The sequence below is a fragment of the Streptomyces sp. GSL17-111 genome, assembly GCF_037911585.1.
Taxonomy (GTDB): domain Bacteria; phylum Actinomycetota; class Actinomycetes; order Streptomycetales; family Streptomycetaceae; genus Streptomyces.
In genome coordinates this window covers 5305001-5362671 of record NZ_JBAJNS010000001.1, presented here as the reverse complement: position 1 = coordinate 5362671, position 57671 = coordinate 5305001, and the positions used below count along the sequence as shown (strand labels likewise).

The window sequence follows — 57671 nt, the reverse complement described above, 5'->3', positions numbered from 1 at the left end:
CACGTCGGTGAAGCCCAGCGCCTCGGCGAGGTCGCGCTGCTGCGCCATGCTGATCCTGACCCCGCCGACGTTGATGCCGCGCAGCAGGGCGATGTGCCGGGTCGTCATGCCGGCAGCCTCGCACACGGCTCCTACGTTAACCGGCTTTCAGCGGTCCCTTAAGCGCACCATAAGGAACGCCCCGGGCGCCGCGAACAGGCCCGATGGCGCCGGTCGGCGTGGTTAACGTGCTTCTCGTCAGGCGGAGTTCGACGGCCCGGGCCATCCCCCGGTGGCCGCCCCCACCGGCCGTCCTCCGACCCCCCACCCCTGCCTGAACCCTCGTGAAGGAGCCCGACGATGACCGCTCGCCGCAGCCGCAAGGCCGCCGCCCTCACCGCGCTCGGGGTGGCCCCGCTCGCGCTCACCGGCCTCACCGCGACGCCCGCCCTCGCCCACGGCTCGATGTCGGACCCGGTCAGCCGCGTGGCGGCCTGCTACGCGGAGGGCCCGGAGAGCCCGGACTCGGCGGCGTGCCGGGCCGCCGTCGCGGCCAGCGGGACCCAGGCGTTCTACGACTGGAACGAGGTGAACATCGGTGACGCGGCCGGCCGTCACCGCGAGATCGTCCCGGACGGCGAGCTGTGCTCGGCGGGCCGCGAGAAGTACCGGGGGCTCGACCTGCCGCGTGCCGACTGGCCCGCCACGGAGCTGAACAGTGGTGAGCACACCTTCCGGTACACGGCGACGGCACCGCACCGGGGTTCCATCGAGCTGTACGTGACGCGCGACGGCTACGACCCGACGCAGACGCTGACCTGGGCGGACCTGGAGCCGGAGCCGTTCGCGAAGGTCACCGACCCGACGCTGAGCGACGGTGCCTACGTCTTCGCCGGGGACGTCCCCGAGAAGTCGGGACGGCACCTGATCTACAGCATCTGGCAGCGCTCGGACAGCCCGGAGGCCTTCTACACCTGCTCGGACGTGACGTTCGGGGGCGAGAGCGCCCCGGCCGGGGAGCCGGGTGGCGGGGAACCGGACGCCGAGGAACCGGGCGCCGGGGCGGAGAAGGCCACGGTGGAGACCCAGGAGCCCGCGGCCCCGACGCGGGAGCAGATCGAGGAGGGCCGCGACCGGTCGAGCGTCAGCCACGACGGACACGGCGGTGACGGTGGGGACGAACCGGATCACAGCGGCCACAGCGGTCACAGCGGCGGCGACGGCCCCGAGCCGCTGGGCGACGGCACGGAGCTGGCGGGGCAGCGGGACGAGGTGAACCTCGCCGAGACCGGCGGCGACGACACCACCCGCACCCTGGCCGTCGGCGGCGCGGCGGCGCTCGCGCTCGGCACCGGAGTCGTCGTGCTGACGCTGCACCGGCGCGCGCTGGGGCGCCACCGCGCCTGACGCGGGCGGGCCGGGTCCCCGGCCCGCCCGTCCCGACCGGCCGCCCGGCGAGCCGCACCCTCGCCGGGCGGCCCGCGTACGTCCGCGTACCGGAGGGGTGGGCCACAGTTCGCGCAACGGTCGTCCGCCGTTGGGGCGCGGTCCCGGCGGGTCTTCCTAGGGTGAGGACGCCTCCCCCCGGACGACCCGCTACTTCGAGGAGACGATCTCCATGACGGACCACTCCACCCCGGCCGGTGACGGTGTCGAGCGGCGCGGCTTCCTGCGGGGTGCGGCGGGGGCCGCGGCCGCCGGCGTCGCCTTCTCGGCGCTCTCGGCACGCACCGCGTCGGCGGCGCCCGCCAAGTTCGACTTCGACCCCGGCTACGGCCCGCTCCGCCCCGTCAGGGACGAGGCGACGGGGCTGGAACTCCTGCTGCTGCCGCGCGGCTTCGAGTACGTCTCCTACGGCTGGACGAACGACGTCATGGACGACGGGGTCCGCACGCCCGGCGCACACGACGGCATGGCGGCGTTCCGGCACGGGGACCGCGTGCACCTCGTGCGCAACCACGAGCGCGGCGGCGGCGCGGCGTTCACCTCCCCCGCCTACAACGCGCAGGCGGGCGGCGGCACCACGACCCTCGTCTTCGACCCGGACGCGGGCCGGTGGCTGGAGTCCTACGGCAGCCTGGGCGGCACGATCCGCAACTGCGCGGGCGGTCCGACGCCCTGGGGTACCTGGCTGACCTGCGAGGAGACCTTCGAGACCCGGGCCGGCAAGCGGCACGGCTACATCTTCGAGGTCCCCAGCGAGGGCAAGGGCAACCCGGAACCGTTCACCGCCATGGGCCGGTTCAACCACGAGGCCGTCGCCGTCGACCCGGCCACCGGGTACGTCTACGAGACCGAGGACCGGGGCGACGCCTGCCTGTACCGCTTCGTGCCCGCCGTGCCGGGCGACCTGGCCCGGGGCGGGCGGTTGGAGGCCCTGCGCATCGGCGGCGGCGCCTACGACACCCGCCGGGACGGGGAGCGGGGGTACGGCACGGTGTCGTGGGTGCCCGTCGACGAGGCCGACCCGGCGGAGGACACCGTGCGGCGGCAGGCGCAGAGCCGGGGCGCGGCCGTGTTCGGCAGGCTGGAGGGCGCCTGGTACGGCAACGACCGGATCTACGTGATCTCCACCAACGGCGGCCCGGCCGGGCAGGGGCAGGTCTTCGAACTCGACCCGGCCACCGACCGCTTCCGCGTGCTGTTCGCCTCGCCCGGCGCGGAGGTGCTGAACGCGCCGGACAACATGTGCGTCAGCCCGCGCGGCGGCCTGGTGCTGTGCGAGGACGGCGGCGGCACCGAGTACGTCCACGGCCTCACCACCGAGGGCGAGATCTTCCGCTTCGCCGCCAACGCGGTGGACCTGCGCGGCGGCACGGCGGGCAAGGACGTCCGGCCGGACCTCTACACCGGTTCGGAGTGGGCCGGTTCGGTGTTCGAGCCGAAGAACGGCAACTGGCTGTTCGTGAACATCCAGACTCCCGGCATCACGCTGGCGATCACCGGCCCGTGGCGCAGGGGCGCGCTCTGACCGGTCCGTCGACGCCGTCCGCCGGGTCCGTCCGCACCGGCCGCCGGGCCGGTCACGCCGCGTCGCCCAGCCGGCCCGCCGGGTGGGCGGCGGCGGCCCCGAAGCGGCGCCGGGCCCGGTCGGCGGCGGCCTCCGCGCGGCGGGCCTTCTCCGCCCGGGGGTCGAGGGAGAGCTGACGGGAGGCGAGGTCGGCCGCCGTCAGGTCCTCGGCGCGCAGCGCCAGCGCCCGCACGCGGGCCCGCTGGAGGCCGAGCGCGTCGTGCAGCGCGTAGGCCAGCGCGGTCAGCGCCGGGGTGTGGGCGGTCGGCTCGGGCAGGGCGCGGGTGCGGGTCGTCGTGGAGCGGTCGGCGTACCGGACGGTGAGGGTCAGCGCGCGGGCCACCTGGGCGTCGTCGCGCATCCGGAACCCGAGGTCGTCGGCGAGGGTGAGCAGCACCCGACGGCGGACGTCCGCGTCCACCTCGTCGCGGCCGAAGCGGTGTTCGGCCGAGGCCGAGCGGGCCGGCGCGCTGGGCACGACGCGGGTGGGGTCCTCGCCCCGGGCCCGGTCCCGCAGGCGCCGGGCGGGGGCGGCGCCCAGGATGCGCTGGAGCGTCGCGGGCGGCGCGGCGGCGACGCGTCCCACGGTGTCCAGCCCGTAGGCGCCGAGGCTCCGGGCGGTCGCGGGGCCGACACCGTGCAGGGCGGCGACCGGCTTGGGCGCCAGGAAGGCGGCGACGGCGCCCGGGTCGTCGGGTACGGTCCGCACCCGGCCGGGCGGCCCGTCGTGCGCGGCCATCCGGGCCAGCAGCGGGTTCCCGCCGACGCCCACGGTGCAGTGGACGCCGTGGTGGGCCAGGGCGCGGACCCGCACCAGCTCGGCCAGCTCCGGCGCCGTCCGCCCGAAGTACCGCAGGGCACCGCGCACGTCGGCGAGGGCGGCGTCCGGCGGGAGCGCCTGCACGACGGGGGTGATGTCGGCGAGCAGGTCGAGGAGGTGCGGGTAGGACTCCTCGGTGCGGCCCGCGCCGAAGTGGACGTAGAGCACGTCTCCCATGGCGGATCACCCCGCGCTTCCGGGGCTGGAGTGCCACAGCTTGCGGCCACCCCGCCCGGCGCTCGCGGGGCTCTCCGCGCCCCCGGGGCCGACGCTCCCGGGGCCGACGCTCTTGGGCCCGGCCTTCTTGGGCGGCTCACCGGCCGGGCGCAGGTCGGCCCAGGGGTGCATCGCGTAGCCGGTCGCCATGCGGATGCGACGGTCCGACGCGCCGTCCCCCGGTTCCTCCCCGGCCCCGGGGGGCGGTTCGGCCAGCCGGGCGGCGACGGCGTCCAGGCCCCCGGCGCGACGCAGTTCGACCAGCTCGGCCAGGTCCCAGGCGGCGGCGCCGACGACACTGAAGCTGCGCGGTCCGCGCCGCTGCACCACCCCGCGGACCAGCAGCAGCCAGGAGTGGAAGACGGTGTGGGCGCAGGCGGCGTGGCTGTCCTCGAAGAACGCCAGGTCGGTCAGGCCGGTGCCGTCGTCGAGGGTGACGAAGACGACGCGCTTGCCGGAGCGGATCGGCGGCGTCTGGGTGGCGACCTTGGCCCCGGCCACCAGCACCGTCTCACCGTGCCGGGCGGTGGCGAGCCGGCGGGCGGGGCGGACGCCGAGTTCGCCGAGGAAGGCGTGGTGGTCGGTCATGAGATGGCGGGAGGCGTCCATGCCGAGCACACCGAGCTCGGCGCCGAGCCGTTCGTCGCGGTCGAGGTCGGGCAGCCCGGCGGGCGGTGGGGCGGTGGCGTGGACCTCCCCGGCCAGGGGCAGTTGCTGGGCGCCGCTCCCCCGCCGCCCGCCGCGGTGGAGTTCGGCGAGGTGGAGGAGCAGGTCGCGGCGGTTGTCCCCGAAGGCGTCGAGGGCGCCGACCCTGGCCAGGTTCTCGGCGACGGGCCGGGGCGGCCGGGCGCGTTCGAGCAGGTCGTGCAGGGAGTGGTAGGGCTGCCCGGCGGCGATGCGCGCGGCGTCCGCCTCGCTGATGCCGCGCACCTCGCCGAGCGCCAGCCGCACACCCCAACGCCGCTCCCCCGACGGCGATTCGGACTCCAGTTCGATTCGATAGGCGACGTCCGACCGGTTCACGTCCAGCGGGAGCACGGGCACCCCGTGCCGCCGGGCGTCCGCGAGCAGCAGCCGCTTGGGGTACATGCCCGGATCGTGGGTGAGCACGCCCGCGTAGAACGCCGCCGGGTGATGGGCCTTCAGCCAGGCCGACTGGTAGGTGGGGACGGCGAACGCGACGGCGTGAGCCTTGCAGAACCCGTACGCGCCGAACGCCTCGACGACGGCCCAGGTCCGCGCGACGACCTCCGGGGCGTAGCCGCGCCGCGCCGACTCCCGTTCGAACCAGGCGCGGATGCGCGGCTGGAGCTCCGGATCGGCCAGCGCCCGCCGGGTCTCGTCGGCGAAGGACTTGCCGCAGCCCGTCATCGTGTCCACGATCCGGATGACCTGCTCGTGGAAGACGACCACGCCGCAGGTCTCGGCCAGGGCGTCCTTCAGGTCCTCGTGCGGGTACGTCGGCGCCGTCCGGCCGTGCCGTGCCTCGATGAAGGGCCGCACCATGTCGGCTGCGACGGGCCCCGGCCGGAAGAGGCTGATGTCGACCACCAGGTCGTGGAAGGTGGACGGCTGGAGACGGCCGAGCAGGTCGCGCTGGCCCGGCGACTCGATCTGGAAGCAGCCCAGCGTCTCGGCGGACCGGATCAGCCGGTACGTCCGTTCGTCGCCGGACCCGGCGACGTCGAGGGCGTCCAGGTCGACGCGGCGGCCCGTGGCGCGCTCGACCTCGGCGGCGGCGTACGCCAGCGTCGACTGCATCCGCACCCCGAGCACGTCCAGTTTGAGCAGGCCGAGCTTCTCGACGTCGTCCTTGTCGAACTGGGCCATCGCGAAGCCCTCGCCGCCGGTGGGGACCACGGGGGTGCGGGCGCGCAGGTGGGCGTCGGAGAGCAGTACTCCGCACGGGTGCATGGCCGTGCCGCGCACCAGACCGTCCAGCGCCTCGACCAGCTCCCACAGCTTCGGCCCGTACCGGTCGGCGTCCACCCCGCGCAGCTCCGGCAGCTCCGCCAGGGCGCTGCGGGCGTCCCGGGCCCGGATGTGCGGGAACGCCTTGGCGAGCCGGTCGATCTCGGCCGGGTCCAGGCCGAGGGCCGCGCCCACGTCGCGCACGGCGTGCCGGACGCGGTAGGTCTCGGGCATGGCGACGGTCGCCACCCGCCGCTCGCCGAACCGTTCGAAGATCGCCCGGTAGACCTCCAGGCGGCGCGCCGACTCCACGTCGATGTCGATGTCCGGCAGCGCCTTGCGGTGCTCGGAGAGGAACCGCTCCATCAGCAGGCCGTGCTCCACCGGGTCGGCGGCGCTGATCCCGAGCAGGTGGTTGACGAGCGACCCCGCGCCCGACCCCCGGGCCGCCACCCGGATGCCCAGGGCCCGCACGTCGTCCACGACCTGCGCGACGGTGAGGAAGTAAGTGGCGAAGCCGTGGTTCTCGATGATCCGCAGCTCCTGCTCCAGCCGGTCCCAGCGGCGGCGGTCCCGGTCGTAGCGGCGGACCGCCATCCGCGCGGTGCAGCGCGAGCGCAGCACCCGGTCGGCGGTCCGGGCCCCGGCGCCCACCAGATACGGCTCGGGGAAGTGGGCGCTGCCGATCCCCAGGTCGTCGCCGGAGTCGACGCGGCACTGCGCGGCGCTCTCCTCCGTACGGGCCAGCAGCCGGTGTGCCAGGTCCCGGCGGAACCCGGCGGCCTCGGCGATCTCCTCCGCCACCCGGGCCATCTCGCGCGGCCCCTTGAGCCAGCGCTCGCCGCCGTCCAGGCCGCGCGCGGGGTCGACGGGGACGAGGGTGCGGGCGGCGTCCAGCACGTCGGCGACGGGGCCGAGGCCGGGGTCGGCGTACCGGACGGCGTTCGTCAGCACGGGGGCGACGCCCTGCTCGGCGGCGAGCCCCAGCATGCGGGCGGCCTCCCGGCGCGGCGCGGAGCCGACCACTTCCAGGCGCAGGGCGTCCCCGAAGACCTCCCGCCACGGCACGAGCAGCCGGGCCGCACGGTCGGGCCGTCCGGCGGCCAGCGCGCGTCCGACGTCCGAACCGGGGCCCAGCAGGGCCGTCACCCCGGAGGCCGGGACGTCGGCCCAGTCCAGCACCGGACGCCGGCCCGCACCGGCGTGGGCGCCGGCGGTGGTGCCCCGGTGGGCGGCGCTCACCAGCCGGCACAGCTCGGCCCAGCCGGCCGCGCCGTCCCGGGCCAGGAACACCACGCGCTGGGCCGGCTCGTCCACGAAGGCCCCGCCGCGCACGGGGGTCCGCCGTCGCGGCGCTCCGGGTGCCGCCCCCGGCTCCTCGGCCCCGGGGTGTTCGGCGACGGCGAGCTCGACCCCGTACACCGCGCGGACGCCGGCCTTCTCGCAGGCTCCGGCGAACCGCACGGCACCGGCCAGGGTGTCCCGGTCGGTCAGCGCGAGGGCGTCCATGCCCCGCTCGGCGGCCCGCTCGGCCAGCCGCTCGGGGTGGGAGGCGCCGTACCGGACGGAGAAGCCGGACACGGTGTGCAGATGCGTAAAACCAGACATCCGCGTCTCCTCGCCACACCAGCCACCCCCTGCCTACGACTCTCGCCGGCCTCCTTCTCCCACCTTAAACCCTGTTCGAATACTCGTTCGAATCGGCGGCCGAGGGAGAGCGTCCTCCGGCGCGTCGGCGCTGAGCAGCGGCGGCACGGCGCACGGAGCACGGGCGGCGACGGCCGGGCGTCAGTCCCCGGCGGCCGCGGCGCGGCGCTCGGCGAGCACCTGCTCGACGTCGAAGGGCACGAGGTTCAACGGGGGTCCGGCGAGCGGGCGGCGCAGCGCGGCGTCGATCGTCGCGTTGATCTCCGTCAGCACGCGGCGCGCCTCCGCGTCGGTACGGGCCGCCCGGGCGGCGGCCAGGGCGTCCTCGGCCTCCTTGCGCAGCGCCAGCGTCGGCGGCAGGACGGACACACCCTCCTCGTGCAGCTTGCGCTTGATCCACCAGTTCTCGTCGTACGGCTGGTCGACGCCGCTGAGGGGCCTGCCCGCACCGGGGAGGTCGCTGAAGGCCCCCCGCTCGGAGGCCTCGCGGATCTGGCGGTCGACCCAGGACTCGAAGGAGACACCCGGGGGCTTGCGCTCGGTCATCGTTCCGTCCTCCTCGGCGGGGCGGGCGGGTCACGTCGGGGGCGGTGTGCGACTGCGGACGGCCGCAACACGACTGCGCACGGCCGCACATGACCGCCCGATGTCGAGCTTAGGCGGGACCGGGCGGGAGGACACCGGGGCGCGGAGGGACACGCGGCACGGCCGGACCGCGCGACGCGCTGTTTACGATGGGGAGGCGGTGTGCGCCCGCAACGCGGCGCGCGGGCCGTTCACCCGATGTGACGGACGTCAAACGACTGGCAGGCCGTAAGGCGCCCCGGGCAGGGTAGGGGCCACCGTCGGGACACGAGATTCGGAACGAAGGAGCCCCATGAGGATCGGCATCGTCGGAGCCACAGGCCAGGTCGGCAGTGTGATGCGCGACATTCTGGCGGAGCGGGACTTCCCGGTGGCGGAGCTGCGGCTGTTCGCCTCCGCCCGCTCGGCGGGCCGGACCCTGCCCTGGAAGGACGGCGAGGTCACGGTCGAGGACGCGGCGAGCGCCGACTACTCCGGCCTGGACATCGTCCTGTTCTCGGCGGGCGGTGCCACCTCCCGGGAGCTGGCCCCCAAGGTCGCGGCGGCCGGGCCCGTCGTCATCGACAACTCCTCCGCCTGGCGGCTGGACCCGCAGGTCCCGCTGGTGGTCTCCGAGGTGAACCCGCAGGCGGCCGTCGACCGCCCGAAGGGCATCATCGCCAACCCGAACTGCACGACCATGGCGGCCATGCCGGTGCTGCGCCCGCTGCACGACGAGGCCGGGCTCACCGCGCTCGTCGTCGCCACCTACCAGGCCGTGTCCGGCAGCGGACTGGCCGGCGTGGCGGAGCTGGACGGCCAGGTCCGCAAGGCCGTCGAGGCCGACGCGACACAGCTGACCTTCGACGGGTCGGCCGTGGACTTCCCGGCACCGGACAAGTTCAAGCGTCCGATCGCGTTCAACGTGCTGCCGCTGGCGGGCTCCCTCGTGGACGACGGCCTGGAGGAGACCGACGAGGAGCAGAAGCTCCGCAACGAGAGCCGCAAGATCCTCGGCGTCCCGGAGCTGAAGGTCTCGGGCACCTGCGTCCGCGTCCCCGTCTTCACCGGCCACTCGCTCCAGGTCAACGCCCGCTTCGAGCGGCCGATCACCCCCGAGCGCGCCCGCGAGGTGCTGGCGGGGGCGCCGGGCGTGGCGCTCTCGGACATCCCCACCCCGCTCCAGGCCGCCGGTCAGGACCCGAGCTTCGTGGGCCGCATCCGCCGGGACGAGACCGTCGAGCACGGGCTGTCGCTGTTCCTCTCCAACGACAACCTCCGCAAGGGCGCCGCGCTCAACGCCGTCCAGATCGCCGAGCTGGTCGCCGCCGAGCTGGGCTGAGCCGCGTCCCGGCACAGCTGACGCCGACGCTCCACGACGCCCCGGCACCGTACCGACGCGTACGGTGCCGGGGCGTCGTGCTGACGCCGGGTCCGGGCGGGCTCAGGCGGGCCGCTCGGGGTCGGTGAGCGGGGGCGGTAGCGGCGGCCCCGCCTCCGGATCCGGGCCCGGCTCCGCCCCGACCGTCGGGGCCGCCTCGGACGTCGGGGCCGCCCCGACCGTCGGGGCCGCCTCGGACGTCGGCACGGGTGCGGCGGCGGGGGCGGTCTCCGGTGCCTGGGGCGCGGGGTGGCCGGCGCGCTCCAGGAAGCGCAGCAGCTCCACCGGGAACGGCAGGACGAGCGTGGAGTTCTTCTCCGCCGCCACGGCGACGATGGTCTGGAGCAGCCGCAGCTGGAGCGCGGACGGCGTGTGGGACATCTGCTGGGCCGCCTCGGCCAGCTTCCGGGACGCCTGCAGCTCCGCGTCCGCGTTGATGACGCGGGCCCGCCGGTCCCGGGCCGCCTCCGCCTGGCGGGCCATGGAGCGCTTCATCGCCTCGGGCAGGGACACGTCCTTGATCTCCACCCGGTCGACGTTGACGCCCCACTCGACGGCCGGGCTGTCGATCATGATGGCGAGCCCCTGGTTGAGCTTCTCCCGGTTCGACAGCAGGTCGTCCAGATCGCTCTTGCCGATGATGGAGCGCAGGGAGGTCTGGGCCATCTGCGAGACGGCGAAGCGGTAGTCCTCGACGCGGATGATGGCGTCGGCCGGGTCCACGACCTTGAAGTAGACGACGGCGTCCACCCGCACCGTGACGTTGTCGCGTGTGATCCCCTCCTGGGCCGGCACCGGCAGCGTGATGATCTGCAGGTTCACCTTCTGCATCCGCTCCAGCAGCGGGACGATGAGCTGGAGGCCGGGCTCGCGCACATCGGACCTGAGCCGGCCGAGCCGGAACACCAGCCCGCGTTCGTACTGCCTGACGACCCGGGCGGCGGCCAGGAAGTAGGCCGCACCGCCCGCGAGTCCCACGGCCAGCAGTTCGAAGACCATCACTGCCCCCTGCCGTCACGGGTCCGCGTGAGCGATCCCGCATAAGCGGTCAAATGCCTCATACTCCACCGTAGTGCGACCCGGGTCGGGGAGCGAGACGCTTCAGGACACGAGGTCGCGCTCCCCTGCGGGCACCTCCAGGTCGAGGGTGTTGCCGGGCGGCGGGAAGGGGCACAGGAAGTGTTCGGTGAACGCGCACGGGGGCAGCGTCGTCCGGTTGAAGTCGACCGTGACGGAGTGGTCGGGGGCCGGGGCGCCGGTGCGCAGGAAGCGGAAGCGGTAGCTGCCCCGGCCGCTGGTGCCGTCGGCGAAGACGGCCCACAGGGCCCCGCTGCCCACCACGGAGACCCGCAGCGTGTGCGCACCGCCGCCCGGAGCGGTGAAGCGGACCTCCCCGCCCAGGTCCAGCCCACGCTCCCGCCCGTCGGCGTTCCGCACCGGCACCCGGCGGGCCCCCTCGTAGGGGTGGAACGTGCCGGGCAGCGCCCAGCGGGCGTCGTAGGGCGCCGTCCTGATCCCGGAGAACGTCCGCCGGGCGGACGCGGCGGGATCGTGCACCCGCACCGCCCACCGGCCCTCGCGCCGCAGCAGCTCCAGGCGGCGGTCACCCCAGGTGACGCGGGTCGGCTCCGGGCTCCCGGCGGAGGCGCCCAGTGTGCGGTCGCCCATGAGCGGCTCGCCGCCCACCGTGAGCTCGTCCAGGACGTCGGCGTGCAGGACGACGCCCTCACCCCCGGGCGTCTCGTGCCACCGGCCGGGCAGGCCCTCGATCCAGCCTTCGTCATCCGCGTCGGCCAGCCAGTACGTCCCCGTCACCGAGAGCGGCCCGTAGGGCGCGACGACGGTCTCCAGGCGCTGCCGGTGCCACTCCTGCCACTGCTGCACCGCGGAGGAACCGGGCGCCAGGGGATTCGCGACGTTCGCGGTGTCTGGTTCGGGGTGGTGCGGCTGTGCGGGCATTTCGGCGTTCATGCGTTCAACTTGCCACATACCGGGCCGCCCGGCGGTGACGCAGCGCGCGGTGCTCAGCAGTCGCAGCCGCAACCGCAGCCGCCGTCCGAACCGCCGGAGCCTCCGGAGCCGCCCGAACCGCAGCAGTCGCACCCGTCGCAGCAGTCGTGACGGCACCAGCCCGCACGCTTGTGGCCGCTCCAGGGGGCGGCGTACACCTCACGGCAGCACAGCTGGCAGCTGACGCACAGCCCCGCCCAGACCGCGCAGCCGGTCAGCGGCCCCCGGTGACGCGGCGCGGGACGCACGGGCGTACGGGTGATCCACGGTGAGGGACGCCGGACGGTGCGCGGCGCGGATCCGCCGGCACCGTGCCGGCCGTGCCCGCCGTGCCCACCGAACGCGCGCCGTACCGACCGCTCGGGTTCGTCCTCCAGCAAGGCGCGCGCGAGGGAGGCGTCGGTGAACTCGACCTCCCGCAGGGCGCGCCGGATACCGCGAACGGCGTCCTCGCACAGTCGGCGCGCCTCCTGCCGGGAGGTGCCCGTGGCGGTGAGCGGGTTCCACGCGCCGACCGCGTCGTCGGACCGCTGGTCCTCGACGGCGTCGAGCAGGTGCGCCAGCCGCCCGAAGGAGCGGCCCACCTCCGCGAGCGGTGCGGCGTTGCCGGGCCGTCCGGCGAGGTGCGCGGTGTGGGCGCAGGTGGCGGCGGACGCGGTCTCGGTCGGCTCGGTGACCGCGAGGACGGAGGTGCCGGGCCCGGCCGCCGCCTCCACGGCCCCCTGCCGCCGGACCGCGTCCAGCAGCGGCCCGGTGTCGAACCCGACGGCGGCACCGGCGCGGGTGCCGCTGCGCTCCCAGCCGGCGGCGACGCGGCCGGCGGCCGCCGCCACCAGCGGGCGCCGGGCCAGGACGCCGTCCCCGTCGGCGACGTGGTCGCGCACCTTCGCGGAGGCCAGCAGCAGCGACGCGGCGGCGGCCAGCCGGGCTCCCTCACCGCGCGCGACGGGTGCCGTCCGCATACCGCGCAGGGGGCAGGGCCCGGCGGTGCGCCGGGCCCGCGACGTACGCGGCGCCTGAGCCTCCGTCAACACGGAGATGACGAGCCCGTCGTAGTTGGTGGCCGCCCGGGCGAACTGCCCGTGCTCGGCCCGCAACGCGAGGCACAGTCCGCACAGATGAGCCGTCCACTCGACGCCGAGCCGCTCACCCAGCCGGTGCCGGCACGGCCTGATGATGCCGAACATGTCGTTCCCCGTCCCCCCACGCTTTTATGACGCCACGTCACAGCGGTGCGGCGACGTCCTCACCCGGGCGGACGCGGCGCTCACCCACGCGGCCGTCCCTGGTGATCTTTCTGTCTTTCACCACCCGTATACCGCACAATCCCAGCTCCGGCGGGCATGATGTGTGCAGCAGAACTGTCACGAAACATGCTCGCGACGTATATCCGCTTGGCGCACCATCCGCATCATGGACGACGATAGGCGTGCGGACGGTACGACCGCATGCGAGAGGAGGCGTCCATGGGATCGGTGCGCAAGGCGAGTGCCTGGCTGGGCCTCGTCGACGACAGCGAGATGTACTACGACGACTACACCGACGAAGCGGCCGAGGGCCCGGAGTCAGGCGACGCCGCGCGCGAGGCGTGGGTCACCGACCCGCGCATCAGGGCCACGGCCGAGACCGCCCAGGACTCGGGCACCCGCATCGCGACGATCACGCCCGACGGGTTCCGGGACGCACGCGCCATCGGCGAGCTGTTCCGGGAGGGCGTGCCCGTCATCGTGAACCTGACGGCCATGGAGTCCGGCGACGCCAAGCGCGTCATCGACTTCGCCGCGGGGCTGACCTTCGGCCTGCGCGGTTCCATCGAGCGGGTCGCGAACCGCGTGTTCCTCCTGACGCCGAACGCCTACCAGGTCCTCAGCGGTCAGAGCCGCCGCTCCGGTGAGGGCGGATTCTTCAACCAGAGCTGACGGTGTGCCGGGGTGGCGGCACCCCCGGCACACCGTGCGGGTCAGCGGAACGCGTCGACGCCCGTCAGCGCCTTGCCCAGGACGAGTTGGTGCATCTCCACGGTGCCCTCGTAGGTGAGCACGGACTCCAGGTTGGTGGCGTGCCGCATCACCGGATACTCCAGCGAGATGCCGTTGGCACCGAGGATCGTCCGGGAGGTGCGGCAGATCTCGATCGCCTCACGCACGTTGTTCAGCTTGCCGAAGCTGATCTGCTCCGGCCGCAGTGTCCCGGCGTCCATGCGGCGGCCGAGGTGGTGCGCGAGCAGGACGCCCTTGTGCAGTTCGAGGGCCATGTCGGCCAGTTTGGCCTGGGTGAGCTGGAAGCCCGCGATCGGACGGCCGAACTGCTCGCGGCTACCCGCGTAGTCCAGCGCCGCGTGGAAACTGCTGCGGGCGGCTCCCATCGAGCCCCACACGATGCCGTAGCGGGCGTGGCTCAGGCAGCTGAGCGGACCGCGCAGACCCGTGGCGCCGGGCAGCACCGCGTCGGCCGGGAGCCGGACGTCGTCCAGGACGAGCTCGCTGGTGACCGAGGCGCGCAGCGACCACTTGTGCTTGATCTCCGGCGCGCTGAAACCCGGGGCGTCGGCCGGGACGACGAAGCCGCGGATGCCCTCCTCGGTGCCGGCCCACACGACGGCCACCCCGGCGACGGAGCCGTTGGTGATCCACATCTTGCGTCCGTTCAGCACCCAGTCGTCGCCGTCGCGCCGGGCGTGCGTCCGCATCGCGGCCGGGTCGGAACCGATGTCCGGTTCCGTGAGACCGAAGCAGCCGATCGTCTCCCCCGCCGCCATGCCCGGCAGCCACCGCTGCTTCTGCTCCTCGGAGCCGAAGCGGTGGATCGCGTACATCGCGAGCGAACCCTGGACGGAGACCAGGGAGCGGATGCCGGAGTCGGCCGCCTCCAGTTCCAGGCAGGCGAGGCCGTACTGCACGGCGGAGGCACCGGCGCAGCCGTAGCCCTCCAGGGACATGCCGAGCGCGCCGATGCGGCCGAGTTCGCGGGCCAGGTCCCGGATGCCGGGCAGCTCGCCCCGCTCGTACCATTCGGCGACGTGCGGGAGTACCCGGTCGGCGGCCCACGCGCGGACGGTGTCGCGCACCGCGAGCTCCTCGGGGCCGAGCAGGTCGTCCAGGCCCAGGGGGTCGGCCGGGTCGAACGGCGGCAGGGAACGGCTGGACATTGGGGGGCCTCCGGGTCGCAGGGGTGTCGACGGCGTCGAACGCTACCGATGGGTAACACGCTGGGGCAAGGCATCCCCGTCGGGGGCGGGATGGCCTGGCTGGGCGGGGACCTTGCCGGCCCGGTCGTCCGTCCGGGGCAGGGCGCGGGGCAGCCGCAGCGCCGCCAGCGCCCCCGCCAGCAGCAGCGCGGCGCTCACGAGCAGCGTCACCTGCAGGCCGTGGACGAAGGCCAGCCGCGCCGAGTGCCGCAGCGACTCCCCCGCGGCCCCGCCCAGCCGGTCGGCCACCTCCAGCGCCTCGCCCAGCGAGTGCCCGGCGGCCCGGGCCGCGTCGGCCGGAACGTCCGGGGTCGCCTCCACCGCCGAGCCGTAGGCGCGGTTCATGACGCTGCCCAGCAGCGCGATCCCCAGCCCGGCCCCGAGCTGGTACGCGGTCTCCCCGATGGCCGCCGCGCCGCCCGCCTGTTCGGCCGGGGCGTCGCTGAGCATGGACTCGTAGGCGCCGAACAGCACGGTCTCCAGCCCGTAGCCGAGCAGGAGGAAGGCCCCCACGCAGACGGCCGGGTCGTCGCGCTCCCCGAGCGAGGTGAGGCCGAGGACGGCGACGGCCGTGAGCAGGAAGCCGCCGGCCACCATCGCGCGCGGCCCCAGCGCCCGCAGCATCCGGGGCCCGGCGAGCCCGGCGGCCACGGCCGCGACGGAGAGCGGCAGCAGCCGCAGCCCCGTCTCCAGCGGCGAGAGGCCGAGCACCAGCTGGAGGTACTGAGCGGCCATCAGGGCGAGGCCGACGAGGGCCAGCACGGTGAGCACGATGCAGCTCACGGCGGTACCGAAGGCCGGCCGGGCGAAGGCGGCGAAGTCCACGAGCGGACGCGCCCGGCGGCGCTGGCGGCGGACGAACCAGCCCAGCAGCACGGCTCCGGCCAGCAGCAGGGCCGCCGTCCCCGGGTGCGTCGGCCGCCCGTCGCCGATCTGCTTGACGCCCAGGATCGCCGACGCCAGTCCGCCGGCGGCCAGCAGCGCGCCGAGGACGTCCCAGGGCCCGCTGCCCTCACCGGTGGACTCCGGGACGAGCCACCGGCCCACCGGAAGGGCCAGGGCCATCAGCGGGACGTTCAGCAGGAAGACCGAGCCCCACCAGAAGTGCTCCAGCAGCAGCCCGCCCACCAGGGGTCCGGCCGCCGCGCCGACGGCGGCCGTCGCGCTCCAGACACCGATGGCCAGCGCCCGCTCCCGCCGGTCGGGGAAGACGTGGCGCAGCAGGGACAGGGTGGCGGGCATGATCATGGCGCCGCCGACACCGAGCAGGGCACGGGCGGCGATGAGGACACCCGGGCTGTGCGCGAGGACGGCGAGGACGGAGGCCAGCCCGAAGATCGCGTACCCGAACAGCAGCACCCGGCGGCGGCCGATCCGGTCGCCGAGCGTGCCGAAGAGGATGAGGAGGGACGCGCAGACGAGCGGGTAGGCGTCGACGATCCACAGCAGCTCCACCGGCCCGGGCCGCAGGTCCGCGCTGAGCGCCGGCACGGCGACGTGCAGGACGGTGGCGTCGATCGCGATGAGCAGGAGGCTGGCGCAGAGCACCACCAGGACGGTCCAGCGGCCGGCCCCTCGGCCGGGTGCGGCGGCCGACGGTGACGGGCTCCGCTGCGCGGGGACGTCGGCTCCGGAACGGGCCGGACTCGTCCCAGGCATCTCCCACCTCCTCGTGCTGCGCGCCGTGCGCGTCCCGGCCCGTAGGACCACGACGGTCCGCCGGCGCGGGACGGTGCCCGGACCGGACGGCGCGGGAGCGGTGACCGTAGCGTACGCGAGTCCGCCGATCGCTCATGTGTCGCGGTTCACGCCCATCGCAGGTCACCGGTGGGCGGCCGGCGGCACCGGGGGACCCACCCGGGCAGGCGCGGGCCGCCGTGGCCAGGTGCGGTGCGGGCCGCGTGGGGACCGGGACGGTGCCGGGCGAGGAAGCGCGACGCATTACGCACTCCGCACTCCGCTCGACGGGAATTCACCGGAGCGGAAAAAACCGGTCTCGGAATCTCCACAGAATCCGCCGTAGCCGCCCTTGTGGAGACGGAATCCACATCACATCGGCATTACGAACCCCGGTACCGTGGCGTGCCCCCAGGTCACCCGCTGTAATGTCGACCGGGTGCGTACCGACCGAATCTTCGCCCGCCTGGAACAGGAGCCCACGCGGCCGCCCGACCCGGCCCCGGGGATGAGCGTCACCCGCAAGTCGCTCTTCGCCGTGACGCTGGCGTTCTACGCGGCCGTCGTGGCGGCCGTCGTCCAGACGACCTACCTGGTGCGGCTGGACTGGCAGCTGATGCTGTTCCGGCCGTACAAGCAGTGGCCGGAGCTGCACCCCTTCCTGGACTACTTCGTGGTGCTGGGGCAGCGCGGGCCCACCGCAGTGCTCGTCGCCGCGTGGCTCGGCTGGCGCTCGTGGCGGCAGCGCACCCTGCGCCCCCTGCTCATGCTGGGGGCCGCGCTGCTGCTGCTGAACGTCACCGTGGGGGCGGCGAAGCTCGGCATGGCCCGGGAGGGCCCGCACTACGCGACGACGATCGGCTCCAACGAGATGTGGCTGACCGGCGATATATTTCCTTCCGGCCACACCGCCAACGCCGTCGTGACCTGGGGCATCCTCGCCTATCTGGCCAGCACCGAGGTCGCCAGGCGGCGGTTGTCCGTCGTCGCCGCCGTCTTCGCGCTCGGGGTGGGCGCCACGACCGTCTACCTCGGTACGCACTGGGTCAGCGACGTCCTGCTCGGCTGGGCGGCGGGGCTGCTGATCCTGCTGGCCCTGCCGTGGTGCGAGCCGCTGGCGGCCCGCGTCGAGGAGCACGCACTGGCCTACTGGAGACGGCTGCGGGCGGCCGGACGGCTGGTCGTCGCGGGGGTGGTGCCCGCGGCCGGAACGGCGTTCCCCTCGGCCGCGGCCGAGCGGCGCACGGCCGGTGCCCGGAGCGCCGGGAAGCCGCCGGGCCCACCGGTCCGGCACGTCCGCACCGCGTACGCCGCGCACGGCGGCCCACCGGGCCGTCCGCACGCCGTCCGGCCGGAGCGCGCCCCGGTGGCCCCCACCGGGGGACGCCGGCAGGCCGCTGAACGGCCCGCGAACCGCGCGGCACCGCTCGGGCCACGCGGCTGACCGCTGTCGGCCGACCGCTGACCGGCCCGGGGAGGCAGGCGTCCGGCGGGGCCGAACGCCTGCGCGCCCCCGTCAGCCCTTCCAGCTCCGCAGGACCGTGTCGTCCTCGGCGGCGAAGTTCAGCCGCCCGGCCAGGTACTCCATGGTGATCACGGCGTCGGGGGGCAGCACGCGCACCGTGCTCCAGCCACGGGACCGCGCCAGCTCCTCGGCCGCCCGGACCGGCATCCCGGCGTAGCTCTCCGGGTCGTCGTCCGGCTCTGCGCTGTCGATCGGTATCTCAGCCATGCCGGCCACCGTACGCCGCAGGACCTCCGAGGGGCACCCGGAGGTCGCGGCGGCGTCCGTGCGGTGTCACGCTCCGGTCACAGTCGTTCCCCCGTTCGGCGGCGGGGCGTCCACCCGGTTCCGCGGTATTTCCGGCCGCGGGAATTCCTCGCGACCGCGCCCCGCTATTCGCGCTCCACTCGCGCGAAAAACGTCATCGCCGAGCTCTTCCTACGACGGGTCTCCGTCAGATTCGGACCTTTTCACGGCACGCTGCAACCGGTCCCGCAAGGCGATGATGTGACCGGTGAGCTCGGCAGGTTCCCGCACCTCGAAGTCGACGCCCAGCATGAGCAGGTGCACCGCCAGAACGTCCAGCGAGCGCGCCCCGGCGCGCAGCAGGCAGCGGTCGCCGTCCACCGCCTCCAGCGTGCCGGAGGCCGGGGTGATCCGCTGCGCGGCCTGCTCGACGGGCAGGTGGAGGAGCACGGTGGCCTGCTCGGCGTAGACACGGGTGGAGACGCCCTCCGCGACGTAGGCCGCCAGGTTCTCGGCGGGGGGCGTGCGCGGCGCGCAACGCGGCCCGTGCGGAGGCGTGAGCTCCATCCGGTCGACGCGGAACGTCCGCCAGTCCTCCCGGTCCGCGTCCCACGCCACCAGATACCAGCGCCGGTAGCTGCTCACCAGTCGGTGGGGTTCGACGACCCGGCGCGTGCGGGTGCCGTCGTGGCCCCGGTAGTCGAACCGGGTCCGCAGCAGGTCGCGGCAGGCCTGGGCCAGCTCGCTCAGCGTCTCGCCGTCCACGCCCTCCGCCTCGGACCGCTCGCCGTGGCGCAGGGGCACGGTGTACGCCGTGAGCGCACCGACCCGGCGGCGCAGCCGGTGCGGCAGGACCTGCTCCAACTTGGCCAGGGCACGGGCGGAGGACTCGTCGATGCCCTGGACGCCGGTACCCACGGCGTTCCGCAGGCCGACGGCCACGGCCACGGCCTCCTCGTCGTCCAGCAGCAGCGGGGGCAGCCGGGCCCCCGCCCCGAGCCGGTAGCCCCCGGCGGTCCCGGTCGTGGAGTGCACGGGGTAGCCCAGGCCGCGCAGCCGGTCGACGTCGCGCCGCACCGTCCGCGCGCTGACGCCCAGCCGCTCGGCGAGATCCGTACCCGACCACTCCCGCTGGGCCTGAAGCAGCGAGAGCAGACGCAGCAGCCGTGCCGAGGTCTCGATCATGGAGGCGAGTCTGCCACCGCTCGCGGACAGCCCCCGTCCTCGATCGGCGGGCGTCTCAGCGGGTGGGGTGCTCCTCCTCGACGCACAGCAGCAGGTCGTTCGCGCCCGTGTACCCGAGGCGCGCCCGGAACCGCCCGTCGGCCAGGGGGACCGCCGGATGACGCAGCCGGTGCTGCTTGTCGGCGACGTCGTCCAGGATGCGGGCGACGCGGACCCGGGGGGCGTCCGGCGCGGGGCGCAACCACAGCTCGTACCCGTCGCCCGGTGGCGGACGCAGCCCGGCGAGCGGCAGGACGGCGAGGAAGCCGGCCCCGTCGGCCCGGGCCCCGGCGGTGGCGAGGGCGCGCCGACGCCCCCGGGGCACGGCCTCCAGGCGGGCCCGCTCCCCCAGTTCCGCGCCGTAGAGGCGTCCGCGCAGGGCCAGGGCGCCGTCCACGACGAGTGGGTCGGTCACCTCGGCGTGCGGCCAGCGCTGCCAGGCGCGGAGCGCGAGGTTGCCCCGCTGCGTGGTGTAGGGGATGCGCACGCCGAGCCAGGTCCGCCCGGACCGGGGCACCCGGTCCACCAGGGAACGCAGGTCGTGGGTGCCCGGGAGGAGGCGGACGCGCCCGCCGTCACCGACGGTGAAGTAGGCGTTCCACACGCCCTCGGTCAGCGTCATGGTGCTCGGCAGAGCCGCCCGCAGCACGCCGGAGGCGGTGGGGACGAGCGGAAGGCGGACCTCTTCGGCCGCACCCCCGAAGCCCGGCGTGCGTCGGCACAGCAGCAGCCCGGCGTCCCAGCGCTCCTCGTCGTGGTCGGGCCGGACCACGTCGAACGTCAGTCCCCCGGCCGCGTCGGCCGTGCAGTGGGCCCGGGCCCGGACCCGCTCGGGCGAGAACTCCGCCGCCGTCATCATGTGCTGCGCTCTCCCGTCGGCCGGGCGCCGTCGGCGCCGTGCCCGCCTGGCGGGAGGGTGGTTCGGTGCATGGGTCCCCGGGTTCGGTGCGTGGGCGCGGGGGGCCACCGCCGGCTGGCGGCCCCCCGCCTTACGTCCTGTAAGACCGGGATACGGCCCGTCAGGTTGGTTTCGTCACGTGATTTCTTGGCCGCGCCCGCTCCGGCGCCCGGCGGCGCCGGAGCGGAGCCGGGCGTGCGCCCGCCCCGCGCCGGAGGTGCCGGGCGGGGCGGGCGGGGGGCCTTGCGGCGTCAGACCTTCAGCCGCTGTCCCGGAAGGATCAGGTCCGGGTCGTCACCGATGACGTCGGCGTTGGTCTCGTGGATCTCGCGCCAGTCCACGCCGTGCGCGGCGGCGATCCGGCTGAGCGTGTCGCCGGACCTCACCGTGTAGTTGGCCCGCGGGTGACCTCGGTCCGCGCGCGGCCGGTCCGGACGCTCCTGGGCGGGCGCGTCGTCGGCCGACGGCGCGGTCGGCTTCTGCGGGGCCGACTCCGGCGCCGCGTCGGGCTTCGGGGCCGACGGGGCCGGCTGCGTGGAGGGCGCCGACCGCGTCGGGCTGCCGTGGAGGCCGAGCTTCGCGGAGCAGGCGGGCCACGCCCCCCAGCCCTGTGCGGCCTGGACCTTCTCGGCGATCTCGATCTGCTGGGCGCGGCCGGCCCGGTCGGCGGTGGCCGCGTAGGCCGTGCCACCGTAGGCGGCCCAGGTGGAGGCGGAGAACTGCAGCCCGCCGTAGTACCCGTTGCCCGTGTTGATCTGCCAGTCACCACCGCTTTCACACTGCGCGAGGCGGTCCCAGGTGCCACCGTCCGCCGCCGTGGCGGGGCCGGCCGTCAAGGTGAGCAGCGCCAGGGGGGCCAGGATGGTCAGCGAGACCGCGCCCGCACGTGCTGCCTTACCGCGACGAATGGACAAATCTCATCCCTCTCGAACGCCCCGGGGCCCCCGTGCCGGGCCGGCCCCCGGGCACCTTGTGCGCCCTCGGGCCGGACGGCCGTCCGCCGGTGGTACTGCGTCGTGCGTGCGCGTCCGTCCGGCGCGGAAGGCGCCGGGGTGGACGCGGGGCGGCGGACTGCCCCGGGGAGTGCTCTCTGCACCGGGCGCCGAATCTAGGGACCGGCGGCGGCCGGACACAAACAACGGGCCCTTCACGCAGGTCAGTTGGATGTTACTACCGGTAACTCAAGGGTTTCGACGCGGCATTCTGTGATGAAATGAGCACTTATGCACGATTCGCGGACTACCGCCCGGTGACGCACCTCACCACCACAACTTCCGTCATCTGTGCGTTGTTTGACTTTCCGTGACCGTTTTCGACGTTCTGTTCACCAACCGCATCCGCACGGGGGACACACCACCGCCAGTTGCGTGACTGTGACCACAGATCATCCGTTGTCCAGGCGAACCAGTACCGAACGCCAGGAGCCTCTTGTGTCCCCCATGCTCGATGTCAGTGACGAGGTCCGTGCCGAGATCGGCGACGCCGAAGCCGCCAAGCTGCTCGCCGGCGAGACCGTGCCCGACCGCTTCGACTGCACCTCCTGCCGCACGCCCGGAAGCACCGAGGAACGCACCAGCACCGTGCTGTTCGTCGGCAGCGAGACGGCCGTGCTGGCCTTCGCCCACGCCGGCTGCGTCCCGTCGCAGATCGTGAAGGTCTCCGAGGAGCAGATCCAGAGCGCCGTACGCACCATCTCCGGTGAGGCCGCCGGGTCCTCACCGGCGGAGGCCGGCGGCGCCGCCGGTGCGGCCCCGGCCGACGACCGGCAGGCCGTCCTCGGGGTGACCTGCGGTCAGGTCCTCATCGGGGACCAGCTGCACCCGGCGATCGTCGTGGAGCCCACCGGACCCATCGCCCGGCCCGGGACGACCGGCGGGGGCGACGAGTTCCTGCCCCTGCTCATCGAGGCCGGGTTCATGCCGGTCACCGACATGGGCAAGAAGCCCGCCCAGCTGCCCGGTTGGTCGGTGCTCATGGCCATGGGCAAGCTGCACGCCGTCCTCCAGCCCGCCGAGGAGGGCCGGCAGCCCACCTCGTGGTGGCAGGCGCACCAGCCGCTGCCGGTGACCGACGAGTGGCGAAGCACGGCGAACAAGTCCAACTCGGTCGTCGTGTACGCCGCTCCGGCCGGCTCCATCGGCCAGCAGCCGCGCGAGGACCTGATGCGCGACGCGCTGGACCAGGCCGCGGGCCGGGGCGTCCTCGTCGCCGCCACCATGCCGCTCGCGGGCACCTGATCCGATTCCCCCGCCCGGCCCCGCATCCAGCGGGGCCGCGCCGTCGTTGGGAGGGCGTGCACTCCTACGAACCTCACCGCGCCCGCCACTCGCACGCCGACCACGGCTCGATCCCCGCCATGCGGCCGCCGCACGAACCGGCGGCCGACCGGTCCGCCCGGTCCGCCCGGTCCGCCACGCCGATCTTCGACGCGCTGTACGCGGAGTACCGCCGGCTCTTCCGGGCCCTGCCCGGGGACCGGTCGGGCGAGGACGACCTGGCGTTCGGCGGGTTCGCCTCCGGGTACGGCACCGGGTTCGCCCCGGTGTCCTACGGCCGGCGGCACGGAGCGCACCGGGCCACGGTGCCGGCCGCCCTGCCGCCCGGCACCGGAAGCCCGGTCGGGAGGTGACGAAGGCGGCGGGCCCGCACCGGGGTCACGGTGCGGGCCCGCCGCCTTCGTCACGCCGGTGCGGGGCCGGGCTCACTTGCGCTTCTTGCGCTTCTCCCGCACCCGCACCGAGAGGTGCAGCGGCGTCCCCGTGAAGCCGAACTCCTCCCGCAGGCGTCGCTCGATGAATCGCCGGTACCCCGCCTCCAGGAAGCCCGAGGCGAAGAGCACGAAGCGCGGCGGCCGGGTGCCCGCCTGGGTGCCGAAGAGGATGCGCGGCTGCTTGCCGCCGCGCACCGGGTGCGGATGCGCGGCCACGATCTCCCCCAGGAAGGCGTTCAGCCGACCGGTGGGGACGCGCGTCTCCCAGCCCTCCAGCGCCGTCTCGATGGCGGGCACCAGCTTCTCCACGTGGCGCCCGGTGCGGGCCGAGATGTTGACGCGGGGGGCCCACTGGACCTGCACGAGGTCGCGCTCGATCTCCCGCTCCAGGTAGAAGCGGCGTTCGTCGTCGAGCGTGTCCCACTTGTTGTAGGCCAGCACCAGCGCCCGGCCGGCCTCCACCGCCATGGTGATGATGCGCAGGTCCTGGACGCTGATGGACTCGCTGACGTCGATCAGGACGACGGCGACCTCCGCCTTCTCCAGCGCGGCGGCCGTCCGCAGCGAGGCGTAGTAGTCGGCGCCCTCGGTGAGGTGGACCCGGCGGCGGATACCGGCGGTGTCCACGAACTTCCAGGTCTTCCCGCCGAGTTCGATCAGCTCGTCGACCGGGTCGCGGGTGGTGCCGGCCACCTCGTTGACGACGACCCGCTCCTCCCCCGCCGTCTTGTTCAGCAACGAGGACTTGCCGACGTTGGGCCGCCCGATGAGGGCGACGCGGCGGGGCCCGCCGAGCGCCGTGCCGAACGTCTGGGCCGGCGCCTCGGGCAGGACCTTCAGCACCTCGTCGAGCATGTCGCCCGTGCCCCGGCCGTGCAGCGCGGAGACGGGGTGCGGCTCGCCGAGCCCGAGCGACCACAGCATGGCCGCGTCCGCCTCGCCGGAGGGGCCGTCGACCTTGTTGGCGCACAGCACCACGGGCTTGCCCGCGCGGCGCAGGAGCTTCACGACGGCCTCGTCGGTGTCCGTGGCCCCCACGGCGGCGTCGACGACGAACACGACGGCGTCCGCGGCCTCGATGGCGAACTCGGCCTGGGCGGCGACGGAGGCGTCGATGCCCAGCACGTCCTGCTCCCAGCCACCGGTGTCCACCACCTTGAAGCGGCGTCCGGCCCACTCGGCCTCGTAGGTCACGCGGTCCCGGGTGACGCCGGGACGGTCCTCGACGACGGCCTCGCGACGGCCGAGGATGCGGTTCACCAGCGTCGACTTGCCGACATTGGGGCGGCCGACGACGGCGAGCACCGGCAGGGGGCCGTGACCGGCCTCCTCCAGGGCGCCCTCGACGTCCTCGGCGTCGAAGCCCTCCTGCGTGGCAAGCTGCATGAACTCCGCGTACTCGGCGTCGCCGAGCTCACCGTGCCCGTGCTCGTCGCCGGAGTTGATCTGGTCGTTCATCGGTCCTGTCCTTGCTTCGCTGAAAGGGCTTGCGGGGCCGGGCGCGCGGCCCGGCCGGGGTGGGCTCAGCGGCCGGTGAGCCGCCGCGCCGCGGCGAGATGGTCGGTCAGCCGCTCCTGGAGCCGCCCGGTGGCCTCGTCCATGACCGTACGGGTGCGACGTCCGCCGCCGCCCACGGAGCACGGGTCGCCGAAGACGACGTCCACGCGCGTGCGCAGCGGCGGCAGCGCCGGTATCACGCGGCTGCGGCGGCCGGAGCTGCCGAGCACGGCGACGGGGACCACGGGAGCGCCCGAGCGCACCGCGAAGTAGGCCAGGCCCGCGCGGAGCGCGGCGAAGTCACCGGCCCCCCGGCTGCCCTCGGGGAAGATGCCCAGCACGCCGCCGCGCTCCAGCACGCCGAGCGCCGCTGTGACGGCCGCCCGGTCGGCGGTGGAACGGTCGACGGGCACCTGGCCGATGGCGTCCAGGAACCGGCCCAGCGGACCGACGTACGCCTCCCGCTTGATCAGGAAGTGCACCGGCCGGGGGCAGGTGCCCATCAGCATCGGCCCGTCGATGTTGTGCGCGTGGTTGACGGCCAGGATGACCGGGCCGCTCGCGGGTATCCGCCAGGCACCGAGCACCCGCGGGCGCCACAGGCCGTTCATCAGGCCGATGCCGATGCGGCGGCCGGCCGCCGCGCCACGGGCGCTCGGCAGCCGGGTGCTCGTTGCGCTCACGCCGTGCGCTGCTTCTCTTCGATGAGGGTCACCACGCATTCGATGACCTGCTCCAGGGTCAGGTCGGTGGTGTCCACCTCGACGGCGTCCCCCGCCTTGGCCAACGGGGAGGTCTTGCGGCTGGAGTCGGCGGCGTCCCGGCGCAGCAGCGCCTCGCGCGTCGCGTCCAGGTCCACCCCCGCGTCGCCGGGACGGGCCTTCAGTTCGCCGCCGCGTCGGGCGGCACGGGCCTCGGGCGAGGCGGTGAGGAAGATCTTCAGGTCCGCGTCGGGGAGGACGGTGGTGCCGATGTCCCGGCCCTCCACGACGATCCCGGCCGTCGTGCGGGCCGCCTCGGCGGCGATGTCGCGCTGCAGCGCGGTGATCGCGGCCCGGACCTCCGGGACGGCGCTGACCGCGCTGACGGCGGCGGTCACCTCGGGGGTGCGGATGGGCCCGGAGGCGTCGGCGCCGTCGGCGGTGATGGTGGGGGCGGACGGGTCGGTGCCCGAGACGATCGCCGGCTTGCCCGAGGCCGCGGCCACCGCGTCGGCGTCGTTCACGTCGATGCCGTTGGTCAGCATCCACCAGGTGATGGCCCGGTACTGCGCGCCGGTGTCCAGGTAGCTGAGCCCCAGCTTCGCGGCGACCGCCTTGGAGGTGCTGGACTTGCCCGTACCGGAGGGGCCGTCGATCGCGACGACGACGGACACCGGGGCGTCCGGGGGGACGGGGGTCGCGCCCTGAAGGGTTGCAGCCACGGTCAAGAGGGCCTTTCTGCGCAGGGGTGCGGGGCGGGACCTGCCCCGCACCCAGGCTACCGGTAACCGGGTGGCGGCCTCATCCGCCTTACGGCACCGCGACGCGGGGGCGCGGGGGTCGTGGGAGAGCAGGCGCCACGTCAGGCCCGGATCGCCCAGCCCCGGCCGCGCAGCACCTCCGTGAGGCGGTCCGCCGCCTGCGGTTCCACCATGAGCTGGACGTGGCCCGCCTGCTGGCCGGTGGCGTGCTCGATGCGGACGTCCTCGATGTTGACGCCCGCCTGCCCGGCGTCGGCGAAGATGCGGGCCAGCTCGCCGGGCCGGTCGCTGATCAGCACCGCGACGGTCGCGTACGCCGTCGGCGTCTGGCCGTGCTTGCCGGGGATGCGGGCCCGGCCGGAGTTGCCCCGGCGCAGGACGTCCTCGATGCCACTCGCGCCCTCGCCCCGCTTGGCGTCGTCCGCCGAGGCCAGGGAGCGCAGCGCGCGCACCGTCTCCTCCAGGTCCCCGGCGACGGCGGTCAGCACGTCGGCGACCGGACCGGGGTTGGCGGAGAGGATGTCGATCCACATCCGGGGTTCGGACGCGGCGATGCGCGTGACGTCGCGGATGCCCTGCCCGCACAGCCGCACCGCCGTGTCGTCGGCGTCCGCCAGCCGGGCCGCGACCAGGCTGGAGAGCAGCTGCGGCGTGTGCGAGACGAGGGCGACGGCACGGTCGTGGGCGTCGGCCTCCATGACCACCGGGACCGCCCGGCACAGCGCGATCAGCTCCAGCGCCAGGTTGAGCACCTCCGTGTCGGTGTCGGGGGTGGGGGTGAGCACCCACGGGCGGCCCTCGAAGAGGTCGGCGGTGGCCGCCGTCGGACCGGACCGCTCGCGCCCCGCCATGGGGTGCGTGCCCAGGTACGTCCGCAGGTCGCAGCCCCGGTCCGCCAGCTCCCGGCGCGGCCCGCCCTTGACGCTGGCGACGTCCAGGTAGCCCCGGGCGAGGCCGCGCCGCTGTGCGTCCTCCAGGACCCCGGCGATCCGGGCGGGCGGGACGGCGACGACGGCGAGGTCCACCGCCCCGGGGGCGGCGCCGGCCGTGCCGGCACCGAGCGAGGCGGCGGTCCTGGCCTGGTCGTGGTCCCGGTCCCGGAGGTGGACGGTCACGCCACGGGCGGTGAGGGCGAGGGCGATCGAGGTGCCGATCAGCCCGGTGCCGATGACGAGCGCGGTCCGCATGGTCAGAGACCGACCTCGTTCATCAGCATGCCGACCTCGGTGTTGGTCATGCGGCGCAGCCAGCCCGACTTCTGGTCGCCGAGGGCGATCGGACCGAACTTGGTGCGGACCAGCTTGTCCACCGGGAAGCCCGCCTCGGCCAGCATGCGGCGCACGATGTGCTTGCGCCCCTCGTGCAGGGCGACCTCGACGAGGTAGTTCTTGCCGGTGTTCTCCACGACCCTGAAGTGGTCGGCCCGGGCGTAGCCGTCGTCCAGCTTCACGCCGTCCTTGAGCCGCTTGCCGAGGTCGCGGGGGATCGGGCCCTGGATGGCGGCCAGGTACGTCTTGCGGACGCCGTAGCGGGGGTGGGTGAGCCGGTGCGCCAGCTCGCCGTGGTTGGTGAGGAGGATCAGCCCCTCGGTCTCGGTGTCGAGGCGGCCGACGTGGAAGAGCCGCGTTTCGCGGTTCTGCACGTAGTCGCCGAGGCACTGGCGGCCCTCCGGGTCCTCCATCGAGGAGACGACCCCGGCGGGCTTGTTCAGCGCGAAGAACAGGTGCGCCTGGGTGGCCACCGTCAGCCCGTCGACCTTGACCTCGTCCTTCTCCGGATCGACCCGCAGACCCTGCTCCAGCACGATGCGGCCGTTGACCTCGACGCGGGCCTGGTCGATCAGCTCCTCGCAGGCCCGGCGCGAGCCCATGCCGGCGCGGGCCAGCACCTTCTGCAACCGCTCCCCCTCCGGCTCGTCGAAGGTCTTCGGGAGCTTGAGCTGCGGCTTGTCGTGGCGGGCGCGGTTGCGCTCCTCGATCTGGGCCTCCAGCTCCCGGGACCGGGAGGGCGCCGTGCGCCGCGCGGGCTTCGCACCGGCCCGGCCGCCGCCCTTCGCCCCGGCGGACTTGCCGCCGGCGGGCTTCCCCCCGGCGGGCCGGCCACTCGCGGGCCTGTCACTCGAGGGCCTGCCGGGCTTGCCACCGGCGGACGGGCCCGACCCGGCGGGCTTACCGCCGGCGGGCCTGCCGGGTTTGCCACCGGCGGGTTTGTCTCCGGTGGCCGGGTAACGGCGCTCCTCCGGGCGGGGGCGCCCGGAGGAGCGCCGCTGCCCGCCGTCCCGGCCGTCGCCCGCGCCCCGGGGGTTGCGGTTGCTGTTCCTGCCACTGCTTCGCATTGAAGATTCCGTCTTACGTCCGAGCGTCGCCGCTGTCGTCTGCATCCACTGCATCTGCCTCGAACGACGGCACGCCCTCCTGGCTCTCGCCCTCCACCGCGTCCGCCTCCGGGAGGAAGGGCGCGAGTTCCGGCAGTTCGTCCAGGCCGCGCAGGCCCATCCGCTCCAGGAAGTAGTGCGTCGTCACGTACAGGATCGCACCTGTTTCCGGTTCGGTGCCCGCCTCCTCCAGCAGACCCCGCTGGAGGAGGGTGCGCATCACGCCGTCGCAGTTGACGCCGCGCACCGCCGAGACGCGTGAACGGCTGACGGGCTGCCGGTAGGCGACGACCGCGAGCGTCTCCAGCGCGGCCTGCGTCAGCCGGGCCTGCTGCCCGTCCAGCACGAAGCCCTCGACGGCGTCGGCGTACGCGGCGCGGGTGAAGTAGCGCCAGCCTCCGGCGACGTACCGCAGCTCGAAGCCGCGCCCCTCCCGGGTGTAGTCGTCGGCGAGCCCCCGCAGCGCCTCGGCCACCGCGCGCCGGGGGCGCTGCAGTATCCGGGCCAGGTGCTCCTCGGTGGCGGGCTCGTCGACGACCATGAGCACCGCCTCCAGCGCGGGCTTCAGCGGCAACTCGGCCACCCGGCTCGCGCCCGCGGGCGCCTCGGCCCCGGCGGGCCCGGATACGGCGGTCTGCTCGCTCATGGCTGGCTCTCCTCTTCCCCGGCGGACGGCGGCCCGGACGGCCGGTCGAACTCGTCGGTCACCCGTGGGGCCGTCTCCGCGCCCCCGGCCCACCGGACGGTCAGGGTGCCCAGGGCCTCGTCCTGGTCCAGCGTGACGGCCCGCTCGCGGTAGAGCTCCAGCAGGGCCAGGAACCGGGCGACGACGGTGAGGGTGTCGGTCGCGTCGGCGGTCAGCTCGGCGAAGCTGGCCGTACCGGTGGCCCGGAGCCGGGCCACCACGACGTCCGCCTGCTCCCGGACGCTGACCAGCGGCGCGTGGATGTGGTCGACGTAGACCTGCGGTCTGGGGCGCGGCTGCATGGCCTTGACCGCGAGCCGGGCGAACCCCTCGGGGCCGATGCGGATCACGACGTCGGGCAGCAGCTCCGCGTGGTGCGGCTCCAGGCCCACCGTCCGGGGACGGCGCAGGGCCTCGGTGGCCAGCCGGTCGGCGAAGATGTCGGCGACCCGCTTGTACGCGCGGTACTGCAGCAGCCGGGCGAACAGCAGGTCGCGCGCCTCCAGGAGGGCGAGGTCCGCCTCGTCCTCCACCTCGGCGGACGGCAGCAGGCGGGCGGCCTTGAGGTCGAGCAGCGTCGCGGCGACGACGAGGAACTCCGTCGTCTGGTCCAGGTCCCAGTCGGGGCCCATGGCGCGGATGTGGGCCATGAACTCGTCGGTGACGCGCGAGAGCGCCACCTCCGTGACGTCCAGCTTGTGCTTGGCGATGAGCTGAAGGAGCAGGTCGAAGGGCCCCTCGAAGTTGTCCAGGACGACCGTGAAGCGACCGTCGTCCCCCGGCTCGGGCGGCTCCGCGTCGGGCTGCGGCCCCGGCTGCCCCACGGGCGGCGTGGCGCCGGGCGCCGGTGCCGGAGCGGGCTGCTCGGGCACGTCCGGTGCGGGCACGCCCGGCTCCGCCACGGCGGGCGGACGGGGGTCGGGCACCGCGGCCGACGGGCACGCGGCGGTGCCCCCCGGCGCGACCCCGACGCCCCGGCCGAGGGCGCGGCGCCGGGGTCGCGCCCTCGGCCGGGGCGTGGGGGACGGATCGGACGTGCTCATCGCGACGGCACCCTATCGCCCCGCACCGGGCCGGGGTGCCCGTACGCGCCCGCGCGCGGCGGCCCGAAGCCTCCCGCCCGTCGGTCCCGCCGCGCGGGCGCTCAGCTGCCGCGCAGGCGGCGGACGAGGATACTGGCGTCCCCCCGGGACTCCAGGTCCGCGAGGACGACCGCGACCGCCTCGCGGACGATCCGGCCCCGGTCGACGGCCAGCCCGTGTTCGCCGCGCAGCACCAGGCGCGCGTGTTCGAGGTCCATCAACTCCTCGGCGGAGACGTAGACCGTGATCTTCTCGTCGTGCCGCTCCCGCCCGCTGGGACGGCGCGGGGCGCTGCGCCGGCGCTGCGCCCCGCCCGGGGCCTGCCGGCCGCGCGGCTGGGGTGCCCGCCCGGCGGCGGCCTGCGGGGCGGCCTGCGGGGCGGGCGGGCGGCTCTGCCCCCGCTGCGCCGGGGCGGTGGCGGGCCGACCGGCGTCGCGCCCGCTGTGCTCCTCCGTGCCGTCCTCGGGGCGCGGCTCTCCGGCGGGCGCGGGCACCCGGGACGCGGGCGGCCCGGTGTGCTCGCCGCCCGCGTCGGGCGCCTGCTGTGCCTGCTGCGGGGTGGAGGGCTGGACTCCGCCGCCCCCGGTCGTGCGGAAGAGTTCGTCGGCCGCCGGGAGACTCACTCGGCGTGGCACCGGGCGAGCACCTCCCTGGCGAGCTGACGGTAGGCGGCGGCGCCGACGGAGTTGGAGGCGTAGGTGGTGATCGGTTCACCGGCGACCGTGGTCTCGGGGAAGCGCACGGTGCGTCCGATGACGGTGTGGTAGACGTTCTCGTCGAACGCCTCGACGACGCGGGCCAGCACCTCGCGGCTGTGCACGGTGCGCGAGTCGTACATCGTGGCGAGGATGCCGTCGAGTTCGAGCTGCGAGTTCAGTCGTTCCTGCACCTTCTCGATGGTCTCGGTGAGCAGGGCGACACCGCGCAGCGCGAAGAACTCGCACTCCAGCGGCACGATCACCTTGTGCGCCGCCGTCAGGGCGTTGACGGTGAGCAGGCCGAGTGAGGGCTGGCAGTCGATGACGACGAAGTCGTAGTCGGGCAGCAGCGGTTCGAGGGCGCGCTGGAGCGTCGACTCGCGGGCGACCTCGCTGACGAGCTGCACCTCCGCCGCCGACAGGTCGATGTTGCTCGGGAGCAGGTCCATTCCGGCGACGGCCGTCTTGAGCAGCACCTCGTCGCTGGACATGCCCCGCTCCATGAGCAGGTTGTAGACGGTGAGGTCGAGCTCCATCGGGTTGACGCCGAGGCCGACGGACAGGGCGCCCTGCGGGTCGAAGTCGACGAGCAGGACGCGGCGTCCGTACTCGGCGAGCGCGGCGCCGAGGTTGATGGTCGACGTGGTCTTGCCGACGCCGCCCTTCTGGTTGCACATCGCGATGATCTTCGCCGGGCCGTGCTCGTTGACGGGGCCGGGGATCGGGAAGTACGGGAGCGGGCGGCCGGTGGGGCCGATGCGCTCGCGGCGCTGGCGCGCGGCGTCCGGGGCGAGGGTCGCGGCGTACTCGGGGTCCGGCTCGAACTCCGCGTCCGGGTCGTAGAAGTGACCGTCCGGCATGTGCGCCTCGTGTTCCGGGAGACCGTCCGCGGCGGCGCCGACTGCGGCGCCCCCGGGGTGCTGGTCCGTGCTCTGGTGGCTCTGATGGGCTGTCATGCGCGTGGAGTCCTGGTGTGCGGTGAAGGTGCGGACAGCGACGGAGCCGACAGCCTGCCGCCCGGCGAGCTCCTGGCCCGGCGCAGGCGTTCCTGGACGGCCACCCCCGGGAGTAAATGTCGACTCATTCACAAGTCGTCTTACCTCCTTGGCGACCAGGGAATTTCTAGACAGGTCAGCGTGGCACCATGCCGACGTTTGGTGACTCTATGGCGAGTCGGCAGTCCGCAGCAACACAATCGGTCGCAGTGGGCGGGATGTGTCGATGAGCGCACGGCGGATTGTCAAGGGCGTAGGGCGTCCCCACCGGGGGGCACCACGGCGCGCGACGACGGCCGAATCGGCTAAAACGGTTATCTTCCCCGCAAGTTGACAGCAGATCGTCGCACAGAGTGACGACACGTCAGGAGCCCCGGTCGGACCACAGGCGCGTGTGGTCCGACCGGGGCCCTGGAGAGCGGTGACCTTGACACCGCAGGTTGACGCGAACCCCCGGCGGGGCGGGGAGGTCAGCCCAGCAGGTCGGCGAGGTCCGCCAGCGGCAGGCCGTGCGCCTCGGCCACGGGGCCGTAGACGACCTTGCCGTCATGGGTGTTGAGCCCCTTGGCCAGCGCGGCGTCCCGGCGCAGCGCCTCGGCCCAGCCCCGGTTCGCCAGCTCCAGGATGTAGGGGAGCGTGGCGTTGGTGAGGGCGTAGGTGGAGGTGTTGGGCACCGCGCCCGGCATGTTGGCGACGCAGTAGAACACCGAGTCGTGCACGCGGAACGTCGGCTCGGCGTGCGTGGTGGGGCGCGAGTCCTCGAAGCAGCCGCCCTGGTCGATCGCGATGTCGACAAGGACACTTCCCGGCTTCATCCGGGCCACCAGCTCGTTGGTGACCAGCTTCGGGGCCTTCGCGCCGGGGATGAGCACCGCGCCGATGACGAGGTCGGCCTCCAGGACGGCCTTCTCCAGCTCGAAGGAGTTGGAGGAGATCGCCCTCACCCTGGTGCCGAAGATCTTGTCGGCCTCCCGCAGCTTGCTGATGTCCTTGTCCAGCAGGGTCACGTGGAAGCCGAGGCCCACGGCGATCTGCGTGGCGTTCCACCCGGAGACACCGCCGCCGATGACGACGGCCTTGCCCGCGTGCACGCCGGGGACGCCACCGGGCAGGACGCCGCGACCGCCGGCCGACCGCATCAGGTGGTACGCGCCGACCTGCGGGGCGATACGGCCCGCCACCTCGGACATCGGGGCCAGCAGCGGCAGCGCGCGGCCGGCCGTCTCAACGGTCTCGTAGGCGATGGCGGTGGTGCCCGACTGGAGCAGCGCGTCGGTGCACTCACGGGAGGCGGCGAGGTGCAGGTAGGTGAAGAGGGTCTGGTCCTTGCGGAGGCGGTGGTACTCCTCCGCGATCGGCTCCTTGACCTTCAGCAGCAGATCGGCGGTGGCCCACACCTCGTCGGCGGTGTCCAGGATGGTGGCACCGGCGGCCGTGTACTCCGCGTCGGCGATGGAGGAGCCGACGCCGGCGCCGCGCTCCACGTGGACCTGGTGCCCGCCTCGGACGAGCTCCTGCACGCCGGCCGGCGTGATGGCCACGCGGAACTCGTTGTTCTTGACCTCGCGGGGGATACCGACCTTCACGTCGATCACGGTTCCTTGGGATCTGGGGGGCTGGAGACAGGCCGTGCGCGGCTGACGCCGCCGCCTCCCACATCAGGATAAATGCCCTATGACGGAAGCAGCCGCGTAGCGGTCGTGATGACCACGGCTCCGCCAGTCTAATGAAGGATCGCTTCGTGTCTAGCCTTACAAACCAGGAATCTTTTCTGCGATCACTATGGGATTCGTAGGTCGCGGCTCAGGTGCCGGACGGCGTGGGGTGGCCTGCGGGGCCGGGTCCGCCCGTCTCCTCCGCCTTCCGCGCCTCGCCGTCCTCGCCGTTCCCGGTGTCCCCGCCACCGGGCTCCTCGGCTCCGCCACGGGCCTCCGGGTCGCCCCCCTCGTCCGCTTCCGCCTTCCCGTCCGCCGCCCTCGGGACGCCCCCGGGGCCCGGCTCCGGCCGGGGTTCCGAGCGCGGCTGGCCGAGCGCGACCGAACCGGCCGGGGGTACCGCCGTGCCGGCCAACAGGCGCTCGGCGGCGGCCCGGTGGGCGGCTGCGCCGGCGGGGTCGCCGACCCGGGCGCAGGCGTCGGCCAGCCGCAGGCTCAGCCCCGCCTCCAGCCGGACGTCCCCGGCGTCGCGCGCCCGTTCCAGCGCCTGGTAGCAGGTGCGCAGGCAGTCGTGCGCGTGTCCGGCGTACTCCTGGACGCGCGCCACCTCGCTCAGCGCCCGCGCGTGGGCGTGCGGATTCCGCAGCCGACGGTGCGCGGCGGCGGCCGATCTCCACGCCCGCAAAGCCTCTCCCCACTGCCCGGCGTAGAGGTGGACGGCGCCCAGCCGCCCGTGCAGCCGGGCCGCTCCCTCCTGGTCGCCGTGGTTCAGACACAGGGCGAGCGCCCGCCCGTACCAGTCGGCCGCGCGCGGCCAGTCGGACTGCTCCGCGTAGGTGCCGCCGAGGCTGTCCATCGCCCGCACCGCCGCCGCGACGTCGCGCCCGCCGTCGGTGCGGACGGCGGCGAGGGCCGCCCGGTAGCGCTCGACGGCGGCCGGCAGCCGTCCGGTCCAGGCGTCCAGGTCGCCGAGGTTGAGCAGGGCGGCGGCGCGCTCGCGGTGCAGGGCGCGGCGCTCGGCCACGTCCAGCACGAGTTCGTGCAGCCGGTACTGCTCCGGCGCCGTCCGCTCAGGGGGGCGGTGTGCGTTCAGCGCCCGGGCCAGCGCGGCGATGAAGCGGCGGGCGAGGGTGTCCAGCTCCCCGTCGGCCACCACGGCGCGGGCTCCGGCGAGCAGGGCCGGGAGCCGGGAGTCCAGCCAGGCGGCGGCCTCGCGCCGGGTCTCGAACCGCAGGGGGCGCGGCTGCTGGGCCAGCTCCCGGCGCGGCGCGGACCCGGCCGGTTCGGTGACGGCCCAGCAGCCGTGCAGCCGGCGCACCGCCCGCTCCAGCAGGCGCGCGCGGGCGAGCTGCACGTCGGCCGGACGCTCGTGGTCGTCGACCTCCCGGTGCAGCAGGGCGTCCAGGCACGGCGGCACCCGCCAGGCGTCCGCGGGCAGCGGACGCAGGAGGCCGAGGCGCGTGAACGCGGCCAGGGCGTCCCGGGTCGCCGGCACGTCCCAGCCCGCCAGGGCCGCTGCGAGGGGCACGTCGACATAGCCGTCCGGGGCCAGGCACAGCAGCCGCAGCAGGCGGGCGCGCGAGACGGACAGGGAGGCGTGGACCATGCGGAACGCGCGCTCCAGCGGTGTCGCCCCGGGCGCCTCGGCGAGCCGCCGGGCGGCGTCCAGGACGGAGGCGTGCGGGTGCGCCGCCAGCCAGCCCCCGGCCAGGACGAGGGAGGCGGGGTGGTGGTCGCACGCGGCGGCGAGCCGGTCGGCGGCGCGGGGATCGACGGTGATCCGCAGGTCGGAGCCGGCCCGGGAGCCGAGCAGCCGGACGGCGTCCGCCGGGTCGAGCCCGCCGAGGGTGCAGGGACGCACGTCCGGGACGCCGCTGAGCGGACCCTCGGAGGTGGCCAGCACGAGGCAGTCGCGGTCGTCCGGCAGCAGCTCGGTGAGCTGTTCGGCCGCCGCGACGTCGTCCAGGAGCAGCAGGGCGCCGCGTCCGCTCAGGGTGTGGCGCAGCGCCTGGGTCAGCTCGTCGCGGTGCCCGCCGGGCGGTGCGTGCACCCCGAGGGCGTCCAGCAGGTCGCGGGCGGTCCGCTCGACGGGGACGGGCGCGCCGCCGGGGTCGGTGAGCCGCGCGCGGTACACGCCGCCGGGGTGGTCGGCGGCGACCCGGTGGGCGAACGCCTCGGCGAGCGCGGTGCGTCCCGAGCCGGGCGACCCGGCCACGAGGAGCACCCGGGCGCGGGGGGCGGGCCGGCCCGCCAGCGTCTCCAGCCCGGCCCGCGCGACGTCGGCCCGCAGCGCGGCCAGTTCCCGTTCGCGGCCGGTGAAGGCTTCCTCGACGCCGTGGACGCCGTGGCCGACATTGCTGTGCACCGCCTGATCCGTCACGCGGCGAGCGTAGTGCAGGCGCGGTCACATGCCGTGATAGGCAGGCTGTCGTATCACCGCATCGGAGGGGTGCCGCCCCGGGCGGCGCCCGTCGGGGCGAGGGCGCCGCCCGGCGTGTCGGCTACGCCGGATAGGGCCGTGCGGGCCAGGGCGCCTGGGCGGGCCGCAGGGAGTCGGGACCGGTGCCGCCCGGTTCCCCGGTGAGCGCGGCGTGCAGGGCCAGGACGCCCAGCGCGAGGATGCCGTTGTGCAGCTCGCCGGCCAGGACGCCGCGCACGAGGACGTCGAGCGGGACGCGGGCCAGCTCCATGTCCGCCTCCTCCTCCAGCGCCTCGTACCGCTCGCCCTCGGCCGCCGACAGCTGCCGGGCGAGGAAGACCCGCACCGCCTCGTCCGAGCCGCCGGGGCTGGTGTAGACGTCGGTGAGGACCCGCCAGTCCTCCGCCTTGACGTGCGCCTCCTCGTACAGCTCGCGCTGGGCGGCGTGCAGCGGGTTCTCCCCTGGCACGTCGAGCAGCCCGGCGGGCAGCTCCCACAGCCGGTGCCGTACCGGGTGCCGGTACTGCCGCAGCACCACCACCCGCCCGTCGCCGTCCAGGGCCAGCACGGCGACGGAGCCCGGGTGCGTCTGGTAGTCCCGCCCGTGCGTGCCGCCGTCCGGCATGACCACCTGGTCGGTGCGCACCCCGGTCTTGTGGCCCGTGAACGGCACGGTGCTGGAGCTGACCGGCCACTCCTCCGGGGTGTCGGCGAGTCGCCCGCTCACGCCCGCTCCTGCTGTCGCTCGACGGCGGCCCTGACCAGCCCGGCGAACAGCGGGTGCGGCCGGGTGGGCCGGGAGCGCAGCTCCGGGTGGGCCTGGGTGGCCACCAGGTAGGGGTGGACCTCGCGCGGGTACTCGACGTACTCGACGAGCTTGTTGTCCGGCGAGGTGCCGGAGAACACCAGCTGGGCCTTCTCCAGCTCGTTCCGGTAGGCGTTGTTCACCTCGTAGCGGTGCCGGTGGCGCTCCTCGACGTAGGGCTCCCCGCCGTAGACCTCGCGCACGATCGAGCCCTCGGCCAGTTTCGCCGGGTACATGCCCAGCCGCATCGTGCCGCCCATGTCGCCCTCCCCGGCGACGATGTCCATCTGCTCGGCCATCGTGGAGACGACCGGGTGCGGCGCGCCGGAGTCGAACTCGGTGGAGTTGGCCCCCTCGATGCCCGCCAGGTTGCGCGCGGCCTCGATGACGATGCACTGCAGGCCCAGGCAGAGTCCGAGCAGCGGCACGCGGTTCTCCCGCGCGTAGCGGATGGCCTCGACCTTCCCCTCCACGCCGCGCTCGCCGAAGCCGCCGGGGATACAGATCGCGTCCACGTCCCCGAGCAGCCGCTCGGCGCCGCCGGGCGCCCGGCACTCGTCGGAGGTGACCCACTTGAGCTTCACGCGGGTGCGGTTGGCGAAGCCGCCCGCCCGCAGCGCCTCCGTCACGGACAGGTAGGCGTCGGGCAGGTCGATGTACTTGCCGACGAGGGCGACGGTGACCTCGTGGTCGGGCCGGTGGACGCGGGTGAGCAGGTCGTCCCACTGCGTCCAGTCCACGTCGCGGAACGGCAGGTCCAGGCGGCGCACCACGTAGGCGTCCAGGCCCTCGGTGTGCAGCACCTTGGGGATGTCGTAGATCGACTTGGCGTCGATGGCGGCGACGACGGCGGCCTCTTCCACGTCGCACATCAGCGAGATCTTGCGCTTGATGGCGGTGGGCACCTCGCGGTCGGCGCGCAGGACGATCGCGTCCGGCTGGATGCCGATGTTGCGCAGGGCGGCCACCGAGTGCTGCGTCGGCTTGGTCTTCAGCTCACCGGACGGCCCGATGTAGGGGAGCAGCGAGATGTGGACGACGAAGACGTTGTCCCGGCCGACCTCGTGCCGCACCTGGCGCACGGCCTCCAGGAAGGGGAGCGACTCGATGTCGCCGACCGTGCCGCCGACCTCGGTGATGACGACGTCGACCTCGTCGGTGGCCAGCCGCCGGATGCGGTGCTTGATCTCGTTGGTGATGTGGGGGATCACCTGCACGGTGTCGCCCAGGTAGTCGCCGCGCCGCTCCTTGGCGATCACCGAGGAGTAGATCTGCCCGGTGGTGACGTTGGCGGACCCGTCCAGGTCCACGTCGAGGAAGCGCTCGTAGTGCCCGATGTCCAGGTCGGTCTCGGCGCCGTCGTTGGTGACGAACACCTCGCCGTGCTGGAAGGGGTTCATGGTGCCGGGGTCGACGTTCAGGTAGGGGTCGAGCTTCTGCATGGTGACCCGCAGCCCGCGGGCCTTCAGCAGCGCACCCAGGCTGGAAGCGGTCAGGCCCTTGCCGAGCGAGGAGGCGACACCCCCGGTGACGAAGAGGTGCTTGGTCGTCATGGATTTGGGCGGCATGGCCAAGAGGGGGCTCCCGTGGTCGCGAGGTGAGGTGCGCATCGGCACCCGGCCGAGGGGTCGACGGGGGTGCCGCTGCCTGAGGTTCGGGGGCCCTGCCGCTGTCGGCGGTCGGTGACCTGCCGGTGCGGCGCGGCACCCACCGCTCCACGGGCTACCAGGGTATCAGCCGAGCCGGGGGCCCGGTGTGCGCGTACGGTGCCGGAGAGGAGGTGGGAGGGCACATCCGCTCCACGCCTCCACCATCATTCCGCCGGACGTCCAGCGCCGGGTCCGACGATGTGACCGGACGGCCGGAGTCGGCCTATCGTGACGACTGGGCGGTTTCGCCGTCCAGCGTCGTATGCTGCTCGGATATTCGCTGGGCAGGAAGAGATCGTACGTCCCACGGGGGGCGTCAACGCCGTTCGACTGGAGAAGCCTGTGGCCGGGCGCATCGAGGACTACGCACTCATCGGGGACATGCAGACCGCCGCCCTGATCGGACGTGATGGCACAGCCGACTGGCTCTGCCTCCCCCGGTTCGACTCCCATGCCGTCTTCGCAGGCCTGCTCGGCACCGAGGAGAACGGCTTCTGGCGGCTGGGCCCGACGCCGCTGGGCGACGAGACCCCCCGCCCGGCGACCCGGCGGCGCTACCGGGGCGACTCGCTGGTGCTGGAGTCGGAGTGGGACACCGACCGGGGCACGGTCCGGGTCATCGACTTCATGCCGCCCCGGGACGGCGCGCCGCAGCTGGTGCGCATCGTGGAGGGGGTCAGCGGCCGGGTCCGGATGACGTCCGCCCTGCGCATGCGCTTCTCCTACGGCTGGGTCGTGCCCTGGGTGCACAAGGTCGACCACCGCACCGTCGCCGTCGCCGGCCCGGACTCCGTCTGGCTGGACACCGACGCCGAGACGTACGGCAAGGACCTGACGACGTACGCGGACTTCACCGTCTCGCCCGGTGAGCGGGTGGCCTTCACCATCAGCTGGCAGGCGTCGCACCTGAAGCCGCCGCCGTACCCGGAGCCCGAGGTCGCGCTCGAGAACACCGAGGAGTTCTGGCGCGGCTGGGTCGAGCACTGCACTTACCACGGCCCCTACCGCGAGGCCGTCGTGCGCTCGCTGATCACCCTCAAGGCGCTGACGTACGCCCCGACCGGCGGCATCGTCGCCGCGCCGACGACGTCCCTGCCCGAGGACATCGGCGGCGTGCGCAACTGGGACTACCGCTTCACCTGGCTGCGGGACGCCGCGATCACGCTCTCCTCCCTGCTGCGCACCGGCTACCGCGACGAGGCGCGGGCCTGGCGCGAGTGGCTGCTGCGCGCCGTGGCGGGCGACCCGGAGAACCTCCAGATCATGTACGGGATCGCCGGGGAACGCGAGCTGGGCGAGACGGAGCTGACGTGGCTGTCCGGCTACGAGGGCTCCACGCCCGTCCGCGTGGGCAACGGCGCCGCCGGGCAGCTCCAGCTCGACGTCTACGGCGAGGTCACCGAGGCCCTGCACCTGGCCCACATGACCGGCCTGGCCCGCAACGACTACGCGAGTCTGCTCCAGCTCAAGCTCATCCGGTACCTGGAGGACCACTGGGACGAGCCGGACGAGGGCATCTGGGAGGTCCGGGGGCCGCGCCGGCACTTCGTCCACTCGAAGGTCATGGCGTGGGTCGCGGTGGACCGCACCGTCAAGCTCATCGAGTCCGGTGAGGTGGACGGCCCGCTGGAGCGCTGGCGGGACCTGCGCGACGAGATCCACCGCACGGTGTGCGAGAAGGGCTACGACAAGGAGCGCAACACCTTCACCCAGTCCTACGGCTCCAAGGAGCTGGACGCCTCGCTGCTGCTCATCCCGCAGATGGGCTTCCTCCCGCCGGACGACAAGCGGGTCATCGGCACCATCGAGGCCATCCAGCGGGAACTGTCCACCGAGGACGGGTTCGTGATGCGCTACCCGACGGCCGGGGCCACGCCCGGCGTGGACGGCCTGGAGGGGGACGAGGGCGCGTTCCTCGCGTGTTCGTTCTGGCTGGCCGACGACCTGGCGATGATCGGCCGGGTCGAGGAGGCGCGGCAGCTCTTCGAGCGGCTGCTCGCCCTGCGCAACGACCTCGGGCTGCTGGCGGAGGAGTGGGATCCGAAGCTCAAGCGGCAGGTCGGCAACTTCCCCCAGGCCTTCAGCCACGTGCCGCTGATCGACACCGCCCTGCGGCTGACGGCCTCCGGCGCCTACGGCGGCTGACCGCCCGGCGCACGAGCGAAGGACCTCAGACCCGTGACCGTACCCGCACCCCGTCCCACGCTGGAGGCGGTGGCCGCCCACGCCGGGGTGTCCCGGGCGACCGTGTCCCGGGTCGTCAACGGCGCCGCCGGGGTCCGGGCGGAGGTCACCGAGCGCGTACTCGCCTCGGTGGCGGCGCTCGGCTACGTGCCGAACCGGGCCGCCCGCTCCCTCGTGACCCGCCGCACGGGCGCGGTGGCGGTCGTCATCGCCGAGCCGGAGACGCGGGTCTTCTCCGACCCGTTCTTCGCCCGGCAGCTGCGCGGCATCAGCCGTGAGCTGGCCCGGCACGACACGCAGCTGCTGCTCCTGCTCTCCGAGAGCCGGGCGGACCAGGGGCGCGTCGGCCGCTACCTGTCGGGCGGACACGTCGACGGCGCACTGATGTTCTCGCTGCACGGCGACGACCCGCTGCCCTCGATGGCCGCCGCCTCCGGGCTGCCGACGGTCTTCGGCGGCCGTCCGGGCTGGGACGGCGCCGAGAAGGACCCGCAGCTGTTCTACGTCGACACCGACAACCGGGGCGGTGCGCGGCTGGCCGTGGAACACCTGAGGGAACGGGGCCGGCGGCGCATCGCGGTGATCACCGGCCCGCTGGACATGACGGGCGCGCAGGACCGGCTCGCCGGGTACCGGGACGCGCTGGGCGTGGCCGAGGCCGACCCGGCGCTGGTGGCCTGCGGCGACTACACCGCCGAGGGCGGCGAGCGCGCCATGGCGGACCTGCTGGCCCGCTCCCCCGGCCTGGACGCGGTCTTCGCGTGCAGCGACCTGATGGCCTTCGGCGCCCTGCGGACGCTGCGGGCCGTCGGGCGGCGGGTCCCGCAGGACGTCGCCGTGGTCGGCTACGACGACCTGCCGCCGGGGGCCTGGCCCGAGCCCGCGCTGACGACGGTGCGTCAGGACGTCGAGGAGATGGGCTCGCTGATGGCCCGGATGCTGCTGCGGCGCCTCGGGGTGGCGGAGGCCGAGGACGGCGCCGGGGTCCCGCCCACGTCCGTGATCACCGAGGCCCGGCTGATCGTCCGCGCGACCACCTGACGGCGGGCGCCGCGTCACCTGACGCCGGGCCCTGGACGCCGGGCGCCGCGTCCCGCCGTCAGCCGTCGCGTACGGCGCCGGTCACCTCGTCGTAGACGCTGAGGACGTGGGCGACCGTCTCGTCCTCGGTGGGCCAGCGCGCCGCCCGCTCCCGGCCCGCCCGCACGAGCCGTTCGCGCAGCTCCGGTTCGCCCAGCAGCGCGCCGACGGCCCGTGCGAGGGCGGGGGCGTCGCCGTAGGGCACCAGCAGCGCGGCGTCGCCGACGAGTTCGGGCAGACTCCCGGCCGGGGTGGCGACGAGGGGCACGCCCGAGCGCAGGGCCTCCTGGGCGAGCAGCGAGCGTCCCGTCCACCGGGCACCGAGGACGGCGACGTCGGCGGCGGCCAGCAGTGCCGTCGCGTCGTCCCGGCGCCCGAGCAGGACGACGGGCAGGCCCTCGTCGGTGATCCGGCGGTGCAGCGCGGCCCGTTCGGGGCCCTCACCGGCGATGGCCACGAGCGGCTGCGGGTCCAGCTCCCGCCAGGCCCCGGCCGCGGTGAGGAGGGTGTGGTGGCCCTGGTCGGGCGTGAGCCTGCCCACCGCGAGGACGAGGGGGCGCGCGACCGCGCCGAGGTCCGCGCGGAGTTTGGCCCGACCGGACTCCTCGGTCGGCGCCGACCCTTCGCCGGAACCGGCCGCACCGGCCGCCGGGGCCGGGCCGGGCAGCGCGACGGGGGCGAGCCGGGCGTCCCGGGCGCCGCGTCGGCGGGCCCGCCGCACCAGGTCCGGCGTCGCGCCCAGCACGACGCGCGCGGCCCGGGCGACACGGCGTTCCAGCAGCCGGGTCACCGAGGCCTGCACGCCCTCCGGGTGCCCCCGGCGGTGCCAGGTGACGACGAGCGGGACGCGGCCGCGGCCCCGCAGGGCGAGCACGGCCACGAGCGCGGCCCACGTCCCGTGCGCGTGGACGAGGTCGGCCCCCTCGGCGACCTGGCGGAGTAACGCGACGGCGCGCGCCCGCTGGTGCACGGGCAGCGGCGCGACGTGCGCTCCGGCCGCCGTGAACCGGAAGCACCGCTCGGCGCCCGGCGGCGCGCACACCGTCACCCGCAGACCGCGCGCGGCGAGCCCGGCGGCGAGGGACCGTACGTGCGCGCCGACGCCCGCCCCCGTCCCCGCGTACACCTGGACGGTGTGCAGCGGCAGCCGCGAGACGGCGGCGGCCCCGGGGCGGGGTCCGGGTGGGGCGGGCGGGTTGGGCACGTGGTCCACGGCTCCCTCAGCGGTCCGCGCGGGCGGCGGCGAGCAGTTCCTCGGCGTGGGCGCGGGCGAGTTCGGAGTCCTCCTGGCCCGCGAGCATCCGGGAGAGCTCCCGGACCCGCTCCTCGCCGTCGAGCGCCTGGACGCCGCTGCGGGTGACCGAGCCCTCGCTCGTCTTGCGGACGGCCAGGTGGCGGTCGGCGAAGGCCGCGACCTGAGGCAGGTGGGTGACGACGACCACCTGGGCGGTGCGGGCCAGCCGGGCCAGCCGCCGTCCCACCTCGACGGCCGCCTTGCCGCCGACGCCGGCGTCGACCTCGTCAAAGAGATAGGTCGGTACGGGGGCCGAGCCCGCGAAGACCACCTCGACGGCGAGCATCACCCGGGAGAGTTCACCGCCGGAGGCGCCCTTGGCGATGGGGCGCGCGGGCGCGCCGGGATGCGGGGCGAGCAGCAGCTCGACCTCGTCGGTGCCGTGCGGCCCGAAGGCGACGGTGCGCCCGTCGACGTCCAGCCCGCCCGGATCGTCGGCGCGTCGCAGGGCGAACGAGACGCGCGCGTGGGGCATGGCGAGTTCGGCCAGCTCCCCGGTCACGGCGTCGGCGAACCGCTTGGCCGCGTCCTGCCGGGCCTCGGTGAGCTGGACGGCGAGCCGGGACAGCTCCGAGCGCAGGGCGTCGCGTTCGGCGGCGAGCCCGTCGATCCGGTCGTCGTCGCCCTCCAGCTCGGCGAGCCGGGCGGCGCCGTCCTCGGCCCAGGCGAGGACGGCCGTGATGTCCTCGCCGTACTTGCGGGTGAGCTGGGCGAGGGCGGCGCGACGTTCCTCGACGGCGGCCAGCCGCAGGGGGTCGGCGTCCAGCCCGTCGGCGTACCCGGCCAGTTCACCGGCGATGTCGGCGAGGACGATCTGCGCCTCGCCGAGCCGGTCGGCGAGGTGGGCGAGCGCGGGGTCGTGGGCCCGGACGGCGTCCAGGGCGCGGTGGGCGCCGGAGACCAGCGCGGCGGCGTCGACGGACTCCGGGTCCGCCGGGTCACCGGCGAGCGCCCCGTGGGCGGTGGCGGCGGCCGAGGCCAGGGCCTCGGCATGGCCCAGTCGATCGGCCTCGGTGGCCAGCTCGGTGTCCTCGCCCGGCCGGGGCTCGGTGGCGGCGACCTCCTCCAGTCCGAAGCGCAGCAGGTCCGCCTCCTGGGCCCGTTCGCGGGCCCGGGTCGTCAGCTCCTCCAACTCCGCCGTGACGTCGCGCAGCCGCCGGTAGGTCTCGCGCCACCGCTCCAGCGGGGCGGCGACGGCCTCGCCGGCGAACCGGTCCAGCGCCCGGCGCTGCCGGGCCGGGCGCAGCAGGCCCTGCTGGTCGGTCTGGCCGTGCACGGCGACGAGGTCGTCGCTCAGCTCGCCGAGCAGGCCGACGGGGACGGAGCGGCCGCCCAGATGGGCGCGGGAGCGGCCCTCGGCGGAGACGGTGCGGGTCACGAGCAGGGCGCCCTCGTCCAGCTCCGCGCCCGCCTCGACGGCACGGCGGGCCGCCGGCGCGTCCTCGGGGACGGCGATGCGGCCCTCGACCACGGCGGCCTTCGCGCCCACCCTGACGAGCCCCGCGTCCGCCCGTCCGCCGAGCAGCAGTCCGAGGCTGGTGACGACCATGGTCTTGCCGGCGCCCGTCTCACCCGTCACCGCGGTGAACCCGGGAGAGAGCTCGAAGGCGGCGTCGTCGATGACACCCAGGGCCTGAATCCGCATCTCCTCCAACACGGGTACGACCATAGCCGCTCGCCCGCCGGGGTCCGCTCCGGTGGCCCCCGGGAGTCCCCGCCTCCCGGCCTCGGGGCCCGGGTCGTCAGTGGGGCGCGCCGCGCCAGCCCGCCACGGGGAGGGCGAACTTGGCGACCAGACGGTCGGTGAAGAGGGCGTGGTGGAGGCGGGCGAGCCGGACGGGCACCGCCCCCCGGCGCACCTCGACGCGGGCCCCGGCGGGCAGCTCCACCGTGCGGCGGCCGTCGCACCACAGCACGCCGTTGGGCGTCTGGGGCTGCACCTCGACGGCGAGCACCGACGCCGGGGAGGTCACCAGCGGCTTGGCGAACAGGGCGTGCGCGCTGATCGGCACCATCAGCAGCGCCTCGACCTGCGGCCACACCACCGGTCCGCCCGCCGAGAAGGCGTAGGCCGTGGAGCCGGTCGGCGTGGCGCACACGACGCCGTCCCCGCCGAACCGGGAGACGGGGCGGCCGTCGACCTCGGTGACGACCTCCAGCATGCGTTCGCGGGCGGCCTTCTCCACGGACGCCTCGTTCAGCGCCCAGTCGGTGTGGACGGGTTCGCCGTCGGAGCCGCCGTTGCGCACGAGGACGTCGATCGTCATGCGCTCCTCGACCTCGTAGTCGCGGGCGACGACCCGCTGCACGACGCGGTCCAGGTCGTCCCGTTCGGCCTCGGCGAGGAAACCGACGCGGCCGAGGTTGACGCCCAGCATGGGCACCCCGGAGGCGCGGGCGAACTCGGCGCCGCGCAGCAGTGTGCCGTCGCCCCCGAGGACAACGAGCAGTTCGCACCCGGACAGCACGTCCTCCTGCTCGGGGTGGACGGCCCGCACCGCGTCCGGCAGCGGCAGGTCGCGGGCCTCGTCGGCGAGCACCCGCACGTGGAGGCCGTTGCGCAGCAGGCCGTGGACGAGCAGTTCGGCGCTGCGCACGGCGGCCGGCCGGCCGGTGTGCGCGAGCAGGAACACGGTGCGCTGCGGTGCCGGGTCGCTGTCGCTGGTCACGGTCGTCACTGGGGCCCCTCCGCCACGGCTCGGTCGACGTCGGCCGGGTCGAGGTCGGGTGCCCCGGCACGCAGCCACAAGAAGTATTCGACATTGCCGGACGGTCCGGGGAGAGGGCTTGCCGTGACGCCGAGCACGCCGAGCCCGAGAGCCGCCGCCCGCGCGGCCACGGTGCGCACGGCCTCGGCGCGCAGCCCCCGGCCGCGCACGACGCCGCCGCTGCCAAGCCGTTCGCGTCCGACCTCGAACTGCGGCTTGACCATCAGTACGAGGTCGGCGTCCGGCGCCGAGCAGTTGACGAGAGCGGGGAGCACCAGGCCGAGCGGGATGAAGGACAGGTCCCCGACGACGAGGTCGGCACGCGCGCCGTCGAGCGCCTCGGGCGTGAGCTCGCGCACGTTGGTGCGGTCCTTGACCACGACGCGTTCGTCGCTGCGCAGGCTCCAGGCCAGTTGGCCGTAGCCGACGTCCACGGCGTAGACGCGCCGCGCGCCCGCGCGCAGCAGGACGTCGGTGAACCCGCCGGTCGAGGCGCCCGCGTCCAGGGCGACCCGGCCGGAGACGGTCAGCCCGCGCGGGCCGAACGCGGCGAGAGCCCCGGCCAGTTTGTGGCCGCCCCGGGAGACGTAGTCCGGGTCGTCGGCGTCCTCGCGCACGACGATGGCCGCGCCCGTCTCCACCTGCGTGGCGGACTTCGCCGCCGTCGTGCCGCCCACGGTGACGCGCCCGGCGGCGATGAGCTGGCCGGCGTGCTCGCGCGAGCGTGCCAGCTTACGGCGTACCAGTTCCGCGTCGAGTCGGGCACGGCGTGGGCGTGTTGCGGCCACCTGAGGTTCAGCTCCCGGGATCGTGCTGGTCCAGCGCGGTCAGCGTGCTGCGCAGACCACGGTGCACATCTTCGTACACGGCCAGGTGGTCCTCGACGGCGAGGCGGTCGGCCTCGGCCAGCCGCGCCAGGTCGGCGTCCACCTCCGCGTGACCGGTCGGGCGGACGTCCACGCCGAGGGGACGCGGTCCGGCCGCCGGGGCGGCGGGCTCCTCGCCGGGCTCACCGGACGCCCCGGGCTCCGCAGCGGTTCCGGGTACGGCCGGTTCCGTGGCCGTACCCGGCTCGGACTCCACGGGCTGCGGGGCCGCCCCGGTCTCCTCCGTACGCTCCATGCCGCCGACGCTACACGGCCGTCCGCCTGCGGGCGGCCGGTACCACCAGCGGTGTTCCGGTCTCCGGGTCCTCGATGACCTGGCAGCGCAGTCCGAAGACCTCCTCCACCAAAGCGGCGGTCACGATGTCGCCGGGTGCTCCCTCGGCGACGATCCGGCCCTCCCGCAGGGCGACGAGGTGGGTGGCGTACCGGGCCGCGTGGTTGAGGTCGTGCAGGACGGCGACGAGAGTGCGCCCCTGCTCCTCGTGCAGCTCGGCGCACAGGTCGAGCACGTCGATCTGGTGCTGGATGTCGAGGTAGGTGGTGGGTTCGTCGAGCAGCAGGATCGGCGTCCGCTGGGCGATGGCCATGGCGATCCACACCCGCTGGCGCTGGCCGCCGGAGAGCTCGTCGACGCAGCGGTCGGCCAGCGCCGCGACGCCGGTCGCCGCCATGGACTCGGCGACGATCCGCTCGTCGTCCTTCGACCACTGCCGCAGCAGCCCCTGGTGCGGGTACCGGCCACGGGCCACGAGGTCCGCGACGGTGATGCCGTCCGGGGCGATCGAGGACTGCGGGAGCAGCCCCAGAGTGCGGGCGACCTGTTTGGCGGGCCGGGTGTGCAGGTCGCGGCCGTCCAGCAGGACGTGTCCCTCCCGGGGCCGCAGCATCCGGGCGAGCGCCCGCAGCAGGGTGGACTTGCCGCAGGCGTTCGGGCCCACGATGACCGTGAAGGAGTCGTCGGGCACGGCGACGTCCAGCCCGGCGGCGATGACGCGCTGGTCGTAGGCGAGGGTGAGTCCCTCCCCGTGCAGTCGGCCGGTGGTCGGCGGGCCGCCCATGGTGGTCCTCTTCTCGTGCGGTCGGTGACGTCTCGCGTCGTCCGGAGGGGTCATATCCGGCCCGCCCGGCGTTCGGTGGCCAGCAGCCACACCAGGTAGGCCCCGCCGAGCAGGCCCGTGACGACTCCGACGGGCAGCAGCCGCCCGCTGACGGCGTGCTGGGCCAGCAGGTCGGCGCCGACGAGCAGCGCGGCGCCCACGCACAACGACGGCAGCAGGTTCGCGCCGGGGGCACGGGTCAGCCGACGGGCCAGCTGCGGCGCCGTCAGCGCGACGAAGGACACCGGCCCGGCGGCGGCCGCCGCGGCGGCCGTCAGCAGGACGGCGGCGGCGAGCAGCGTGAGCCGCAGCCGTTCGACCCGCACCCCGAGCGCGGCGGCGGCGGCGTCGCCCATCTCCAGCAGCCGCAGGGCCCGCCCGCCGCCGAGGGCGAGGGGCAGCAGGGCCCCGAGCACGGCGAGGAGCGGCAGCGCGCTGTCCCAGCCACGCCCGTCGAGGCTGCCGGTCAGCCACAGCACGGCTCGGCCGGCCTCGGTGATCTGAGCGCGGGTGAGCAGGTAGCCGTTGACGCCGGTGAGCACGGCCATGACGCCGATGCCGATGAGGACGAGCCGGTAGCCGTGCACGCCCTGGCGCCAGGCGAGGGCGTGGATCAGGGCGCCCGTCAGCAGCCCGCCGAGTGCGGCGCCGCCGGCCAGGGCGAGGCTGCCGCCGCCCGCCAGGACGATGACGGCCAGGGCCCCGGTGGCCGCGCCCTGCGTGAAGCCGAGCACGTCCGGGCTGCCGAGCGGGTTGCGGGTGAGCGACTGGAACAGGGCCCCCGCCACGCCGAGCGCGGCCCCGACCAGCAGCCCGGTGACGACGCGGGGCAGCCGGATGTCGTTGACGACGAACGCGTCGGCGGGGTGGCCCTGCCCGGCGATCGTGCGCAGGACGTCGGCGGGCGGCAGCGGGTACTCGCCGCTGCCGACGGCGACGACGGCCAGCACGAGGGCCAGCACGGTGCACACCGTGCCCACGGCCAGCGCCCTCGGGTGCCAGCGCAGGGAGTAGGGGCCCCGCCGGACCGTCCGCAGGGTGTCGCTCATGCCCGGGCCACCTTCCGGCGTCGTACGAAGTGGAGGAAGACGGGCCCGCCCAGCACCGCCGTGACGATGCCGACCTGCAGCTCGCCGGGGCGGCCCACGACCCGCCCGAGCACGTCGCCTCCGAGCAGCAGGACGGGGGCGAGCACGGCGCAGTAGGGCAGCATCCAGCGCAGGTCGGGGCCGGTGAGCGAGCGGACGAGGTGCGGGACGATGAGGCCCACGAAGACGATCGGACCGCAGGCCGCCGTCGCCGCCCCGCACAGCAGCGTCACGGCGACGATGGCGCCCGTGCGGACGAGCGCGGGCCGGGCGCCGAGTGCGCGGGCCGCGTCGTCGCCCATCGCCATCGCGTTGAGCGGTCGGCCGAGGGCGAGGGCGAGCACCGCCCCGGCGGCGACGAAGGGCAGCAGCTGGCCGACGACGTCGGCGCGCGCACTCGCCAGCGAGCCGACCGTCCAGAACCGCATCCGCTCCAGCGAGGCGGCGTCCAGCAGCATGGTGGCGTTGACGTAGGAGTACAGCGCCGCGTTGAGCGCCGCGCCGGCCAGCGCGAGCCGCGCGGGCGTGGCGCCCCGGCCGCCGCCGACGGCGTAGACGAGCACGGAGACGGCGGCGGCCCCGGCGAAGGCGAACCACACGTAGCCGGTGTAGGTGCCGATCCCCAGGAAGGCGATGGCCGAGACCACGGCCGCGGAGGCGCCCGCGTTGATGCCGAGGAGTCCGGGATCGGCGAGCGGGTTGCGGGTGAGCGCCTGCATCACCCCGCCGGCCAGGCCGAGTGCCGTCCCGGCGAGCAGCCCGAGCAGGGTGCGCGGCAGCCGCATGTCGTGCACGACCGTGTGGTCGGGCGAGGCGGGGTCGGTGAGGCCGGGCCAGACGGCGTCGAGAGGGAGCTGCTTGGCGCCGATCGCGATGCTGAGGACGAGTACCAGCAGCAGCACCAGCAGCGCGCCGAGCAGCCCTGCGGCGCGGACGGTGTGCCGGTGGCGGAGCCGTTCGGCCGTCGGCCCGGAGGCCGAACGGGCCCCGGTCGCGGGGGACTTGGTGAGCGTCACGTACGGGCTCCGGTCGGGGCCGCCGGGTGTGGGCATCCCCGGCACTGGACAAAGGCTTAGGTTAGGTTAACCTAACTCCGTTGTCGGAGGTCCTGGCCCCGCAGGTACGCGGGCACGCCTCCCGACGCCCGCCCGCCCGCACGCACGTCAACGGAGCAGGCCGGCAGCCCCGCACGTCCGAAAGAAGGCACCACCATGTCCGCAGCACGCAAGCACTCCCTCTCCCGACGCGGCCTGCTCACGGCGGGCGGCGCCCTCGGCGCGGGCGCCCTGCTGGCGGGCTGCGGCACCGGGACGAAGAACGGCTCCGACCCGGCACCGAAGGACGGCGGCGACGCGTGGTCGTTCACCGACGACCGCGGCGAGAAGGCCACCGCGGGCAGCCGTCCGGAGCGCATCGTCGCCTTCACCGGCACCGCCGCCGCCCTGCACGACCTGGGCCTGGGCGACCGGATCGCCGGCGTCTTCGGGGAGACCCGGCAGAAGGACGGCACGCCCGACCCGCTGGCCGGTGAACTCGACATCGACGCGGTCGAGATCGTCGGCAACGCCTACGGCGAGTTCAGCCTCGAGACGTACGCGAAGCTCCGCCCGGACCTGCTCGTCACCCACCAGTACGACCCCGACACCCTGTGGTACGTGCCCGAGGAGAGCAAGAAGAAGATCCTCGAACTGGCCCCCAGCGTCGCCGTCGTCGTCGCCCGCGTGCCGCTGCCCGAGCCGATCCGCCGCTACGCCGAGCTCGCCGAGTCGCTGGGTGCCGACCTGAAGTCGAAGCAGGTCACCCGGGACAAGCAGCGCTTCGAGGCCGCCGCCGAGTCGCTGCGGCAGGCGGCGAAGGCCGCCGGCGGGCTCCGCGTCCTGGCGGCCTCCGGCGCGGCCGACCACTTCTACGTCTCCAACCCCGGCATCAGCACCGACCTGATGTACTTCAAGGAGCTCGGCGTCGACATCGTCGTCCCCGAGAAGCCGGACGCGGGCGGCTACTTCGAGACGCTCAGCTGGGAGAACGCCGCCAAGTACGAGGCCGACCTCATCATGCTCGACAGCCGTACCGTCGCCCTCCAGCCCGACGCCCTGGAGTCCAAGCCCACCTGGCGGGAGCTGCCGGCCGTCAAGGCGGGCCAGGTCACCGCCTGGGACACGGTGCCCCGCTTCAGCTGGGCCGGCAGCGCCCCGCTGCTGGAGGACCTCGCCGAGGCCGTCCGGAACGCGAAGAAGCTCGGCTGACGCCCCGCCAGGCCCGCATCACGCCAGGCGCGCATCACGCCCGGCCCGCCTCACGCCAGACCGAGGCGGGCCAGCGCCCGGTCCGCGCCGCCCTCCCAGACGCCCTCCCCCGCCGCGCTCCAGGCGGCGGCGCACAGGGCGCGCAGCCCGTCGACGGGATCGCCCGCACCGTCGAGGCCCAGCTCCCCGTCTGCCACCCGGGCCGTCCAGCCGCCGCAGCTCCAGCCGTCCCCGGCGGCCGTCGTCCCGGCGTGCGGCAGGGGGCGCGGCTCGGCGTGCGGCACGAGGACGCCCCGCAGGTCGGCCGCGACGAACGTCGGCCGGTGCTCGGGACGGGCCCGCAGGAGCTGCCCCGCGTCGCACACCCCCGTCAGAACGAGCAGTGAGTCGACGCCGCCGGCGTGCGCGCCCTCGATGTCGGTGTCCAGCCGGTCCCCCACCACCAGCGGCCGACGGGCGCCGGTGCGCAGGATCGTCTCCCGGTGCATGGGCGGGCAAGGCTTGCCCGCCACCCGGGGCTCGGGAGCCTCCCGCATCCAGCGGGTCGCGATGCGCACGACCTCCACCGCCGCGCCGTTACCCGGCGCGATGCCCCGGCCGGTGGGGATCGTCAGGTCGGTGTTGGACGCGTACCAGGCCGCCCCGCGTCCCACCGCGAGCGCCGCCTCTGCCAGTCGCGCCCAGGCCAGCTCCGGCCCGCCGTACCCCTGCACGACGGCGACCGGCTCGTCGTCGGCGCCCTCCACGACGGTCAGTCCGCGCTCGGCCAGCGCCACCCGCAGCCCCTCGCCGCCCACGCACAGCACCCGCGCCCCCGGCGCGACCTCCTCCGCGATGAGCCGCGCCACCGCCTGCGCGGAGGTGACCACCTCCGACGGCTCCGCCGCGACCCCGAGCCGGGTCAGGTGGGCGGCGACCACCTCCGGGGTGCGCGCGGCGTTGTTCGTGACGTACGCCAGCCGCATGCCCACCGAGCGGGCCGCCTCCAGCGCGCCGACGGCGTGCTCCACCGCCTGACCGCCCGCGTAGACGACGCCGTCGAGGTCGAGCAGCGCGGTGTCGTACGCCTCGGCGAGCGGAAGCTGTGACGATCGCAGCATGGGGCGGGTGTCTCCTCGGTTTCGCGGGTTCGCAGAGGTCGTAAGGTCGTAAGGTCGTAAGGCCGTCCGATCATCTCTCACCCACGCCCCGGCGGTCTGGACGGGCGGCTTAGCATGCAGGGATGCATGCTGACGGTCTGCGCCTCGCTCCCTTCCGCGGTCTTCGCTACGCACCCGAACGGGTCAGCAGTCTCGCCGCCGTCACCTCGCCCCCGTACGACGTCGTGGTCCGGCCCGACCAGGTGCACCAACTGGAAACGGCCGACCCGTACAACATCGTCCGGCTCATCCTGCCCCAGACCGCCGACCCCACCGCACGGCACCGGCAGGCGGCCGACACCCTCCACGAGTGGGAGGCCGAGGGCGTCCTCACCCGCGACGAGACGCCCGCGCTCTACGTGTACGAACAGCGCCGTGGCGAGATCCTGCAACGCGGGCTCATCGGCGCGCTGCGCCTGACCGCACCCGAGGAACGCGTCGTCCTCCCGCACGAGGACGTCATGCCCCAGGTCGTCGAGGACCGGCTCGCGCTGATGCGCGAGACCGCCGCGAACCTGGAACCGCTCCTGCTCTCCTACCGGGGCGACGGCACCGCCACCGGCGCCACCGCCGTCATCGAACGGGCGGCCCGCCGCAGCCCGCTGCTCACCACGACGACGAGCGACGGTTTCGCCCACCGCCTCTGGTCCGTCACCGACCCGGCGGAACTCGCCGAGGCCGACGCCGACCTGGCCGCCCGCCGCGCCCTCATCGGCGACGGCCACCACCGCTGGGCGACCTACCTCCGGCTCCGTGCCGAGCAGCCCGATCGCCCGGCCTGGCAGTACGGACTCGTCCTGCTGGTGGACACCGCCCGCTACCCCCTCCAGGTCAGCGCCATCCACCGCGTCCTGCCCCGCCTGGCTCCGCAGGACGCGCTCGGCACACTCGGCGACGCCTTCCGCGTCCGCCCCGTACCGGGCCCCCTCCCGGCCGCCCTCGCCGTGCTGGACGAGACACCCGGCAACGCGTTCCTGCTCACCGGCGGTCCGGAGGAATACCACCTGCTCGACCGGCCCGCGCCCGGACTGCTCGCCTCGGCGATCCGGCAGGACCGGCCCGCCGCCTGGCGCCGGCTGGACGCCACCGTCCTGCACGCCGCGCTCCTCGACGCCGTCTGGGGCGTCCCCGACCGCGCCTCGGACATCCAGTACCTGCACTCCGCCGAAGCCGCGGTCGCCAAGGCGACGCAGACCGGCGGCACCGCCGTGCTCATGCGGCCCACTCCGGAGTCGGAGGTACGGGAACTGGCCGAACAGGGCGTGACCATGCCGCGCAAGTCCACCTCCTTCGGACCGAAGCCGGCCACCGGCCTCGTCCTGCGCACGCTCGACGACCGCGCCTGACCCCGGTTCCCCCGACACACGTCGTGGGCGGAACCCATGATCGGGCTCCGCCCACGACGGTCACACAGCCGCTCGGTCAGTCGCCCAGCGAACGCCGCTCCGGCGCCTCATGGGAGTCGTCCCGGGAGCCCTCGGGTCCCGTCGCCTCGTGGGAAGCGCCCTCGGCCTCTCCCCCGCCCTCGGTCTCGTCACCGGGCCCGATCTCGTCACCGGTCTCGGGGTCGGCCTCCGGGTCGAACGCGTCCAGGAACTCGATGCCGTCCAGCTCCGCGAGGCGGTCGGACGCGTCGGTCGTCCCGTTCTGGTCGGCCTCCAGCGCCCTGGCGAACCACTCCCGGGCCTCCGCCTCACGGCCGACCTCCAGCAGGGCGTCCGCGTAGGCATAGCGCAGTCGCGCGGACCACGGCTGCACGGAGCTCGACGCAAGCTCCGGGCTCTGCAACGTGACCACGGCGGCCTCCGTCTGCCCCATGTCGCGGCGGGCCCCCGCCGCGACCAGTCGCATCTCGACCTGCCCGGCCTTGTCGAGCTTCTTCACCTCGGGCTCGCCCGCCATGGCCAGCGCCTTCTCGGGACGGCCCATGCCGCGTTCGCAGTCCGCCATGACCGGCCACAGGTGCTGCGACCCCGTCATCCGCCGCGCGGCACGGAACTCCGCCAGCGCCTCGGCGTACTTCTCCGCCCCGTACGCCGCGAAGCCCATGGCCTCCCGCACCGCCGCGACCCGCGAGGCGAGCCGCAGGGCGACCTTCGCGTAGCCATAGGCACGCTCGGGGTCCTCGTCCAGCAGCCGGGCCACCATCACCAGGTTCTTGGCCACGTCCTCGGCGAGGGTCTTCGGCAGGCTCATGAGATCCTGGCGCACGTCCTTGTCGACCTCGTCGCCCGTGACGTCCTCGGGGATCGGCAGTCGCCGGACGTACTCGCGCGGCCGGTCGTCGCGGCGGCGATCGTCGCGCCCGTAGTCGTCCCGGCGCGGCCCGCGCGGTCCACCACCGCTGCGGAATCCGCCGCGGCCCCGGTCGTCACGGCCCCTCGACCCACCGTACGGCCGCCGCTCGTCACGGCGGTCATCGCGCCGGTAGTCCGGACGGTCATCACGGGGACGGAACTCCCGCCGCTCACCACCACGGTCATCACGACGCCCATCACGCCGATCGTCACGCCGGTCATCACGGCGGAAGTCCGGACGATCACCACGCGGACGAAATTCCCGCCGCTCACCACCCCGATCATCCCGACTCCCATCACGGCGGAAGTCCGGACGATCACCACGGGGACGGAACTCCCGCCGCTCACCACCCCGATCATCCCGACGCCCATCACGCCGATCGTCACGCCGATCATCACGCCGGTCGTCACGCCGATCATCACGGCGGTCGTCACGGCGGTCGTCACGGCGGTCGTCACGCCGGAAGTCACGGCGGAAGTCCGGACGGTCACCACGGGGGCGGAATTCCCGCCGCTCACCACCACGGTCATCACGGCGGTCATCGCGCCGGAAGTCCGGACGGTCACCACGGGGACGGAACTCCCGCCGCTCACCACCACGGTCATCACGACGCCCATCACGCCGATCGTCACGCCGGTCATCACGGCGGAAGTCCGGACGATCACCACGCGGACGGAACTCCCGCCGCTCACCACCCCGATCATCACGGCGGTCATCGCGCCGGAAGCCAGGGCCGTTCCGGTTGTCATCACGGTTGCCGAAGGGCCGGCGTCCGTCCCCTCGGCCGTCAGACCGGCCACCGCCACGGCGGTCGTCATCACGGCGGAAGGAGGGACGCCCGTCGCCCCGCCCGTCGTCACGACGGAAACCGCCCCGGTTCCGGTCGTCGTCGCGACGAGGGCCCCGAGGCCTGTCGTCGCGGTCACGGCGGGCAGCGTGCCCGCCGTCTCGGCGGTCGCCGCGCCCGAAGCCACCTCGGTCACCGCCGCTCTGTCGACGCGGCCGGTCAGGCCTGTCCGGCCTGCCGGGCCGCTCATCCGGTGAATTGGTCATCGAGGTGACTCCTTGGTCTGTGGTGCGAAAACAAAAAAGGACCTCTGGTCCCAGCATGTCGCTGGGACCAGAGGTCCTCTCAAAGATTGTTCGGCGGCGTCCTACTCTCCCACACACTCCCGCATGCAGTACCATCGGCGCTGAAAGGCTTAGCTTCCGGGTTCGGAATGTAACCGGGCGTTCCCCTAACGCTATAACCACCGAAACCCTATCACCGCTCGAGAAGCGGAAATCTGACAAGGTCAGCGAACAAGCACTCTGTTCAGTTGATTTTTTAGCTGAACCGAAGCAGTTTGCTGCCTGGGAGCTACACAGTGGACGCAAGCAACTATGGACAAGCCCTCGGCCTATTAGTACCGGTCAACTCCACCTATTACTAGGCTTCCATATCCGGCCTATCAACCCGGTCGTCTACCGGGAGCCTTAACCCATCACGTGGGTGGGAGCCCTCATCTCGAAGCAGGCTTCCCGCTTAGATGCTTTCAGCGGTTATCCTTTCCGAACGTAGCCAACCAGCCATGCCCTTGGCAGAACAACTGGCACACCAGAGGTCCGTCCGTCCCGGTCCTCTCGTACTAGGGACAGCCCTTCTCAAGACTCCTACGCGCACAGCGGATAGGGACCGAACTGTCTCACGACGTTCTAAACCCAGCTCGCGTACCGCTTTAATGGGCGAACAGCCCAACCCTTGGGACCGACTCCAGCCCCAGGATGCGACGAGCCGACATCGAGGTGCCAAACCATCCCGTCGATATGGACTCTTGGGGAAGATCAGCCTGTTATCCCCGGGGTACCTTTTATCCGTTGAGCGACGGCGCTTCCACAAGCCACCGCCGGATCACTAGTCCCGACTTTCGTCCCTGCTCGACCCGTCAGTCTCACAGTCAAGCTCCCTTGTGCACTTACACTCACCACCTGATGACCAACCAGGCTGAGGGAACCTTTGGGCGCCTCCGTTACTCTTTAGGAGGCAACCGCCCCAGTTAAACTACCCACCAGACACTGTCCCTGATCCGGATCACGGACCCAGGTTAGACATCCAGCACGACCAGAGTGGTATTTCAACAACGACTCCACCACCACTAGCGTGATGACTTCACAGTCTCCCACCTATCCTACACAAGCCGAACCGAACACCAATATCAAGCTATAGTAAAGGTCCCGGGGTCTTTCCGTCCTGCTGCGCGAAACGAGCATCTTTACTCGTACTGCAATTTCACCGGGCCTATGGTTGAGACAGTCAAGAAGTCGTTACGCCATTCGTGCAGGTCGGAACTTACCCGACAAGGAATTTCGCTACCTTAGGATGGTTATAGTTACCACCGCCGTTTACTGGCGCTTAAGTTCTCAGCTTCGCCCTGTCGAAACAGAGCTAACCGGTCCCCTTAACGTTCCAGCACCGGGCAGGCGTCAGTCCGTATACATCGCCTTACGGCTTCGCACGGACCTGTGTTTTTAGTAAACAGTCGCTTCTCGCTGGTCTCTGCGGCCACCCCCAGCTCAGAGTGCAAGACTCATCACCAGAAGAGGCCCCCCTTCTCCCGAAGTTACGGGGGCATTTTGCCGAGTTCCTTAACCATAGTTCACCCGAACGCCTCGGTATTCTCTACCTGACCACCTGAGTCGGTTTAGGGTACGGGCCGCCGTACAACTCGCTAGAGGCTTTTCTCGACAGCATAGGATCATCCACTTCACCACAACGGCTCGGCATCAGGTCTCAGGCTACATGTTGTGCGGATTTGCCTGCACAACGCCCTACACCCTTACCCCGGGACAACCACCGCCCGGGCTGGACTACCTTCCTGCGTCACCCCATCACTCACCTACTACCCCCTCGGGTCAGCGGCTCCACCACACCCACACAATTCAAAGAACTGCACAGGGGGCTTCACGGCCTTAGCATCAGAAGATTCAGTGTTGGACGCTCTACAGCGGGTACCGGAATATCAACCGGTTATCCATCGACTACGCCTGTCGGCCTCGCCTTAGGCCCCGACTTACCCTGGGCAGATCAGCTTGACCCAGGAACCCTTAGTCAATCGGCGCAAGAGTTTCCCACTCTTGTATCGCTACTCATGCCTGCATTCTCACTCGTGAACCGTCCACAACTACCTTCCAGTGCTGCTTCACCCGGCACACGACGCTCCCCTACCCACCCCAGCCGGCGTTAGCCGTCATGCTGGAGTGACACGACTTCGGCGGTGTACTTGAGCCCCGCTACATTATCGGCGCGGAATCACTTGACCAGTGAGCTATTACGCACTCTTTCAAGGATGGCTGCTTCTAAGCCAA

48 protein-coding genes and 2 rRNA genes (2 of these 50 running past the window's edge) are annotated in these 57671 nt (G+C 73.9%); 11 read left to right on the top strand and 39 right to left on the bottom strand.

Going from position 1 to position 57671, the window contains the following annotated elements; all coding sequences use genetic code 11:
* A protein-coding gene (locus V6D49_RS23740) for a DUF1697 domain-containing protein (RefSeq protein ID WP_340562746.1) crosses the window boundary here: on the bottom strand, positions 1–126 show its beginning. 453 nt of this gene lie to the left of the window's left edge; 126 of the gene's 579 nt are visible here — the first part of the coding sequence; the start codon lies at positions 124–126; its stop codon lies beyond the left edge, outside the window.
* A gap of 213 nt (positions 127–339) precedes the next feature.
* Here V6D49_RS23740 and V6D49_RS23735 point away from each other — a divergent pair, with 213 nt between their 5' ends.
* Complete coding sequence (locus V6D49_RS23735; protein ID WP_340562744.1) at positions 340–1386, top strand: lytic polysaccharide monooxygenase auxiliary activity family 9 protein; 1047 nt, start codon at positions 340–342, stop codon at positions 1384–1386.
* Positions 1387–1597: 211 nt separating this feature from the next.
* The gene (locus V6D49_RS23730) at positions 1598–2950 is read left to right on the top strand and encodes a PhoX family protein (RefSeq protein WP_340562742.1); all 1353 of its coding nucleotides are present in this window, start codon (positions 1598–1600) and stop codon (positions 2948–2950) included.
* A 52-nt stretch (positions 2951–3002) separates the two neighbouring features.
* Here the strand turns inward: V6D49_RS23730 and V6D49_RS23725 are convergent, their stop codons facing one another.
* The 3 genes from V6D49_RS23725 to V6D49_RS23715 form a co-directional block, all read right to left on the bottom strand.
* A complete protein-coding gene (locus tag V6D49_RS23725; protein WP_340562740.1) occupies positions 3003–3986 on the bottom strand; it encodes a DNA polymerase Y family protein in 984 nt (327 codons plus the stop codon).
* Between the two features lie 6 nt (positions 3987–3992).
* Positions 3993–7544: a DNA polymerase III subunit alpha gene (locus tag V6D49_RS23720; RefSeq protein ID WP_340562738.1), complete on the bottom strand. Its 3552-nt coding sequence runs from the start codon at positions 7542–7544 to the stop codon at positions 3993–3995.
* A 180-nt stretch (positions 7545–7724) separates the two neighbouring features.
* Entirely contained in the window at positions 7725–8129 is a 405-nt protein-coding gene (locus V6D49_RS23715) for a DnaJ family domain-containing protein (protein ID WP_340562737.1), read from the bottom strand.
* 331 nt (positions 8130–8460) lie between these two features.
* On the opposite strand from V6D49_RS23715, the gene V6D49_RS23710 reads away from it, so the two are divergent.
* Positions 8461–9489 (top strand): aspartate-semialdehyde dehydrogenase, encoded by a 1029-nt coding sequence (locus tag V6D49_RS23710; protein ID WP_340562736.1) that lies wholly within the window; start codon positions 8461–8463, stop codon positions 9487–9489.
* Between the two features lie 102 nt (positions 9490–9591).
* On the opposite strand, the gene V6D49_RS23705 is transcribed toward V6D49_RS23710, so the two are convergent.
* From V6D49_RS23705 to V6D49_RS23695, 3 genes are all read right to left on the bottom strand, one after another.
* A complete protein-coding gene (locus V6D49_RS23705) occupies positions 9592–10527 on the bottom strand; it encodes a slipin family protein (protein WP_340562735.1) in 936 nt (311 codons plus the stop codon).
* Between the two features lie 102 nt (positions 10528–10629).
* On the bottom strand, positions 10630–11499 hold the full coding sequence (locus V6D49_RS23700) for a DUF1684 domain-containing protein (RefSeq protein ID WP_340562733.1): 870 nt from the start codon (positions 11497–11499) through the stop codon (positions 10630–10632).
* Between the two features lie 53 nt (positions 11500–11552).
* Entirely contained in the window at positions 11553–12725 is a 1173-nt protein-coding gene (locus V6D49_RS23695) for a DUF5685 family protein (protein WP_340562731.1), read from the bottom strand.
* Positions 12726–13004: 279 nt separating this feature from the next.
* Here V6D49_RS23695 and V6D49_RS23690 point away from each other — a divergent pair, with 279 nt between their 5' ends.
* Positions 13005–13457: a cell division protein SepF gene (locus tag V6D49_RS23690; RefSeq protein WP_340562729.1), complete on the top strand. Its 453-nt coding sequence runs from the start codon at positions 13005–13007 to the stop codon at positions 13455–13457.
* Between the two features lie 41 nt (positions 13458–13498).
* On the opposite strand, the gene V6D49_RS23685 is transcribed toward V6D49_RS23690, so the two are convergent.
* Together V6D49_RS23685 and V6D49_RS23680 are read right to left on the bottom strand one after the other, a co-directional pair.
* Positions 13499–14686 carry an acyl-CoA dehydrogenase family protein gene (locus V6D49_RS23685; RefSeq protein WP_340562727.1) on the bottom strand — a complete coding sequence of 396 codons (1188 nt, stop codon included), beginning with the start codon at positions 14684–14686 and terminating at the stop codon, positions 13499–13501.
* A gap of 42 nt (positions 14687–14728) precedes the next feature.
* Entirely contained in the window at positions 14729–16384 is a 1656-nt protein-coding gene (locus tag V6D49_RS23680) for an MFS transporter (RefSeq protein WP_340562724.1), read from the bottom strand.
* A gap of 457 nt (positions 16385–16841) precedes the next feature.
* Between V6D49_RS23680 and V6D49_RS23675 the strand changes: the two genes are divergently transcribed.
* The gene (locus V6D49_RS23675) at positions 16842–17846 is read left to right on the top strand and encodes a phosphatase PAP2 family protein (RefSeq protein WP_340562722.1); all 1005 of its coding nucleotides are present in this window, start codon (positions 16842–16844) and stop codon (positions 17844–17846) included.
* A 72-nt stretch (positions 17847–17918) separates the two neighbouring features.
* On the opposite strand, the gene V6D49_RS23670 is transcribed toward V6D49_RS23675, so the two are convergent.
* From V6D49_RS23670 to V6D49_RS23655, 4 genes are all read right to left on the bottom strand, one after another.
* A complete protein-coding gene (locus V6D49_RS23670; RefSeq protein WP_191208794.1) occupies positions 17919–18134 on the bottom strand; it encodes an I78 family peptidase inhibitor in 216 nt (71 codons plus the stop codon).
* A gap of 210 nt (positions 18135–18344) precedes the next feature.
* Complete coding sequence (locus V6D49_RS23665; RefSeq protein WP_340562719.1) at positions 18345–19337, bottom strand: helix-turn-helix transcriptional regulator; 993 nt, start codon at positions 19335–19337, stop codon at positions 18345–18347.
* 55 nt (positions 19338–19392) lie between these two features.
* Positions 19393–20235, bottom strand: a complete 843-nt coding sequence (locus V6D49_RS23660; protein ID WP_340562717.1) for a hypothetical protein — start codon at positions 20233–20235, stop codon at positions 19393–19395.
* A 290-nt stretch (positions 20236–20525) separates the two neighbouring features.
* A complete protein-coding gene (locus V6D49_RS23655; protein ID WP_340562716.1) occupies positions 20526–21188 on the bottom strand; it encodes a transglycosylase family protein in 663 nt (220 codons plus the stop codon).
* Positions 21189–21704: 516 nt separating this feature from the next.
* Between V6D49_RS23655 and V6D49_RS23650 the strand changes: the two genes are divergently transcribed.
* Both V6D49_RS23650 and V6D49_RS23645 read left to right on the top strand, forming a co-directional pair.
* Positions 21705–22511, top strand: a complete 807-nt coding sequence (locus tag V6D49_RS23650) for a hypothetical protein (protein WP_340562713.1) — start codon at positions 21705–21707, stop codon at positions 22509–22511.
* Between the two features lie 56 nt (positions 22512–22567).
* Positions 22568–22903, top strand: coding sequence for a hypothetical protein (locus V6D49_RS23645; protein WP_340562710.1), 336 nt, complete (start codon positions 22568–22570; stop codon positions 22901–22903).
* A 72-nt stretch (positions 22904–22975) separates the two neighbouring features.
* On the opposite strand, the gene der is transcribed toward V6D49_RS23645, so the two are convergent.
* From der to V6D49_RS23580, 13 genes are all read right to left on the bottom strand, one after another.
* Positions 22976–24442, bottom strand: coding sequence for a ribosome biogenesis GTPase Der (gene der, locus V6D49_RS23640; RefSeq protein ID WP_340562707.1), 1467 nt, complete (start codon positions 24440–24442; stop codon positions 22976–22978).
* 65 nt (positions 24443–24507) lie between these two features.
* A complete protein-coding gene (locus V6D49_RS23635) occupies positions 24508–25203 on the bottom strand; it encodes a lysophospholipid acyltransferase family protein (protein ID WP_445330588.1) in 696 nt (231 codons plus the stop codon).
* Positions 25161–25904 (bottom strand): (d)CMP kinase, encoded by a 744-nt coding sequence (cmk, locus tag V6D49_RS23630; RefSeq protein WP_340562705.1) that lies wholly within the window; start codon positions 25902–25904, stop codon positions 25161–25163. The genes V6D49_RS23635 and cmk overlap by 43 nt, the downstream gene beginning before the upstream one ends.
* 140 nt (positions 25905–26044) lie before the next feature.
* Positions 26045–27130, bottom strand: a complete 1086-nt coding sequence (locus V6D49_RS23625; protein ID WP_340562703.1) for a prephenate dehydrogenase — start codon at positions 27128–27130, stop codon at positions 26045–26047.
* Between the two features lie 2 nt (positions 27131–27132).
* Positions 27133–28278 (bottom strand): pseudouridine synthase, encoded by a 1146-nt coding sequence (locus tag V6D49_RS23620; RefSeq protein ID WP_340562701.1) that lies wholly within the window; start codon positions 28276–28278, stop codon positions 27133–27135.
* Positions 28279–28291: 13 nt separating this feature from the next.
* Entirely contained in the window at positions 28292–28963 is a 672-nt protein-coding gene (scpB, locus tag V6D49_RS23615) for an SMC-Scp complex subunit ScpB (protein ID WP_340562699.1), read from the bottom strand.
* Positions 28960–30045 (bottom strand): segregation and condensation protein A, encoded by a 1086-nt coding sequence (locus tag V6D49_RS23610; protein ID WP_340562697.1) that lies wholly within the window; start codon positions 30043–30045, stop codon positions 28960–28962. Before V6D49_RS23610 ends, scpB begins: the two co-directional genes overlap by 4 nt.
* A gap of 101 nt (positions 30046–30146) precedes the next feature.
* On the bottom strand, positions 30147–30719 hold the full coding sequence (locus V6D49_RS23605; RefSeq protein WP_340562696.1) for a hypothetical protein: 573 nt from the start codon (positions 30717–30719) through the stop codon (positions 30147–30149).
* Positions 30704–31870, bottom strand: a complete 1167-nt coding sequence (locus V6D49_RS23600) for a ParA family protein (protein ID WP_340562694.1) — start codon at positions 31868–31870, stop codon at positions 30704–30706. Before V6D49_RS23600 ends, V6D49_RS23605 begins: the two co-directional genes overlap by 16 nt.
* A 377-nt stretch (positions 31871–32247) precedes the next feature.
* Positions 32248–33363, bottom strand: a complete 1116-nt coding sequence (gene ald / locus V6D49_RS23595) for an alanine dehydrogenase (RefSeq protein ID WP_340564248.1) — start codon at positions 33361–33363, stop codon at positions 32248–32250.
* Between the two features lie 217 nt (positions 33364–33580).
* A complete protein-coding gene (locus V6D49_RS23590; protein ID WP_340562691.1) occupies positions 33581–35812 on the bottom strand; it encodes a tetratricopeptide repeat protein in 2232 nt (743 codons plus the stop codon).
* 121 nt (positions 35813–35933) lie between these two features.
* On the bottom strand, positions 35934–36578 hold the full coding sequence (locus V6D49_RS23585) for an NUDIX hydrolase (protein WP_340562689.1): 645 nt from the start codon (positions 36576–36578) through the stop codon (positions 35934–35936).
* Complete coding sequence (locus V6D49_RS23580; protein ID WP_340562685.1) at positions 36575–38224, bottom strand: CTP synthase; 1650 nt, start codon at positions 38222–38224, stop codon at positions 36575–36577. The genes V6D49_RS23585 and V6D49_RS23580 overlap by 4 nt, the downstream gene beginning before the upstream one ends.
* A 462-nt stretch (positions 38225–38686) precedes the next feature.
* Between V6D49_RS23580 and V6D49_RS23575 the strand changes: the two genes are divergently transcribed.
* Positions 38687–40450 carry a glycoside hydrolase family 15 protein gene (locus tag V6D49_RS23575; RefSeq protein ID WP_445330659.1) on the top strand — a complete coding sequence of 588 codons (1764 nt, stop codon included), beginning with the start codon at positions 38687–38689 and terminating at the stop codon, positions 40448–40450.
* A gap of 33 nt (positions 40451–40483) precedes the next feature.
* Entirely contained in the window at positions 40484–41530 is a 1047-nt protein-coding gene (locus tag V6D49_RS23570) for a LacI family DNA-binding transcriptional regulator (protein WP_340562680.1), read from the top strand.
* Between the two features lie 58 nt (positions 41531–41588).
* Here V6D49_RS23570 and V6D49_RS23565 read toward each other — a convergent pair whose 3' ends face one another.
* From V6D49_RS23565 to V6D49_RS23530, 8 genes are all read right to left on the bottom strand, one after another.
* Positions 41589–42773 carry a glycosyltransferase family 4 protein gene (locus V6D49_RS23565; protein ID WP_340564246.1) on the bottom strand — a complete coding sequence of 395 codons (1185 nt, stop codon included), beginning with the start codon at positions 42771–42773 and terminating at the stop codon, positions 41589–41591.
* Positions 42774–42789: 16 nt separating this feature from the next.
* A complete protein-coding gene (gene recN / locus V6D49_RS23560) occupies positions 42790–44532 on the bottom strand; it encodes a DNA repair protein RecN (protein WP_340562678.1) in 1743 nt (580 codons plus the stop codon).
* A gap of 73 nt (positions 44533–44605) precedes the next feature.
* A complete protein-coding gene (locus V6D49_RS23555; RefSeq protein ID WP_445330587.1) occupies positions 44606–45541 on the bottom strand; it encodes an NAD kinase in 936 nt (311 codons plus the stop codon).
* The gene (locus tag V6D49_RS23550) at positions 45538–46359 is read right to left on the bottom strand and encodes a TlyA family RNA methyltransferase (protein ID WP_340562676.1); all 822 of its coding nucleotides are present in this window, start codon (positions 46357–46359) and stop codon (positions 45538–45540) included. Before V6D49_RS23550 ends, V6D49_RS23555 begins: the two co-directional genes overlap by 4 nt.
* Positions 46360–46366: 7 nt before the next feature.
* Positions 46367–46693, bottom strand: a complete 327-nt coding sequence (locus V6D49_RS23545; protein WP_340562674.1) for a hypothetical protein — start codon at positions 46691–46693, stop codon at positions 46367–46369.
* A 10-nt stretch (positions 46694–46703) separates the two neighbouring features.
* Positions 46704–47516, bottom strand: a complete 813-nt coding sequence (locus tag V6D49_RS23540; protein WP_340562672.1) for an ABC transporter ATP-binding protein — start codon at positions 47514–47516, stop codon at positions 46704–46706.
* 50 nt (positions 47517–47566) lie between these two features.
* Positions 47567–48604, bottom strand: coding sequence for a FecCD family ABC transporter permease (locus V6D49_RS23535; RefSeq protein WP_340562670.1), 1038 nt, complete (start codon positions 48602–48604; stop codon positions 47567–47569).
* On the bottom strand, positions 48601–49695 hold the full coding sequence (locus V6D49_RS23530) for a FecCD family ABC transporter permease (RefSeq protein ID WP_340562667.1): 1095 nt from the start codon (positions 49693–49695) through the stop codon (positions 48601–48603). Before V6D49_RS23530 ends, V6D49_RS23535 begins: the two co-directional genes overlap by 4 nt.
* Before the next feature lie 159 nt (positions 49696–49854).
* On the opposite strand from V6D49_RS23530, the gene V6D49_RS23525 reads away from it, so the two are divergent.
* A complete protein-coding gene (locus V6D49_RS23525) occupies positions 49855–50889 on the top strand; it encodes an ABC transporter substrate-binding protein (protein ID WP_340562664.1) in 1035 nt (344 codons plus the stop codon).
* Positions 50890–50939: 50 nt separating this feature from the next.
* Here V6D49_RS23525 and V6D49_RS23520 read toward each other — a convergent pair whose 3' ends face one another.
* A complete protein-coding gene (locus V6D49_RS23520; protein WP_340562662.1) occupies positions 50940–51989 on the bottom strand; it encodes an HAD hydrolase-like protein in 1050 nt (349 codons plus the stop codon).
* A 122-nt stretch (positions 51990–52111) separates the two neighbouring features.
* Here V6D49_RS23520 and V6D49_RS23515 point away from each other — a divergent pair, with 122 nt between their 5' ends.
* A complete protein-coding gene (locus V6D49_RS23515) occupies positions 52112–53374 on the top strand; it encodes a DUF1015 family protein (RefSeq protein WP_445330586.1) in 1263 nt (420 codons plus the stop codon).
* A 76-nt stretch (positions 53375–53450) separates the two neighbouring features.
* Here V6D49_RS23515 and V6D49_RS23510 read toward each other — a convergent pair whose 3' ends face one another.
* The 4 genes from V6D49_RS23510 to V6D49_RS23495 form a co-directional block, all read right to left on the bottom strand.
* Positions 53451–54239 (bottom strand): tetratricopeptide repeat protein, encoded by a 789-nt coding sequence (locus tag V6D49_RS23510; protein WP_340562659.1) that lies wholly within the window; start codon positions 54237–54239, stop codon positions 53451–53453.
* A complete protein-coding gene (locus tag V6D49_RS23505) occupies positions 54221–55132 on the bottom strand; it encodes a hypothetical protein (protein WP_340562658.1) in 912 nt (303 codons plus the stop codon). The genes V6D49_RS23510 and V6D49_RS23505 overlap by 19 nt, the downstream gene beginning before the upstream one ends.
* A gap of 335 nt (positions 55133–55467) precedes the next feature.
* A 5S ribosomal RNA gene (gene rrf, locus V6D49_RS23500) occupies positions 55468–55584 on the bottom strand.
* A 125-nt stretch (positions 55585–55709) separates the two neighbouring features.
* Positions 55710–57671: ribosomal RNA gene (locus tag V6D49_RS23495) — 23S ribosomal RNA — on the bottom strand (it continues 1165 nt past the right edge of the window).

Excerpts from the sequence above, each read along its gene's own strand:
- V6D49_RS23515 (WP_445330586.1), top strand. The coding sequence starts at position 52,112 with ATGCATGCTGACGGTCTGCGCCTCGCTCCCTTCCGCGGTCTTCGCTAC.
- V6D49_RS23720 (WP_340562738.1), bottom strand. The coding sequence starts at position 7,544 with ATGTCTGGTTTTACGCATCTGCACACCGTGTCCGGCTTCTCCGTCCGG.
- V6D49_RS23665 (WP_340562719.1), bottom strand. The coding sequence starts at position 19,337 with ATGATCGAGACCTCGGCACGGCTGCTGCGTCTGCTCTCGCTGCTTCAG.
- V6D49_RS23520 (WP_340562662.1), bottom strand. The coding sequence starts at position 51,989 with ATGCTGCGATCGTCACAGCTTCCGCTCGCCGAGGCGTACGACACCGCG.
- V6D49_RS23525 (WP_340562664.1), top strand. The coding sequence starts at position 49,855 with ATGTCCGCAGCACGCAAGCACTCCCTCTCCCGACGCGGCCTGCTCACG.
- V6D49_RS23710 (WP_340562736.1), top strand. The coding sequence starts at position 8,461 with ATGAGGATCGGCATCGTCGGAGCCACAGGCCAGGTCGGCAGTGTGATG.
- V6D49_RS23545 (WP_340562674.1), bottom strand. The coding sequence starts at position 46,693 with ATGGAGCGTACGGAGGAGACCGGGGCGGCCCCGCAGCCCGTGGAGTCC.
- V6D49_RS23530 (WP_340562667.1), bottom strand. The coding sequence starts at position 49,695 with ATGCCCACACCCGGCGGCCCCGACCGGAGCCCGTACGTGACGCTCACC.
- V6D49_RS23575 (WP_445330659.1), top strand. The coding sequence starts at position 38,687 with ATGCAGACCGCCGCCCTGATCGGACGTGATGGCACAGCCGACTGGCTC.
- V6D49_RS23535 (WP_340562670.1), bottom strand. The coding sequence starts at position 48,604 with ATGAGCGACACCCTGCGGACGGTCCGGCGGGGCCCCTACTCCCTGCGC.
- scpB (WP_340562699.1), bottom strand. The coding sequence starts at position 28,963 with ATGAGCGAGCAGACCGCCGTATCCGGGCCCGCCGGGGCCGAGGCGCCC.
- V6D49_RS23685 (WP_340562727.1), bottom strand. The coding sequence starts at position 14,686 with ATGTCCAGCCGTTCCCTGCCGCCGTTCGACCCGGCCGACCCCCTGGGC.
- V6D49_RS23580 (WP_340562685.1), bottom strand. The coding sequence starts at position 38,224 with ATGCCGCCCAAATCCATGACGACCAAGCACCTCTTCGTCACCGGGGGT.
- V6D49_RS23715 (WP_340562737.1), bottom strand. The coding sequence starts at position 8,129 with ATGACCGAGCGCAAGCCCCCGGGTGTCTCCTTCGAGTCCTGGGTCGAC.
- V6D49_RS23620 (WP_340562701.1), bottom strand. The coding sequence starts at position 28,278 with ATGCGAAGCAGTGGCAGGAACAGCAACCGCAACCCCCGGGGCGCGGGC.
- V6D49_RS23660 (WP_340562717.1), bottom strand. The coding sequence starts at position 20,235 with ATGATGACGGCGGCGGAGTTCTCGCCCGAGCGGGTCCGGGCCCGGGCC.
- V6D49_RS23625 (WP_340562703.1), bottom strand. The coding sequence starts at position 27,130 with ATGCGGACCGCGCTCGTCATCGGCACCGGGCTGATCGGCACCTCGATC.
- V6D49_RS23695 (WP_340562731.1), bottom strand. The coding sequence starts at position 12,725 with ATGTTCGGCATCATCAGGCCGTGCCGGCACCGGCTGGGTGAGCGGCTC.
- V6D49_RS23725 (WP_340562740.1), bottom strand. The coding sequence starts at position 3,986 with ATGGGAGACGTGCTCTACGTCCACTTCGGCGCGGGCCGCACCGAGGAG.
- V6D49_RS23680 (WP_340562724.1), bottom strand. The coding sequence starts at position 16,384 with ATGCCTGGGACGAGTCCGGCCCGTTCCGGAGCCGACGTCCCCGCGCAG.
- V6D49_RS23730 (WP_340562742.1), top strand. The coding sequence starts at position 1,598 with ATGACGGACCACTCCACCCCGGCCGGTGACGGTGTCGAGCGGCGCGGC.
- V6D49_RS23735 (WP_340562744.1), top strand. The coding sequence starts at position 340 with ATGACCGCTCGCCGCAGCCGCAAGGCCGCCGCCCTCACCGCGCTCGGG.
- V6D49_RS23705 (WP_340562735.1), bottom strand. The coding sequence starts at position 10,527 with ATGGTCTTCGAACTGCTGGCCGTGGGACTCGCGGGCGGTGCGGCCTAC.
- V6D49_RS23610 (WP_340562697.1), bottom strand. The coding sequence starts at position 30,045 with ATGAGCACGTCCGATCCGTCCCCCACGCCCCGGCCGAGGGCGCGACCC.
- V6D49_RS23700 (WP_340562733.1), bottom strand. The coding sequence starts at position 11,499 with ATGAACGCCGAAATGCCCGCACAGCCGCACCACCCCGAACCAGACACC.
- V6D49_RS23540 (WP_340562672.1), bottom strand. The coding sequence starts at position 47,516 with ATGGGCGGCCCGCCGACCACCGGCCGACTGCACGGGGAGGGACTCACC.
- recN (WP_340562678.1), bottom strand. The coding sequence starts at position 44,532 with ATGGTCGTACCCGTGTTGGAGGAGATGCGGATTCAGGCCCTGGGTGTC.
- V6D49_RS23690 (WP_340562729.1), top strand. The coding sequence starts at position 13,005 with ATGGGATCGGTGCGCAAGGCGAGTGCCTGGCTGGGCCTCGTCGACGAC.
- V6D49_RS23670 (WP_191208794.1), bottom strand. The coding sequence starts at position 18,134 with ATGGCTGAGATACCGATCGACAGCGCAGAGCCGGACGACGACCCGGAG.
- der (WP_340562707.1), bottom strand. The coding sequence starts at position 24,442 with ATGAACGACCAGATCAACTCCGGCGACGAGCACGGGCACGGTGAGCTC.
- V6D49_RS23635 (WP_445330588.1), bottom strand. The coding sequence starts at position 25,203 with ATGCGTGGTGACCCTCATCGAAGAGAAGCAGCGCACGGCGTGAGCGCA.